Annotated in this window: 55 protein-coding genes and 1 other RNA gene (1 of these 56 cut by a window edge); 22 read left to right on the top strand and 34 right to left on the bottom strand. The window is 60.9% G+C overall.

Annotated elements, in window-relative coordinates; genetic code table 11:
- The 3 genes in view from fabA to fabI are tightly spaced (at most 54 nt apart) and all read left to right on the top strand, a layout consistent with a single transcriptional unit that may run on beyond the window.
- Nucleotides 1–337, top strand: partial view of a 3-hydroxyacyl-[acyl-carrier-protein] dehydratase FabA gene (fabA, locus tag HGP17_RS31760; RefSeq protein ID WP_015338264.1) — the 3' portion only. 179 nt of this gene lie to the left of the window's left edge; the window shows 337 of its 516 coding nt (coding positions 180–516); the start codon falls outside the window, past its left edge; the stop codon is at nt 335–337.
- A gap of 54 nt (nt 338–391) precedes the next feature.
- A complete protein-coding gene (gene fabB, locus HGP17_RS31755) occupies nt 392–1,615 on the top strand; it encodes a beta-ketoacyl-ACP synthase I (RefSeq protein ID WP_168815689.1) in 1,224 nt (407 codons plus the stop codon).
- A gap of 4 nt (nt 1,616–1,619) precedes the next feature.
- A complete protein-coding gene (gene fabI, locus HGP17_RS31750; protein WP_168815687.1) occupies nt 1,620–2,426 on the top strand; it encodes an enoyl-ACP reductase FabI in 807 nt (268 codons plus the stop codon).
- 293 nt (nt 2,427–2,719) lie between these two features.
- On the opposite strand, the gene HGP17_RS31745 is transcribed toward fabI, so the two are convergent.
- Nucleotides 2,720–3,343, bottom strand: coding sequence for a DUF1287 domain-containing protein (locus HGP17_RS31745; protein ID WP_168815685.1), 624 nt, complete (start codon nt 3,341–3,343; stop codon nt 2,720–2,722).
- 272 nt (nt 3,344–3,615) lie between these two features.
- Here HGP17_RS31745 and HGP17_RS31740 point away from each other — a divergent pair, with 272 nt between their 5' ends.
- Nucleotides 3,616–4,818, top strand: a complete 1,203-nt coding sequence (locus HGP17_RS31740) for an acyltransferase (RefSeq protein WP_168815683.1) — start codon at nt 3,616–3,618, stop codon at nt 4,816–4,818.
- Nucleotides 4,819–4,881: 63 nt separating this feature from the next.
- Here the strand turns inward: HGP17_RS31740 and HGP17_RS31735 are convergent, their stop codons facing one another.
- The 12 genes from HGP17_RS31735 to recR all read right to left on the bottom strand — a co-directional run bounded on the left by HGP17_RS31735 (nt 4,882) and on the right by recR (nt 19,144).
- Nucleotides 4,882–5,898, bottom strand: a complete 1,017-nt coding sequence (locus HGP17_RS31735) for a class I SAM-dependent methyltransferase (protein WP_168815681.1) — start codon at nt 5,896–5,898, stop codon at nt 4,882–4,884.
- 317 nt (nt 5,899–6,215) lie between these two features.
- Nucleotides 6,216–8,354, bottom strand: a complete 2,139-nt coding sequence (gene pnp, locus HGP17_RS31730; protein ID WP_168815679.1) for a polyribonucleotide nucleotidyltransferase — start codon at nt 8,352–8,354, stop codon at nt 6,216–6,218.
- Between the two features lie 324 nt (nt 8,355–8,678).
- Complete coding sequence (gene rpsO, locus HGP17_RS31725) at nt 8,679–8,948, bottom strand: 30S ribosomal protein S15 (protein WP_004127740.1); 270 nt, start codon at nt 8,946–8,948, stop codon at nt 8,679–8,681.
- Nucleotides 8,949–9,164: 216 nt separating this feature from the next.
- Nucleotides 9,165–10,097, bottom strand: coding sequence for a tRNA pseudouridine(55) synthase TruB (gene truB, locus HGP17_RS31720; RefSeq protein WP_168815677.1), 933 nt, complete (start codon nt 10,095–10,097; stop codon nt 9,165–9,167).
- A gap of 12 nt (nt 10,098–10,109) precedes the next feature.
- Nucleotides 10,110–10,517 (bottom strand): 30S ribosome-binding factor RbfA, encoded by a 408-nt coding sequence (gene rbfA / locus HGP17_RS31715; protein WP_168815675.1) that lies wholly within the window; start codon nt 10,515–10,517, stop codon nt 10,110–10,112.
- Between the two features lie 68 nt (nt 10,518–10,585).
- The gene (locus tag HGP17_RS31710) at nt 10,586–11,194 is read right to left on the bottom strand and encodes a hypothetical protein (RefSeq protein ID WP_168815673.1); all 609 of its coding nucleotides are present in this window, start codon (nt 11,192–11,194) and stop codon (nt 10,586–10,588) included.
- Nucleotides 11,195–11,282: 88 nt separating this feature from the next.
- Nucleotides 11,283–14,018, bottom strand: coding sequence for a translation initiation factor IF-2 (gene infB / locus HGP17_RS31705; RefSeq protein ID WP_168815671.1), 2,736 nt, complete (start codon nt 14,016–14,018; stop codon nt 11,283–11,285).
- A 101-nt stretch (nt 14,019–14,119) separates the two neighbouring features.
- Entirely contained in the window at nt 14,120–14,812 is a 693-nt protein-coding gene (locus HGP17_RS31700; protein WP_168815669.1) for an RNA-binding protein, read from the bottom strand.
- Complete coding sequence (nusA, locus tag HGP17_RS31695) at nt 14,809–16,413, bottom strand: transcription termination factor NusA (protein WP_168815667.1); 1,605 nt, start codon at nt 16,411–16,413, stop codon at nt 14,809–14,811. The genes HGP17_RS31700 and nusA overlap by 4 nt, the downstream gene beginning before the upstream one ends.
- A 62-nt stretch (nt 16,414–16,475) precedes the next feature.
- Complete coding sequence (rimP, locus tag HGP17_RS31690; protein ID WP_168815665.1) at nt 16,476–17,084, bottom strand: ribosome maturation factor RimP; 609 nt, start codon at nt 17,082–17,084, stop codon at nt 16,476–16,478.
- A gap of 159 nt (nt 17,085–17,243) precedes the next feature.
- Nucleotides 17,244–18,491, bottom strand: a complete 1,248-nt coding sequence (locus HGP17_RS31685) for a lytic murein transglycosylase (RefSeq protein WP_168815802.1) — start codon at nt 18,489–18,491, stop codon at nt 17,244–17,246.
- 47 nt (nt 18,492–18,538) lie between these two features.
- Nucleotides 18,539–19,144, bottom strand: coding sequence for a recombination mediator RecR (gene recR / locus HGP17_RS31680; RefSeq protein ID WP_168815663.1), 606 nt, complete (start codon nt 19,142–19,144; stop codon nt 18,539–18,541).
- 57 nt (nt 19,145–19,201) lie between these two features.
- Between recR and HGP17_RS31675 the strand changes: the two genes are divergently transcribed.
- Entirely contained in the window at nt 19,202–19,825 is a 624-nt protein-coding gene (locus tag HGP17_RS31675) for an MOSC domain-containing protein (protein WP_168815661.1), read from the top strand.
- Nucleotides 19,826–19,827: 2 nt separating this feature from the next.
- Here the strand turns inward: HGP17_RS31675 and HGP17_RS31670 are convergent, their stop codons facing one another.
- From HGP17_RS31670 to ffs, 4 genes are all read right to left on the bottom strand, one after another.
- Nucleotides 19,828–20,439 carry a LysE family translocator gene (locus HGP17_RS31670; RefSeq protein ID WP_168815659.1) on the bottom strand — a complete coding sequence of 204 codons (612 nt, stop codon included), beginning with the start codon at nt 20,437–20,439 and terminating at the stop codon, nt 19,828–19,830.
- 118 nt (nt 20,440–20,557) lie between these two features.
- Nucleotides 20,558–20,881, bottom strand: a complete 324-nt coding sequence (locus HGP17_RS31665; protein ID WP_168815800.1) for a YbaB/EbfC family nucleoid-associated protein — start codon at nt 20,879–20,881, stop codon at nt 20,558–20,560.
- Between the two features lie 105 nt (nt 20,882–20,986).
- A complete protein-coding gene (locus HGP17_RS31660) occupies nt 20,987–22,861 on the bottom strand; it encodes a DNA polymerase III subunit gamma/tau (RefSeq protein ID WP_168815657.1) in 1,875 nt (624 codons plus the stop codon).
- 65 nt (nt 22,862–22,926) lie between these two features.
- Nucleotides 22,927–23,023: signal recognition particle sRNA small type (ffs, locus tag HGP17_RS31655), an RNA gene on the bottom strand.
- Between the two features lie 91 nt (nt 23,024–23,114).
- Here ffs and HGP17_RS31650 point away from each other — a divergent pair.
- The 6 genes from HGP17_RS31650 to HGP17_RS31625 all read left to right on the top strand — a co-directional run bounded on the left by HGP17_RS31650 (nt 23,115) and on the right by HGP17_RS31625 (nt 26,551).
- The gene (locus HGP17_RS31650; RefSeq protein WP_168815655.1) at nt 23,115–23,525 is read left to right on the top strand and encodes an HIT family protein; all 411 of its coding nucleotides are present in this window, start codon (nt 23,115–23,117) and stop codon (nt 23,523–23,525) included.
- Nucleotides 23,522–24,481: an NAD(+) diphosphatase gene (nudC, locus tag HGP17_RS31645; protein ID WP_168815653.1), complete on the top strand. Its 960-nt coding sequence runs from the start codon at nt 23,522–23,524 to the stop codon at nt 24,479–24,481. Before HGP17_RS31650 ends, nudC begins: the two co-directional genes overlap by 4 nt.
- Before the next feature lie 12 nt (nt 24,482–24,493).
- Nucleotides 24,494–25,180: a YafY family protein gene (locus HGP17_RS31640; protein WP_168815651.1), complete on the top strand. Its 687-nt coding sequence runs from the start codon at nt 24,494–24,496 to the stop codon at nt 25,178–25,180.
- 81 nt (nt 25,181–25,261) lie between these two features.
- Nucleotides 25,262–25,498: a hypothetical protein gene (locus HGP17_RS31635; protein ID WP_168815649.1), complete on the top strand. Its 237-nt coding sequence runs from the start codon at nt 25,262–25,264 to the stop codon at nt 25,496–25,498.
- A gap of 127 nt (nt 25,499–25,625) precedes the next feature.
- Nucleotides 25,626–25,994 (top strand): VOC family protein, encoded by a 369-nt coding sequence (locus HGP17_RS31630; protein WP_168815647.1) that lies wholly within the window; start codon nt 25,626–25,628, stop codon nt 25,992–25,994.
- 158 nt (nt 25,995–26,152) lie between these two features.
- Nucleotides 26,153–26,551, top strand: a complete 399-nt coding sequence (locus HGP17_RS31625; protein WP_168815645.1) for a VOC family protein — start codon at nt 26,153–26,155, stop codon at nt 26,549–26,551.
- A gap of 7 nt (nt 26,552–26,558) precedes the next feature.
- Here HGP17_RS31625 and HGP17_RS31620 read toward each other — a convergent pair whose 3' ends face one another.
- Together HGP17_RS31620 and HGP17_RS31615 are read right to left on the bottom strand one after the other, a co-directional pair.
- The gene (locus tag HGP17_RS31620; RefSeq protein WP_168815643.1) at nt 26,559–27,413 is read right to left on the bottom strand and encodes a prephenate dehydratase; all 855 of its coding nucleotides are present in this window, start codon (nt 27,411–27,413) and stop codon (nt 26,559–26,561) included.
- 24 nt (nt 27,414–27,437) lie between these two features.
- On the bottom strand, nt 27,438–28,193 hold the full coding sequence (locus tag HGP17_RS31615; protein ID WP_168815641.1) for a 3-deoxy-manno-octulosonate cytidylyltransferase: 756 nt from the start codon (nt 28,191–28,193) through the stop codon (nt 27,438–27,440).
- A gap of 151 nt (nt 28,194–28,344) precedes the next feature.
- Between HGP17_RS31615 and HGP17_RS31610 the strand changes: the two genes are divergently transcribed.
- Nucleotides 28,345–28,923 carry a cytochrome c family protein gene (locus HGP17_RS31610; RefSeq protein WP_168815639.1) on the top strand — a complete coding sequence of 193 codons (579 nt, stop codon included), beginning with the start codon at nt 28,345–28,347 and terminating at the stop codon, nt 28,921–28,923.
- A 118-nt stretch (nt 28,924–29,041) separates the two neighbouring features.
- Here the strand turns inward: HGP17_RS31610 and HGP17_RS31605 are convergent, their stop codons facing one another.
- Nucleotides 29,042–29,986 (bottom strand): AEC family transporter, encoded by a 945-nt coding sequence (locus HGP17_RS31605; RefSeq protein ID WP_168815637.1) that lies wholly within the window; start codon nt 29,984–29,986, stop codon nt 29,042–29,044.
- Between the two features lie 398 nt (nt 29,987–30,384).
- On the opposite strand from HGP17_RS31605, the gene HGP17_RS31600 reads away from it, so the two are divergent.
- Nucleotides 30,385–31,377, top strand: a complete 993-nt coding sequence (locus HGP17_RS31600) for an adenosine kinase (RefSeq protein WP_168815635.1) — start codon at nt 30,385–30,387, stop codon at nt 31,375–31,377.
- 83 nt (nt 31,378–31,460) lie between these two features.
- Here HGP17_RS31600 and HGP17_RS31595 read toward each other — a convergent pair whose 3' ends face one another.
- Both HGP17_RS31595 and HGP17_RS31590 read right to left on the bottom strand, forming a co-directional pair.
- Nucleotides 31,461–32,072, bottom strand: coding sequence for a cadmium resistance transporter (locus HGP17_RS31595; protein WP_205926219.1), 612 nt, complete (start codon nt 32,070–32,072; stop codon nt 31,461–31,463).
- An 89-nt stretch (nt 32,073–32,161) separates the two neighbouring features.
- The gene (locus HGP17_RS31590) at nt 32,162–32,701 is read right to left on the bottom strand and encodes an SH3 domain-containing protein (protein WP_168815631.1); all 540 of its coding nucleotides are present in this window, start codon (nt 32,699–32,701) and stop codon (nt 32,162–32,164) included.
- A 190-nt stretch (nt 32,702–32,891) separates the two neighbouring features.
- Between HGP17_RS31590 and HGP17_RS31585 the strand changes: the two genes are divergently transcribed.
- Both HGP17_RS31585 and murA read left to right on the top strand, forming a co-directional pair.
- Nucleotides 32,892–33,893, top strand: coding sequence for a D-glycerate dehydrogenase (locus HGP17_RS31585; RefSeq protein WP_168815629.1), 1,002 nt, complete (start codon nt 32,892–32,894; stop codon nt 33,891–33,893).
- Nucleotides 33,894–34,036: 143 nt separating this feature from the next.
- On the top strand, nt 34,037–35,350 hold the full coding sequence (murA, locus tag HGP17_RS31580) for a UDP-N-acetylglucosamine 1-carboxyvinyltransferase (protein ID WP_168815627.1): 1,314 nt from the start codon (nt 34,037–34,039) through the stop codon (nt 35,348–35,350).
- A 27-nt stretch (nt 35,351–35,377) separates the two neighbouring features.
- Here the strand turns inward: murA and HGP17_RS31575 are convergent, their stop codons facing one another.
- From HGP17_RS31575 to recF, 3 genes are read right to left on the bottom strand one after another with little or no spacing between them, the layout of a single operon-like run.
- Nucleotides 35,378–35,857, bottom strand: coding sequence for a GNAT family N-acetyltransferase (locus tag HGP17_RS31575; protein ID WP_168815625.1), 480 nt, complete (start codon nt 35,855–35,857; stop codon nt 35,378–35,380).
- Nucleotides 35,854–36,624: a molybdopterin-synthase adenylyltransferase MoeB gene (locus HGP17_RS31570; protein WP_168815623.1), complete on the bottom strand. Its 771-nt coding sequence runs from the start codon at nt 36,622–36,624 to the stop codon at nt 35,854–35,856. Before HGP17_RS31570 ends, HGP17_RS31575 begins: the two co-directional genes overlap by 4 nt.
- Nucleotides 36,625–36,660: 36 nt before the next feature.
- Nucleotides 36,661–37,788, bottom strand: coding sequence for a DNA replication/repair protein RecF (gene recF / locus HGP17_RS31565; RefSeq protein ID WP_168815621.1), 1,128 nt, complete (start codon nt 37,786–37,788; stop codon nt 36,661–36,663).
- Nucleotides 37,789–38,034: 246 nt separating this feature from the next.
- On the opposite strand from recF, the gene HGP17_RS31560 reads away from it, so the two are divergent.
- On the top strand, nt 38,035–38,787 hold the full coding sequence (locus tag HGP17_RS31560; protein ID WP_246704308.1) for an APH(3'') family aminoglycoside O-phosphotransferase: 753 nt from the start codon (nt 38,035–38,037) through the stop codon (nt 38,785–38,787).
- 90 nt (nt 38,788–38,877) lie between these two features.
- Here HGP17_RS31560 and dnaJ read toward each other — a convergent pair whose 3' ends face one another.
- The 3 genes from dnaJ to HGP17_RS31545 all read right to left on the bottom strand — a co-directional run bounded on the left by dnaJ (nt 38,878) and on the right by HGP17_RS31545 (nt 44,945).
- A complete protein-coding gene (gene dnaJ / locus HGP17_RS31555; RefSeq protein WP_168815617.1) occupies nt 38,878–40,026 on the bottom strand; it encodes a molecular chaperone DnaJ in 1,149 nt (382 codons plus the stop codon).
- A gap of 180 nt (nt 40,027–40,206) precedes the next feature.
- Nucleotides 40,207–42,126 carry a molecular chaperone DnaK gene (gene dnaK / locus HGP17_RS31550; protein WP_168815615.1) on the bottom strand — a complete coding sequence of 640 codons (1,920 nt, stop codon included), beginning with the start codon at nt 42,124–42,126 and terminating at the stop codon, nt 40,207–40,209.
- A 407-nt stretch (nt 42,127–42,533) separates the two neighbouring features.
- On the bottom strand, nt 42,534–44,945 hold the full coding sequence (locus tag HGP17_RS31545) for a transglycosylase domain-containing protein (RefSeq protein ID WP_168815613.1): 2,412 nt from the start codon (nt 44,943–44,945) through the stop codon (nt 42,534–42,536).
- Nucleotides 44,946–45,286: 341 nt separating this feature from the next.
- On the opposite strand from HGP17_RS31545, the gene HGP17_RS31540 reads away from it, so the two are divergent.
- The 3 genes from HGP17_RS31540 (at nt 45,287) to HGP17_RS31535 (ending at nt 46,166) form a co-directional block, all read left to right on the top strand.
- Nucleotides 45,287–45,475 (top strand): hypothetical protein, encoded by a 189-nt coding sequence (locus HGP17_RS31540; RefSeq protein WP_168815611.1) that lies wholly within the window; start codon nt 45,287–45,289, stop codon nt 45,473–45,475.
- Nucleotides 45,476–45,547: 72 nt separating this feature from the next.
- A complete protein-coding gene (locus HGP17_RS33980) occupies nt 45,548–45,670 on the top strand; it encodes a hypothetical protein (protein WP_281412808.1) in 123 nt (40 codons plus the stop codon).
- Between the two features lie 253 nt (nt 45,671–45,923).
- Nucleotides 45,924–46,166 (top strand): DUF982 domain-containing protein, encoded by a 243-nt coding sequence (locus HGP17_RS31535; RefSeq protein ID WP_168815609.1) that lies wholly within the window; start codon nt 45,924–45,926, stop codon nt 46,164–46,166.
- A 222-nt stretch (nt 46,167–46,388) separates the two neighbouring features.
- On the opposite strand, the gene HGP17_RS31530 is transcribed toward HGP17_RS31535, so the two are convergent.
- Nucleotides 46,389–47,372 carry an SH3 domain-containing protein gene (locus HGP17_RS31530; RefSeq protein WP_168815607.1) on the bottom strand — a complete coding sequence of 328 codons (984 nt, stop codon included), beginning with the start codon at nt 47,370–47,372 and terminating at the stop codon, nt 46,389–46,391.
- 482 nt (nt 47,373–47,854) lie between these two features.
- Between HGP17_RS31530 and HGP17_RS31525 the strand changes: the two genes are divergently transcribed.
- Nucleotides 47,855–48,025, top strand: a complete 171-nt coding sequence (locus HGP17_RS31525) for a hypothetical protein (protein WP_168815605.1) — start codon at nt 47,855–47,857, stop codon at nt 48,023–48,025.
- Here the strand turns inward: HGP17_RS31525 and HGP17_RS31520 are convergent.
- From HGP17_RS31520 to HGP17_RS31505, 4 genes are all read right to left on the bottom strand, one after another.
- Nucleotides 48,022–49,473 carry an efflux transporter outer membrane subunit gene (locus HGP17_RS31520; protein WP_168815603.1) on the bottom strand — a complete coding sequence of 484 codons (1,452 nt, stop codon included), beginning with the start codon at nt 49,471–49,473 and terminating at the stop codon, nt 48,022–48,024. The genes HGP17_RS31525 and HGP17_RS31520 overlap by 4 nt on opposite strands.
- 352 nt (nt 49,474–49,825) lie before the next feature.
- Nucleotides 49,826–50,770 carry a phosphoribosylaminoimidazolesuccinocarboxamide synthase gene (locus HGP17_RS31515; protein ID WP_168815798.1) on the bottom strand — a complete coding sequence of 315 codons (945 nt, stop codon included), beginning with the start codon at nt 50,768–50,770 and terminating at the stop codon, nt 49,826–49,828.
- Between the two features lie 152 nt (nt 50,771–50,922).
- Nucleotides 50,923–51,606, bottom strand: coding sequence for a phosphoribosyltransferase (locus HGP17_RS31510; protein ID WP_168815601.1), 684 nt, complete (start codon nt 51,604–51,606; stop codon nt 50,923–50,925).
- 7 nt (nt 51,607–51,613) lie between these two features.
- On the bottom strand, nt 51,614–52,429 hold the full coding sequence (locus HGP17_RS31505) for a pseudouridine synthase (protein WP_168815599.1): 816 nt from the start codon (nt 52,427–52,429) through the stop codon (nt 51,614–51,616).
- A gap of 348 nt (nt 52,430–52,777) precedes the next feature.
- On the opposite strand from HGP17_RS31505, the gene HGP17_RS31500 reads away from it, so the two are divergent.
- Nucleotides 52,778–53,497 (top strand): response regulator, encoded by a 720-nt coding sequence (locus HGP17_RS31500; RefSeq protein WP_168815597.1) that lies wholly within the window; start codon nt 52,778–52,780, stop codon nt 53,495–53,497.
- Nucleotides 53,498–53,500: 3 nt separating this feature from the next.
- Nucleotides 53,501–54,853, top strand: a complete 1,353-nt coding sequence (locus HGP17_RS31495) for an ATP-binding protein (RefSeq protein ID WP_168815595.1) — start codon at nt 53,501–53,503, stop codon at nt 54,851–54,853.
- A 50-nt stretch (nt 54,854–54,903) separates the two neighbouring features.
- Here HGP17_RS31495 and HGP17_RS31490 read toward each other — a convergent pair whose 3' ends face one another.
- A complete protein-coding gene (locus HGP17_RS31490; protein ID WP_168815593.1) occupies nt 54,904–55,110 on the bottom strand; it encodes a hypothetical protein in 207 nt (68 codons plus the stop codon).
- Nucleotides 55,111–55,582: the final 472 nt, after the last annotated feature.

Raw genomic sequence — 55,582 nt, 5'->3', positions numbered from 1 at the left:
CGTGCGCCCAGATGATTGGTATTTTCCCTGCCATTTCGCCGGCAATCCCATCATGCCGGGCTGCCTCGGCCTCGACGGCATGTGGCAGCTGACCGGCTTCTTCCTCGGTTGGCTCGGCGAGCCCGGTCGCGGCATGGCGCTTTCGACGGGCGAAGTGAAGTTCAAGGGCATGGTTCGTCCCGACACGAAGCTGCTCGAATACGGCATCGACTTCAAGCGCGTCATGCGTGGCCGCCTGGTTCTCGGCACGGCCGACGGCTGGCTGAAGGCTGACGGCGAAACCATTTATCAGGCGACAGACCTTCGTGTAGGCCTGTCAAAGGACAAGGTTGCCTGAGCCGCGGCGCTGCCGCCTCCACCAAGACAGACTGTTTAAGAAAAGGTCACCGACATGAGACGGGTAGTTGTTACGGGTCTGGGTATTGTCTCTTCGATTGGAAACGATGCTCAAGAAGTGACCGCCTCGCTGCGCGACGCCAAATCCGGCATTTCTTTCTCTTCCGATTTCGCCGAGCATGGCTTCAAATGCCAGGTTTGGGGCGCACCGAAGATCGATACGACCGACTTGGTGGATCGTCGCGCCATGCGCTTCCTGTCGCAGGGCGGTGCCTGGAATCACGTCGCCATGAAGCAGGCGATCGCCGATAGTGGTCTCGAAGAAAGCGACATCACCAACGAGCGTACCGGCATCATCATGGGTTCCGGCGGCCCGTCGACCCGCACGTTGATCGAGGCCGCCGACATCACCCGCAAGAACAACAGCCCGAAGCGCATCGGCCCGTTTGCCGTGCCGAAGTCGATGTCCTCGACCGCGTCGGCCACGCTTGCGACTTGGTTCAAGATCCACGGCGTCAACTATTCCATCTCGTCCGCCTGCTCCACCTCGGCGCACTGCATCGGCAATGCCGCCGAAATGATCCAGTGGGGCAAGCAGGACGTCATGTTCGCCGGCGGTCATGAGGATCTCGACTGGACGATGTCGAACCTTTTCGACGCCATGGGCGCCATGTCCTCCGACTTCAACGAGAATCACCCGGAAGCCGCTTCGCGCGCCTATGACGCCAATCGCGATGGCTTCGTCATCGCCGGCGGCGCCGGCGTGCTCGTCCTGGAAGAGCTCGAACATGCCAAGGCTCGCGGCGCCAAGATCTATGCCGAGATCGTCGGCTACGGCGCCACCTCCGATGGCTACGACATGGTCGCGCCGTCGGGCGAAGGTGCCGTGCGCTGCATGCGCCAGGCGCTCGCCACCGTGAAGGGCGATATCGACTACATCAACAGCCACGGCACCTCGACGCCGGTGGGCGACAGCAAGGAAATCGGCGCGATCCGCGAAGTGTTTGGCGACAAGATCCCGCCGATCCAGTCGACCAAGTCGCTGACGGGCCATTCACTCGGCGCAGCAGGCGTTCAGGAATCGATCTACTCGATCCTGATGATGCAGGAGCGTTTCATCGGCGAAAGCGCTCATATCACCGAACTCGATCCGGAATTCGCAGGCGTGCCGATCGTGCGCAAGCGCATCGACGATGCCAAGATCGACATCGCTCTTTCCAATTCCTTCGGCTTCGGCGGCACCAACGCCACGCTCGTATTCCAGCGCTACAACGGATAAGGCAATGACGGGAATCATGCAGGGTAAACGCGGCCTCATCATGGGCGTCGCAAACAATCACTCGATTGCCTGGGGTATTTCGAAGGCGCTTGCAGCCGAAGGCGCCGAACTGGCGTTCACATTTCAGGGCGAGGCGCTCGGCAAGCGCGTCAAGCCGCTCGCAGCCGAAGTCGGTTCTGATTTTCTTCTGCCCTGCGATGTCGAGGATATCGCTTCGGTCGACAGCGTCTTCAACGAAATCAAGGCGCGCTGGGGCAAGCTGGATTTCATCGTCCACGCTATCGGCTTCTCCGACAAGAACGAGCTGAAGGGCCTCTATGCCAACACCACGCGGGAGAATTTCACCCGCACCATGGTGATTTCGTGCTTCTCCTTCACCGAGATCGCCAAGCGCGCCGCGGAATTGATGACAGATGGCGGCAGCATGCTGACGCTGACTTATAACGGCTCCACGCGCGTGATCCCGAACTACAATGTCATGGGCGTTGCCAAGGCGGCCCTCGAAGCGTCCGTTCGCTATCTTGCCGCTGACTACGGCCCCCGCGGCATCCGCGTCAACGCCGTTTCCGCCGGCCCGATCCGCACGCTCGCCGGCGCCGGCATTTCCGATGCGCGCGCCATCCTGTCGTGGAACCAGCGCAACGCGCCGCTGCGCAAATCGGTCACCATCGATCAGGTCGGTTCGTCGTCGCTTTACCTGCTGTCGGATCTGTCGGCGGGCGTGACCGGCGAGATTCATTTCGTCGATGCCGGCTACAACATCACCTCGATGCCGACGCTGGAAGCGCTGTCGAGCGCCGATGCTGAATGATCCTCGGCGCTAGGGGTTGAAACGGCCTCGTCGAGTGCAAATTGGTAACGAGTTGGGGCCGCCGCGTGCGGCCCTAAGCTTTTGTGGAGGCCGGTTATTGCACCAGAACTGCATCTTCTGCCGCACAGCGGAATTGACCATCCTTGCCGACGGCGTTTGGGGTGACGAATATGTTTATGCGGTTCTGTGCGGGGAATGGGCTGAAAGAGAGCAAGGCCGATTACGGCAGGCGTAATCTACCGATCGCGCGGTGCCCCCCGTGATGTCGTGATACGGTCTGCAGCATGCTTGGATCAGGCGACAGGCGCGAATCGATAATGTCCCGTCCTCTGATAGGCAAACAGCGTGTCGTCCTCGCTTGCTCCTGCGCCAATATTCTGGATCACCAGCGGCCTCCCTGGCGCTTCGGTCGATGTCTTAGATGAGACGATGACGATGTGGGTGAGATTGCCCGGAAGCATCTGTGTGACGAGATCGCCGGGCCGATAGGTGGCGAAATCCTCGGAGAGTGGCAGTGCTGCCTTTCGCCTGGTGAAATAAACGGCAAGATTGGGCACGCGGCGGTGATCGATATTCGGGTCCGGCGCCTTCATGCCCCAAGCTTTGGGGTAGGCGGCAAAATTGGCCTTCATGTCTTCGTGCAGCAGAGCCTGCAGATCGAGGCCGAAAGCGCGGCGATAGGCGCGAATAACGACATCGGTGCAAACGCCACGATCAGGCGGTACATCTCCGCCCGGGTAGGTCAGTCTGACATAGGCGGGGTCATAAAGCGTGGTCACGCCGATTTGCGCTCTCGCTGCCTGGATCAGGGACAATGGCCAGCTCGGGGCGGCTGTGGCGGCGCGGCTCACCGTGGGCAATGAGGTCAGGGCAAGAAGACTGGCCTGCAATACCGTGCGGCGTGTAACGTCGGTCATCAGCGTCCCCTTCATACGACAACTCGCGGCTATTCAGGAGACGAACCTCTCTTCGAATCGAGGCGAATCTATGGATGCTTTCGCGCATGGGTGGACGACGAATCGGCCGCGTTAACCGCCATTCCATAAGATTTTACGAAAATTTTAGGTTAATTCTATCTTGCCGGGGATGGTGCGTTACCGCTGGCCGGAATTCCGATACAAGGCAGGCAATCAACAGTATTTCCTGCATGTCCATCGGCGTTCATTGACCATTTACGGGAACCCCAGCCGTGAACACCATAACTGTTGCTAATTCCAAGCCGCTCGATCCGTCGGACGAGGCGGCGCCGCTCGACTCCGTTGTCAGCCCAAGGGCACTGGGACCGGATCTGTTGCGGGCACTCGCCATTCTCCTCGTCATGCTCATGCATTTGCCGGCGGAGGCGACGCCATTGCCGCTTGCCGGCATCAGACCCTACGGTTGGATCGGCGTCGACATCTTCTTCGTCCTCAGCGGTTATCTCATCGGCCATCAGCTGATGGCGGAGGTCGCGCGCCGGCGTGCCATAGACATCCAGGCGTTTTATGTGCGCCGCGCATTCCGCATCCTGCCAGCCTTTCTGTTTGTGTTCGCCGTCTATGCCTTGGTCCCAGCCTTGCGCGATGGAACGATGATGACGTCTGCCTGGCGGTTTCTGACGTTCACGGCCAATTTCGGGCTCGATCCTCGACACGGCAGCACCTTTGTCGAGGCCTGGTCCTTGAGCGTCGAGGCACATTTCTACCTCATCCTCCCCGTGCTCGTCGTCTTGCTGAAGCGGCGCGCCACACCCGTTTTCATCGCTTGTCTGCTGGCGACAATCGTCATTGCCGGCATGGGCCTGCGATTTGCTATCTGGCAGGGCGATGTCGGTCCGGCCGCCGACATGCAGACCTACAGGGAGGCGCTCGCCATCTATTTCAAGGATATTTATTATCCGACTTACAATCGCATGGATGGGCTGACCTTTGGCGTGGTGCTGGCAGCGATCCGGCTGTTTAAGCCGCTGTTGTGGGAGCGGTATATGCCGCCTTACATTGCTCTCGGAATCGGCGGCATGTTGATGACGGCGGCACTGGTCATCTTTTCCATTCGCGGGCCATTTGCCGGAACCAACATGCTGCTCGTCGTCCAGCCTCTTCCTGGCGCCGTCGTCGGCTTTCCCTTGGTCTCGCTGGGTGTGACGCTCATTCTCGGCGCGTTGCTGGACCTGCAGCCGAAGATCGCGCGCTGGCGCCTGCCGGCCATCTCCGGCATCGCAATGCTGTCCTACAGCCTGTATCTGACGCACAAGGGCATTTATCACATCGATCAGATGGTCTTTGGCCGGGACAATCTCCAGGGGCTGTCCGGCTTTATCATCTATCTCGCCACCAGCTTCCTCGCCGCGGCGGCCCTCTGGTTTTTCATCGAGAGAAACTTCCTGATCCTGCGGGATCAGCTGGTGTCATGAACGCGCCGGGCCGGTGACACGTGACCATCAAAAGAAAGGCGGCCGATCGGCCGCCTCGGTTGATTACTTCTTTGCCCAGAGCACCTTGTAGCGGGCATTGCGGCAGGTTTCGCCGAACTCTCTGAAGTTCTCCGCCAGCACCGGCTCGTAAGGCAGGCCGCGATTGGCGACCAGCATCAGTCGGCCGCCGCCACGCAACGCCGAAGCGGCAGTCTTGATCATCGCCTGGCCGAGAGATGGCTCGGCAGCATGGCCTTCATGGAAGGGCGGGTTCATGATGATCAGGTCGTACTTGTCCTTGACGGGCTCGCTGGCCAGATCGTGCCAGAAGAAGCGCTGGGCGACATTCGGGCAATGCGATAGCAGATTGCCGCGCGCAGCCTCCAGAGCGCCGTAATGGGCCTCGTAGAGGTCAATACGCGCAATCCTCGGCGACTTGGTCGCAAGCTCGACGGAAAGGTAGCCCCAGCCGGCGCCGAAATCAGCAGCATCGCCGCTGAAGTCGGTCGGCAGGCGCGAAGCGAGCAGTTCGGAGCCGGCATCGACACGGTCATGGGAGAACATGCCGGGCGCCGTGGTGAAGCTATCGTCAACGCGGGTTGCCGGCTTGGCGAGCTGCGCGGTCAAAGGCTTGATATCGGCAGGGCGGCCAAACCAGAAGGCAACGCCATGATATTTCGGCATGTATTCGATCGTGAGACCGAAAGCTTCGACGCGCTTGCGCAACGGCTGGATGCCGTCTTCCTTGCCGCCGGCAACGACGATGAGACCGCCTTCTTTCACGCGAACAAGCGCTTCGGCGATATGATCCTCATTCTCGCCCTTATGCTTGCCGCAGAGCACCAGCGCGCCGTCATAGCCTTCGCCTTCGATTTCCGGTGTCACGTTGATGCGCTGCGCCTGCAGCTGGCGATAGAAGGGACGAAAGCCCTGGACGGCCGACAGCTCGGCGGCAAAGCCCTCGGGCAGAGCAAAGCCTGCCTCGGCGCCGAGAAACAGAATCCGCTGGCCTTCGCCGGGCGCGTCGACGGTGCCGGAGGCAAAGGGATGAAACAGGGTCTTCAGGGCGTCACGGCTCATGGGCTTGGTCTCGTCTTTGGAATGGGTTTCGTCTGTTGGATATGCGCCATCATCGTATTGTGTGCTTGCCCCTCACCCTAACCCTCTCCCCGTCGGAACGGGGAGAGGGGACCACGGAGCACGACAACATACCTCAACCCTGTAGGGGGAGAGGACGATCCAGCACGGTCGTTGTCCCCTCTCCCCGCGTGCGGGGAGAGGGTTAGGGTGAGAGGCCGGGCACATAGCTTCAGCGAAAGCAGGTTAGGCCGACGGCATTCAATATAAAAAGGGCGCGGAAAAGATCCCGCGCCCCGGAACTTGGATGAAGGCGCAGCTTACTCGGCCGCGTCGTCCTTCTTCTTGTCGGCGGCGATTTCCTGGCCGGTAGCCTGGTCGACGACCTTCATGGACAGGCGAACCTTGCCGCGTTCGTCGAAGCCGAGCAGCTTGACCCAGACCTTATCGCCTTCCTTGACGACATCCTGCGTCTTGGCAACGCGCTCGGAAGCGAGCTGCGAGATATGGACGAGGCCGTCACGGGCGCCGAAGAAGTTGACGAAGGCGCCGAAGTCGGCGGTCTTCACAACGGTGCCTTCGTAGATCTGGCCGACTTCCGGCTCAGCGACGATCGAGTGGATCCACTTGCGGGCCGCTTCGATTTCCTTGCCGGAGGACGAGGCGATCTTGACGGTGCCGTCGTCTTCGATGTTGATCTTCGCGCCGGTCTTTTCGACGATTTCGCGGATGACCTTGCCGCCGGAGCCGATGACTTCGCGGATCTTGTCGACCGGAATGTTCATGACCTCGATGCGCGGTGCGAATTCGCCGAGCTGGCCTCGGCTTTCGGTGATTGCCTTGGACATTTCGCCGAGGATGTGGGTGCGACCACCCTGTGCCTGGCCGAGAGCGACCTTCATGATCTCTTCGGTAATGCCGGCGATCTTGATGTCCATCTGCAGCGAGGTGATGCCGTCGGCCGTGCCGGCGACCTTGAAGTCCATGTCGCCGAGGTGGTCTTCGTCACCGAGAATGTCGGAGAGAACGGCGAAGCGATCGCCTTCCAGGATCAGACCCATGGCAATACCGGCAACCGGCTTGGCCAGCGGAACGCCAGCATCCATCAGAGCGAGCGAGGTGCCGCAAACCGTTGCCATCGAGGACGAGCCGTTCGACTCGGTGATCTCGGAGACGACGCGCAGCGTGTAGGGGAACTGTTCCGCCGTCGGCAGCATCGGGCGGATAGCGCGCCATGCGAGCTTGCCGTGACCGATTTCGCGACGACCCGGGGAACCCATGCGGCCGGTTTCGCCAACCGAGTAGGGAGGGAAGTTGTAATGGAGCAGGAAGCGCTCCTTGTACATGCCCGTCAGGCTGTCGACATACTGCTCGTCTTCGCCGGTGCCGAGCGTGGCGACGACGATTGCCTGCGTTTCACCGCGGGTGAACAGCGCCGAACCGTGCGTGCGCGGCAGGAGGCCGACTTCGGAGACGATCGGGCGAACGGTCGACAGGTCGCGGCCGTCGATGCGGCTCGAGGTGTCGAGGATGTTCCAGCGAACGATCTTCGCCTGCAGGTGCTTGAAGATGGCGCCGACTTCTTCGGCCGTGTACTTGGCTTCGCCTTCGGCCGGCAGGAAGTGTGCCTTGACCTTCGCCTTGACGGCGTCGACGGCGGCGTAGCGATCAGCCTTCTGGGTGATCTTGTAGGCATCGCGCAGTTCGGCTTCGGCGAGGCCGAGCATTTCCTTCTCAAGCTCGGAATAGTCTTCCGGCGTGAAATCGCGCGGCTCCTTGGCGGCAACTTCGGCGAGCTTGATGATTGCGTCGATCACCGGCTGGAAGCCGCGATGGCCGAACATGACGGCGCCGAGCATGACGTCCTCAGGCAGTTCCTTGGCTTCCGACTCAACCATCAGAACGGCGTCCTGCGTGCCGGCGACGACGAGGTCGAGGCTCGATTCGTCCATCTCGTCGAGATGCGGGTTCAGCACGTATTCGCCATTGATGTAGCCGACGCGAGCGCCGCCGACCGGGCCCATGAAGGGAACGCCGGAAAGTGTGAGCGCTGCGGAAGTGGCAACCATCGACAGAATGTCAGGGTTGTTTTCAAGGTCATGCTGGATGACGGTAACGACGACCTGCGTGTCGTTCTTGTAGCCTTCCGGGAAAAGCGGGCGGATCGGGCGGTCGATCAGGCGCGAGACCAGGGTCTCGTTTTCGCTCGGGCGTCCTTCGCGCTTGAAGTAACCGCCGGGGATCTTGCCGGCTGCGTAGGTCTTTTCCTGGTAGTTGACGGTGAGGGGGAAGAAATCCTGGCCCGGCTTCGGAGCCTTGGCGGAAACGACGGTGGCAAGAACCACGGTCTCGCCATAGGTGGCGACGACGGCGCCGTCAGCCTGGCGGGCGATCTTGCCGGTTTCCAGCTTGAGCGGGCGGCCTGCCCACTCGATTTCGACGGTATGGATATCGAACATATCTTATCCTTGCATTGTGCGGGAAAAGGCAGCGTCGCCGACACATTCGGCAAGGCGCATCTTCGACCACACGAAGTGTGACGCATCACGGGCAAGACAACGAGAAGCTTTCGAAAGTCGGCCGAAGCATGAAGCTTCGGCTGAAAGCATCCGGCAATCCTGCCCCATGACAGGTCAACGGTTGTTGTTGGCAGCACCGGCCCATCCGGGCTGCCGGCAGTTTCGCATCGCGCAGACACGGGGCGCGAGGGAAATCGGTCTTGAAGGGCATATCCTTCATAAACATCCGGCGGACGTTCAGGTGAACGCCCGCCGGAAATTCTATTAGCGGCGAATACCGAGGCTGGTGATCAGCTTGGTATAACGGCCTTCGTCCTTCTTCTTGAGGTAGTCAAGAAGCGAGCGGCGGCTGGAAACCATCGTCAGAAGGCCACGACGGGAGTGGTTGTCCTTCTTGTGGTCCTTGAAGTGGTCCGTGAGGTTGTTGATGCGCTCGGTCAGGATCGCAACCTGGACTTCCGGAGAACCGGTGTCGCCTTCGGCAGTTGCGTATTCCTTGATCAGCGCAGCCTTGCGCTCAGCAGTGATCGACATCGGATGGTCCTTTCTATGAGAGGAGATTAAAGTCGCCAAACGCCGGGATGTCGTCCAGCATTGGCCGCGAATGCAATCAGGCATGCCTGATGCTGGCGCTGCCTATAGACCATTTGAACTGCAAAGGGAAGAGCCGCCATTTCCCGGCTCTTCCGGCAGCATCGACAAGCGCCCGCAACCCATCGGGTGACGGCGGCGCTCGTTGCTCCATCGATCCTAGACGAAAACGCGCTTTGGGCGGAATTCGCCTTGGCCGATCTCGCCGATGGCGATCAGCTTGCCGCGTGCCGTGGCATAGGCCTCGGTCTCGGCAACCGGCGCATCGCGGCCGCGCACGAGGATCGGATTGCCCATCTTGAGGCGATGCGCCTGGTCGTCGTTGATGACGAGATGCGGCAGCGACGACAACGCTTCCGCCGTGTCGATCAGCAACGCGTCGAGAGCAGCGAGCCGCTCGTCGGCATCCTCGATGGATTCGAGCGCCACCAGATCGGCGAGCGGCACCATCGTCTCCTCGGCAAAGGGGGCGACGAAGCTGCGGCGCAAGCCGGAAATATGACCATAGCAGCCGAGTTCGCGGCCGAAGTCGCGGGCAAGCGCGCGCACATAGGTGCCCTTGCCGCACTCGACTTCAAAATGCGCCGTGTTGGCATCCGGGCAGGCCAGCAGCGTCAGGCGGAAGATTTCGACTTCGCGCGACGGAATTTCGACCGTCTCGCCCTCGCGGGCCAGATCGTAGGCGCGCTCGCCCGATATCTTGATGGCGGAGAACTGCGGCGGGATCTGGCTGATGACGCCGGTGTATTTCGGCAGCAGCGCCCGGATGTCCTCTTCGCTCGGACGCTTGTCCGACGACGCGGTTACTTCGCCTTCGAGGTCGTCGGTGGCGCGTTCCTCGCCCCAGGTCACCGTGAATTCATAGATCTTGCGGCCATCCATGACATAGGGCACGGTCTTCGTGGCGTCGCCAAGCGCGATCGGCAGCATGCCGGAGGCGAGCGGATCGAGCGTACCGGCGTGACCGGCCTTCTGCGCCTTGAACAGCCACTTGATCTTGGAAACGGCTTCGGTGGAGCCGAAATCGACCGGCTTGTCGAGGATGAGCCAGCCCGAAATCGGGCGGCCCTTGGGCTTGCGTTGCTTGGACATTCTCTGTCTCTGTTATTGATCTTGTTCGTTGTCGTCTTCGAGGTCGCGGCTGACCTCGGGCGAGCGCAGCAGCGCATCGATCTTCTTGTAATTGTCGAAGCTCGTATCATCACGGAAACGGACTTCCGGCATGTATTTCATCTGCCGGAGCTGCGGGCCGAGACGGCCGCGAATATATTTCGCGTGGCGGTTCAGCGCATCGATGACGCTGCCATGGTCGGCGACGCCGAGCGGCGTCACGAAGGCGGTGGCGATCTTCAGATCCGGCGACATGCGCACTTCGGAAATGGAGATCACGGTGCGCTCGATCAGGTCGTCGCGCACTTCGCCGCGCTGCAGAACCTGCGTGATCGCTGAGCGCACCTGCTCGCCGACGCGAAGCATGCGCTGCGAAGGCGCGGAAGAAGTTGGTCTGGTCATGGTTGTTCCGTTAGCAGCGTCCCATGGACGCGATAAAGGGGGTCAAATGACTCGATCCGGCGCAAAGGTCAAGGCTGGACAGGATTTGCGGCCCGCCAGAAGCCGAGAATCCTTGCGAAAGCGGCCCGTTGCTCGGCCTCGGAGGCAAAGGCTGATACCGGGATATAGGTCGCAAAGGATTCGAGATCGAATTCGATCCGCGTGTCACGAAAGCCGATATCGACGATCTCGCTCCAGGCGAGCCATATCGACGATTGCTGGGAATCCCAGGTGGCGCCCTTTGGCGTTATCGTCACAGTTATAAGAATATCGGGCCGTATGTGGGCTTGCATCATCGCCATCCGCCGCCGTCCCAGCCATCTGAAGTAGATCAGGATCAAGGCATAGAGGATCAGCGTCGGCACAAGCCAGATGATCGTCATGTCTCCCCTATGGATCAATGGCGATATATCGAAAACAGGAATGAACACGTAGGTTCGCAGCAAATCAAAAAAGACGGGCAGGGTGGCACCGACGGCGATTGCTGACAAGACAAGCACTACCGCCGCCTTTTGTGCGCTCGGAGCTCGGCGAGCGGCAAGGCGCCGCCCCACCTGACGCATCACGGTAACATGCTCAGCCGGTTGGCGCACGAAGGAGACGGTAATGGAATGATCGTCTTCAGGCTCGGTCGTCATGATGACAGCTCACAATTAGGCGGTTGACCCAAGAAAAAACCGCCGGTTTTGGCCGGCGGTTCTGATATTTCGCAAATCGAAGGATCGCTTACAGCGTGCGGGTAATATGCTCGACGCGGAAGCACTCGATCGTATCGCCGGCGCGAATGTCTTCGTAGTTCTCGAAGGCCATACCGCATTCCTGGCCGACGTTGACTTCCGACACTTCGTCCTTGAAGCGCTTGAGCGTCTTGAGCTTGCCTTCGTGGATGACGACGTTGTCGCGCACCAGGCGGACGCCGACGCCACGCTCGACCTTGCCTTCGGTGACGCGGCAACCCGCAACCTTGCCGACCTTCGTGATGTTGAACACCTCGAGGATTTCGGCATTGCCGAGGAAGGTTTCGCGACGCTCCGGCGAGAGCAGGCCAGACATTGCCGCCTTCACGTCATCCACCAGGTCGTAGATGATGTTGTAGTAGCGGATCTCGATGCCTTCGCGCTCCGCAAACGTGCGGGCCTGCGCATTGGCGCGGACGTTGAAGCCGATGATGGCCGCGTTCGAGGCTTCCGCCAGCGAAATGTCCGACTCCGTGATGCCGCCTGCGCCCGAATGGACGATGCGGGCCCGGACTTCGTCGGTGCCGAGCTTTTCGAGAGCGCCGGCAATGGCTTCGATCGAGCCCTGCACGTCGCCCTTGATGACAAGCGGGAATTCCTTCACGCCGACCGTCTGCAGCTGGGTCATCATCTGTTCAAGCGAACCGCGCTGGCCGGACTGACGGGCAGCCGCCTTGTCGCGCGCCAAGCGCTGGCGGTATTCGGAAATCTCGCGGGCGCGGCTTTCGTTTTCGACGACGGCGAACTTGTCGCCGGCCGCCGGCGTGCCCGACAGACCGAGAACTTCGACCGGCGTTGCCGGTGTTGCTTCCTTCACATGCTCGCCCTTGTCGTTGACGAGTGCGCGCACACGGCCCCACTGATCGCCGGCAACGACGATCTGGCCCGGACGCAGCGTACCCTTCTGGATGAGCACGGTTGCGACGGCGCCGCGGCCGCGATCCAGCTGGGCTTCGATAACGGTGCCTTCAGCCGTACGGTTCGGATTGGCCTTGAGGTCAAGGATTTCCGCCTGCAGCAGGATGGCTTCGAGCAGCTTGTCGAGGTTGGTGCCGTTCTTCGCGGAGACTTCCACGTCGAGCACTTCACCGCCCATGGATTCGACGAAGACTTCATGCTGCAGCAGTTCCGTGCGGACCTTCTGCGGATTGGCCTCGTGCTTGTCGATCTTGTTGATCGCGACGATGATCGGAACACCCGCTGCCTTGGCATGGCTGATCGATTCGATCGTCTGCGGCATGACGCTGTCGTCGGCCGCAACCACCAGGATCGCGATATCGGTCGCCTGGGCGCCGCGGGCACGCATTGCCGTGAAGGCGGCGTGGCCTGGGGTGTCGATGAAGGTGATCTTCTGACCGTTCTGCTCGACCTGATAGGCGCCGATATGCTGTGTGATGCCACCGGCTTCGCCCGAGACGACGCTGGTCTTGCGGATGGCGTCGAGCAGCGAGGTCTTGCCGTGGTCGACGTGACCCATGATGGTGACGACGGGCGGACGCGAAACCAATTCGCCGTCCTCGTCGGCAACGTTGAAGATGCCCTGTTCGATGTCGGATTCCGAAACGCGCTTGACCGTATGGCCGAATTCGCTGGCGATCAGCTCCGCCAGGTCGGCGTCGATGACGTCGCCCGGCTTCATCATCTGGCCTTCCTTCATCAGGAACTTGATGACGTCGACGGCGCGTTCGGACATGCGCTGCGATAGTTCCTGAATGGTGATGGTCTCCGGCAGCACGACTTCACGCGAAATCTTCTCGCGTGTTTCCTGCATCTGGCTGCGGCGGAATTTTTCCTGGCGGCGGCGCATGGCCGAAAGCGAGCGGCCGCGAGCGCTGCCGTCTTCGTCGACATTGGCCGTCGTGACCGTCAGCTTGCCGCGGCGACGTTCGTCTTCCGTCTTCGGGCGGGTGGTGACCGGCTTTGCCGGCTCAGGACGGGTGACCTTGCCGCGTATCGGAGCGCCACCACGAGGCGCGCTGCGATCGCTTTCTTCTTCGTTGACCCGACGGCGGTTGGCCGGGGCATCGGTCGCCGGAGCGCCTGGACGTGCCGTCTGCGGAGCCGCATCCGGGCGGCGCGCGACCACCGGAGCCGCAGCAGCTGGCTGCTGGGCCGCCGGCTTCGGAGCTTCGGCTGGCTTGGCGGCCTCCTCGACCTTGGCTTCGGCGGCGCGGGCTGCCTCTTCGGCGGCACGACGGACAGCTTCGGCCTCTTCGGCGATGCGGCGTGCTTCTTCTTCCCGGGCGCGGCGCGCTTCTTCCTCGGCACGGCGCACCGCATCGGCGGCGTCGCGAGCCTGGGCGTCGGCGAGGGCGCGACGGCGTGCGTCCATTTCGTCAGCGGACAGGTGGTTCAACACCACCGGGCGCGACGAACGCTCCTGCTGCGGGCGCTGCTGATAACCCTGATTGGATTGCCCAGGCCGCTGCTGCTGGCCACCGGGCTGATGAATGCGCGGTGCCGGCTGCGGCGGGCGCGGCGGCTGCGGCGTCGGTTCTGCAACGCGCGTCACCGACGGTGCGGCGGCAGGCGTCGTCGAACCGACGATCGGCTTTTCGTCTTCGGGGCGCAGGGGTCGGCGCTTGCGGGTCTCAACCACGACCGCCTTCGTGCGACCGCGGCCCATGTCCTGGCGCACGGTTCCCTGATTTACGCCTGACGGCTTCAGGGTGAGGGTCTTCTTACCCGATGCACTCAGCGTCTTGTCGTCTTGATTATCGGTCATTCCGTTCCTGTTCCTTCGGACAGGGCTCGGAAACGTCCGTCAGACCCTGTCGTTCAATGCATGTACCTTAATGAGGCGTCCGGCATAGGCCGGTGACCGCGTCATTGTTTTCGCCGGCCAGCGCCGCCCGTTGCCCGGGACTGACCGCCGTTGCGGTACCGTTCGAGCAGGTTTGCGCGCTTCACTACACCCTCACCCGCCTGCCCTGCAAGCGCTGCGGCATGGATAAAAGCATTCTGGCCCATCAGTTCTTCCATTTCCGCCTCCGTAAAGACACGGAACGAAGGTATTTCCTTTTCGGTTTCCATACCGAGATGCCAGGCCTTTCGCGCCTGGTCTATTTTACGAACGCCATCGGCAGCCGCGGCGATCGCATGGAACACGGCAAGTGCCGAGCCGTTGCGAACGGCACCATCAACCTTTGACGAGCCGCTGACTAACCGGCCCGCCTTGCGCGCCATGTGCATCATCCCGGCCAATTGCGCGACGAGAAGACGGTCGACGATGGCACCAAGATCTGCCGGTGCCGTCACCTCCGCCTTCAAGGCGCGAGAAAACAGTTTCTTCGCAACTGCCTTGTCCACCAATGCCCGGTCGAGCTTGACCCAGCATCCGCGTCCCGGCAGCTGCCGCTTCAGATCGGGAACGACTGTTCCGTCCGGAGCGGCGACGAAGCGGATCAACTCGTCGGGAGATCCGCTTTCGCGTGTTACGATGCACATGCGGCCGTTTACGCCATCACCGCCGAGGTCATCGTCCTCGGCCGGTGCGCCAGGCCCCTCGGTGCCCGTCATGCTTCCTGCTCGGTCTCATCCCCAGCAACCTCTTCCGTCTCGACGGCGAGATCGGCTTCGGTGATCCAGCCGGCCAGCAGGCGAGCCTGCACGACCATCTGTTCTGCTTCGACGCGCGAGACTTCGAGCTTGGAGAACAGGCCGTCGAACTTCTTCGTTTCGCCGTTCTTGCGTTCGCTCCAGCCGACGAGATCGTCCGCTGCGCAGCCCGCGAAGTCTTCGATCGTCTTGATGCCGTCCTCACCGAGGGCGACCATCATCTGTGCCGTCATGCCGTTGATCTCACGCAGTTCGTCGGCAACACCGAGCGATTTGCGCTTTTCGTCCATTTCGGCTTCGAGCTTCTCCAGATATTCGCGGGCGCGGGTCTGGATTTCCTGAGCGGTGTCTTCGTCGAAACCGTCGATGGAGGAGATTTCGTCGAGCTCGACATAAGCCAGTTCCTCGACGGCGGCAAAGCCTTCCGAAGCCAGAACTTGGCCGACCATTTCGTCGACGTCGAGCGCTTCCATGAACAGGTTCGTGCGCTCGTTGAATTCCTTCTGACGGCGCTCCGATTCCTCGGCTTCCGTCATGATATCGATGTCCCAGCCGGTCAGCTGCGAGGCGAGGCGGACGTTCTGACCGCGGCGGCCGATGGCCAGCGACAGCTGCTCGTCCGGCACCACGACTTCGATGCGCTCTGCATCTTCATCGAGGACGACCTTGGCGACTTCGGCCGGCTGCAGCGCGTTGACGACGAAATTCGCCGGCTCGTTGGACCAGGGAATGATGTCGATCTTTTCGCCCTGCAGTTCGCCGACGACGGCCTGAACGCGCGAACCGCGCATACCGACGCAGGCGCCGACCGGATCGATCGACGAGTCGTTCGAGATGACGGCGATCTTGGCGCGCGAACCCGGATCACGGGCAACCGACTTCACCTGGATGATGCCGTCATAGATTTCCGGCACTTCCATGGTGAAGAGCTTGACCATGAACTGCGGATGCGTGCGCGACAGGAAGATCTGCGGGCCGCGCTGTTCGCGGCGGACGTCGTAGACATAGGCGCGAACGCGGTCGCCATAACGGAAGTTCTCGCGCGGGATCATCTCGTCGCGGCGGATGATGCCTTCGCCACGGCCGAGGTCGACGATGACGTTGCCGTATTCGACGCGCTTGACGGTGCCGTTGACGATTTCGCCGACGCGATCCTTGAATTCGTCGAACTGGCGGTCACGCTCGGCTTCGCGAACCTTCTGGACGATGACCTGCTTGGCCGACTGAGCGGCGATGCGGCCGAAATCCATTGGCGGCAGCGGATCGGCGATGAAATCGCCAAGGGCTGCGTCCGGGTTGCGGTCGCGGGCCAGCTCCAGCGGGATCTGCGTGGAGTAATCTTCGGCCTTCTCGACGACTTCCAGCAGACGCTGCAGGCGAATCTCACCCGTCTTCGGGTTGATATCGGCGCGGATGTTCGATTCCGTGCCGTAACGCGAGCGCGCGGCCTTCTGGATCGCATCCGCCATTGCGGCAAGCACGATCTCGCGGTCGATGACCTTTTCGCGCGCCACTGCATCTGCGATCTGCAGAAGTTCTAGCCGGTTCGCACTGACTGCCATTGTCTTTAGTCTCCGTCTTCCTGCCCTAGGGTTCCCGTTCCGTCAGGCGGTTCGTTGATCGGTTATTCTTCGTCTTCGTCCGCTTCGTTCTGGTTCGCTGCCTCGGCTTTCGCCAGCTTGTCGGCGCGCAGCGCATCGCGGATGAGATCGTCCGTCAGGATCAGCTTGGCATCGGCCAGCGTGCTGAACGGAATGGTTACCTTCGGCTCTTCGCCGCGGGTCGCCTCATCGCGTTCGATCGTGAAGCCCTCGGCCTCGACAGCGACGATCTTGCCACGGAAACGCTTGCGGTTCTCGACGAGGATCGACGTTTCGCACTTGACGATGTGGCCGATCCAGCGCTGGAAATCCGACTTTCGCACCATCGGGCGGTCGATACCAGGCGAAGACACTTCGAGATGATACGCCTTATCGATCGGATCTTCCACATCCAGAACCGGCGAAATGGCGTTGGACGCCTCTTCGCAGTCCTCGACGGTCATGGTGCCGTCGTTGCGCTCGGTCATGACCTGAAGCGTCAAGCCGTTGAGATTCAAGAGACGCACGCGCACCAGGCGAAAGCCCATGCCCACGAGGACGGGCTCGATGATGGCGGCGACGCGCTGATCAAGGCCGGTTTCGACGATCAGCCTGGGTTCGTTGGTATTGTCTGCGTTTGTCACGTCCGACAAGCACTCACTCCTACAGTGTCCATGCATTCGGAGATCGAGCTAATAAAAAAGAGCGGGTCCTTGCGGCCCACTCTTCATCACACGATCAAGAATTTGATGCGGATATAAGCCCGTTTCCGGCAAATTGCAAGGCATTCGCGCCGAAAGCTGTTTGCCTGCCTATTTCAGCACGCCAAGCATGGAGCTGTCGGGATAGCAGGTCGGCTTCATGCCGCTCTTTTCCTGCCACTGGCCGATCGAGCGCCGCGTCTTGTAGCCGGGCAGGCCGTCAGTGCCGCCGACGTCATAGCCTTTGTGCTCCAAAGTCTTCTGCATGCCGGCGACATCCGAGCGCAGCATCTTGCCGACATCGCCCCATTTTTCCTGAAAGGCGCCGCCGCCATAAGCAATGCGGTCGGCGAGATTGCCGATGTAGAGGCCGTAGAGGTCGGAATTGTTGTATTCCTTGATGACGTAGAAATTCGGCGTCACGATGAATTCCGGGCCGTCACGACCGGCCGGCACCAGCATCATGCCGCTGGCGCGCAGCTCGTCCGAGGGAAATGCCTTGCCGGAAATCCGTGCGATCCCAAGCGCGGTCCATTGCGAGATCGGCTTGGCGAGGTCGGGGCCTTCCTGAGCACAGGACACATTTTGCGGAATGGTGACCTCATAACCCCATCCGCGGCCGCGCTGCCAGCCCTTCTGAACCATATAGTTGGCGATGGATGCCAGCGTATCCGGCACCGAGGTCCAGATGTTGCGATGGCCGTCGCCATCGAAATCGACGGCATATTTCAGATAGTTGGTCGGCATGAACTGCGGTTGACCGAGCGCGCCGGCCCAGGAGCCCCTGAACTGATCCGGCGTGACGTCGCCATGCTCGAGAATGCGAAGCGCTGCAATGATTTCGGTGCGGAACATGTCCTTGCGGGTGGACATGAAGGCCTTGGTCGCCAGCACCTGGATTGCCGAATTCGGGAGCTTGGCCACGCCAAAGCCGGTCTCGCGGCCCCAGATGGCCAGCAGGATCGGCCCTGGAACGCCATAGGTCTTCTCGATTTGCCGCAGCACCGATCCATATTGCGAGGCGAGGCTTCGCCCGGTCGCGGCCAGTTTCTGCAGGCGTGCCTCGTTGAAGTAGGGGGCAGGAGAGGAGAATTCCGCCTGCGTCTGCTTCTGCTCCTTGGGTTTTGGAAAGCCCGGCGGCACGAGATCGGGCAGATCCCAATTCAGCGTGACGCCGGCAAACGCAGCCTTGAAGGTTTTTTCCGAGATCCCGGCCTTGCGCGCTTCCGGCCAGAGATCCTTCTGGATCCAGACCTGAAACTGCGCCTCGACATCGGCTTTCGAAGCGGCGAGTGCCGGCAGAGGCGAGAGTGACAGGAGGGCAATGCAAAGCAGGGACAGAGGATATCGGATCATCATTGCGATCGTTTTGGATATGCTCAATCCATGCGTCATGCAGAATCCTTTCAAATCGCCGTTCGCGCCCTGAGCGCTGCCGTCAGCGTGCCTTCGTCGAGATAATCGAGTTCGCCACCAACCGGCACCCCATGGGCAAGACGGGTTATCTTGACCTCGAGGGCCGCCAGCTGGTCGGTTATATAGTGTGCTGTGGTTTGCCCTTCGACCGTGGCGTTGACAGCGATGATGATCTCGCGGACGCCGCCTTCGCCGACGCGCTCGATCAGCCCGCGAATGTTGAGATCGTCAGGCCCGACGCCGTCGAGCGGTGACAGGACGCCGCCGAGAACATGGTAGGCTGCGTTCATCGCGCCTGCGCGCTCCAGCGCCCAGAGATCGGACACATCCTCGACGACGATAATGACGGATTGGTCACGCCGGTCGTCGGTGCAGACGGTGCAGGGATCGACCGTGTCGACATTGCCGCAACGCGAGCAGATCTTCACCTTGTCGTATGCATCACCCATGGCATGGGATAATGGCCCGAGCAGCTGGTCCTTCTTCTTGATCAGATGCAGTGCCGCGCGCCGCGCGGAGCGCGGCCCGAGCCCAGGCACCTTCGCCAGAAGCTGGATCAGTTTTTCGATTTCGGGCCCGGTGACTCGCTTTGCCATGGGAGGCTTTTAGCTCATAAGCTCAAGGAACGGAATCACGGAAGGGACGGTTGACCGATGAAAATTCTGGCCGTTTGCCGAGGTGCCCCAGAAACGCTCCCGGGCAGGAAAACCAAAACCGGCATCAACAAGCATGCCGTCAGTGGCGCAGTGATGATCGACGAGCAGGGACTGCTCGGGGATGCCATCTGCAATCGCAAGCATCACGGCGGCCGCGACCAGGCCGTCTATGTCGAGGGTTCGCTGACCTTGGATTGGTGGGCAGGCGAGCTCGGATGCGCGCTGGAGCCGGGCGCTTTCGGCGAAAACCTGATCATCGAGGGTCTGGATAACCGCAATGTGGCTGTCGGAGACAAGTTCATAGCAGGCGATCTTGTTTTGGAGGTGACCTCGGCGCGTATTCCCTGTTCCACCTTCGCGGCGAAGAGAGGCGATCCACATTTCGTCAAGCGCTACACCCGTGCCGGACGGCCTGGCATCTATTGCCGGGTTCTCGAGAGCGGCACGGTGAGCGCCGACATGCAGGTCTCCTACATGCCCTACGAGGGTGGGAGGGTGACGATGCCGGAGATGATGGCGACGTTCGGCAGGCGGCTGTCGCCGGAAGATCGGTCGCGTTACCTCGCCGCACCGATCCATTACAAGCTGCGAGCGTTGATCGAAAGCGAGGCAGCCGCCTAGCGTCAGCGTATGGCGATTGCGACGGCCGCGCCCGCCATGGTGCCGGCGCTGGCACGATTGGCAATGCGCACGGCGCGGCGGCTCTTGAGGAAGGTTCTTGCCTTGGCGGCCAGGAGCGCCCAGGAGAAGTCGATGACGATGAGAACCGCAAACATCGTCGCCACCAGCTCCGCCCAGCCAGACATCGTCACGCCGTGCAGGTCGATGATCGAAGGCAGCAGCGCCACGTAGAACACCATGATTTTCGGATTGCCCATCGTGACCGTGAAACCGGCAAGGAAGAGGCGCGTCGCCGACTGTTCGTCCGGCAACTCCTCTCCCGTGGTATCGGTGGAGGCAAACCACATTTTCCAGGCGAGATAGAGCAGATAGGCAACGCCGAGCCATTTGATCGCGACGAAGGCGAGATGAAAAGTTTCGGCAATCGTCGCAAGGCCGGCAACGGCGCAGGTGAGCCAGATCGCTTCCCCGAGCCACATGCCGGACAGAAAAGGCAGCACGTTGCGTGCGCCCTTCGTCAACACGCGTGCCACGAGAGCAGCAATGTTAGGCCCTGGCGATCCCGCTGCAATGAACAAGGCACCGGCAAAAACAAGCAGCGTCGACAGCGTCATTGCATTCTCCGATCGGGCGCGTCAGGCGATATCCTGAAATAGCACCTTGCCTGAATTTTTCCAAACGTCCGGCTTTGTGTTCAGCGGAGCCATTCGTCGGTTAGTCTGTTAATTCGCCTCAGAAAGGCATCTTGAAGCCGGGCGGGATCGGCAGACCGGCCGTCAGTTCGCGGGTCTTCTCGGCGGCAATCGCCTCGGCCTTTTCCTGGGCATCCTTATTGGCGGCGACGATCAGATCCTCGAGGATCTCGACGTCATCTTCCTTGAAGAGCGACGGATCGATCTTGATGCCCATCATCACGCCTTTGCCGTTGACGGTTGCAGTGACGAGGCCGCCGCCGGCCTTGCCTTCGACGCGAATGTCGGCGATCTCCGACTGCATCTTCTCCATCTTGGCCTGCATTTCTTTTACTTTGCCCATCATGCCCATGATGTCGCGCATCGTCATTGATCCTTCTTCTCTATGCTTCCAATCTTACCGGCTGCGGTATACCGCCAGCCGCGCAGTCATTGAGACGAGCGGCTTTTGTCGTCACGCATCCTGCCTTTAGAATTCTATATCGTCGCCCGGTAGAATATCGCCATCGTCGGATTCGGCGACGGCCGGAGGTGCCTTGGCTTCCTCTTCGTCTTCCACTTCCGGAGCGCGAACCCGCACGTCGATGATCTTGGCGCCGGGAAATTGCGACAGGATCGCCGCCACATCCGGGTCCTGACGCGCATCGGCGACGCGCTGCTTCTGCGCATTCGCCTCGGCTTCGACCAGCGTCGGCTCACCCTCGTCGCGGCTGAGGCTGACGATCCAATGGATTCCCGTCCACTCTTTCAACTTGACGGCAAGCTCGTTGAGCAGCGTGCCCGGTGCCCCGGACGTCAGGTTGACATCAAGCCGACCTGGCTCAAGCCTGACGGGACGCACGAAAGTGCGCACGAGCGCCTTCACCTTCGGATCACGCTTCTGGCCGGCGAGTTCCGCGATGTCGGCCATCGAGTTGATCGGCACAAGCGGCTTCGGCGCCTCGGTGGGCTTCGGTTCGATGCGGCCGACAGGCTGAGACTCGGGCTGTGTGTTCGGCACGGAGCGCAGCATTGCGACCGGTGCGGAAGAGGCCGGGCGCGGCGCAGGTGTTTCAATCGCGCGAGCGACTGCGCTGCCCTGATAGGAGACGGCTCCGCCGCCATTGCCGCCGCTCGGAGAGGGGGACGGGCGTGAGCCGCCATTGTTTTCCGAGAATTCGGCAAGCCTGCGCGCCGCATCTTCCGGCGCCGGAAGATGCGCGGCGTGCGCGAGCCGGATCAGCACCATTTCGGCGGCGCCGGCGGTGCGTGAGGCGTTCTCGGTCTCGGCAATCCCCTTCAGAAGCATCTGCCAGATGCGGGACAGCGCCGTGACCGCAACTCCTTGCGCGAATTCCGCCGCTTTCGTGCGCTCGACTTCGCTGAGCGACGGATCGTCTGCGGCATCGGGTACATATTTGAGGCGGGTCACGAGATGGGTGAAATCAGCAAGGTCGGTGAGGACGACGACAGGATTCGCACCCGCTTCGTACTGGCTGTTGAATTCGGCAAGCGCTGCCGAAACATCACCTTTGACGACATGGCCGAAGAGATCGACGATGCGGGCGCGGTCGGCAAGCCCGAGCATTGCGCGCACGGCGTCTGCGGCAACGAAGCCGCTGCCGTGGGCAATCGCCTGGTCGAGCAGCGACAGGCCGTCGCGCGCCGAACCTTCGGCGGCCCGGGCGATCATGGCGAGCGCTTCCGGCTCGGCCTCGATGCCTTCCTTGCCGGCAATGGTGGTGAACAGCCCGACGAGGTCGGAGGCGCTGATGCGACGCAGATCGAAGCGCTGGCAGCGCGACAGCACCGTGATCGGCACCTTGCGGATTTCGGTGGTCGCGAAGATGAATTTTACGTGCTCGGGCGGCTCTTCGAGCGTCTTCAGCAGCCCGTTGAAAGCGGCCGTCGACAGCATGTGCACTTCGTCGATGATATAGACTTTGTAGCGCGCCGAAACCGGCCGGTAGCGCACCTGCTCGATAATCTCCCGGATATCGTCGATACCGGTGTGCGAGGCGGCGTCCATCTCGATGACGTCGACATGCCGGCCTTCCATGATCGCCTGGCAGTGGTCGCCGGGTTCACGCAGGTCGATTGTCGGCCGATCGATGTCAGCGGTCTTGTAGTTGAGGGCGCGCGCCAGAATGCGTGCGGTCGTGGTCTTGCCGACCCCGCGGACGCCGGTCAGCATATAGGCCTGGGCAATACGGCCGGTTTCGAACGCGTTGGTCAGCGTGCGAACCATCGGCTCCTGGCCGACCATCAGGTCTGTGAAGTCCTTGGGTCTGTATTTGCGGGCCAGCACCCGGTAACCGGTGCCGGTCGAAGCGGCATCTTTTGCTTGTCGCTCGGTGTCGCTCATCGCCCTGCTTTTTGCCCGGTGCCAAGCTATTGCCCGGCGCAAGCCGGGTTTTGCTTTCGGAAAGGGTGGGAGGCTGGCACGATGACCCGTGCCGGGCTCGTTAGGGCTGCTTCCTTCCGGACCTGACCCGGTTGGCGAGTGGCTCGTCCACCACCAACCTCCCGGATGCACATATCGGCAATATCGTCATCAAAAGCAAGCCAAGGTCAAAAAAAACTGCTAAACATTTGATAAAACAATGGAGGATGCCCCCTTGAAGGAGTTTACGCTCGACGATCGTCTGGCGAATGACAGCGTTTCGGTCGCCATCACAGGCCTTTGCGACGTGCGGCTGATGAAAGATCGGCGCTGGCCGTGGCTTGTGTTGATCCCTCGGCGGCCTGACAAATCGGAGGTTTTTGATCTGACCCCGCTCGATCGTGTCCTGCTGACCTTCGAAACGGATAAGGTTGCCAGCGCCCTGAAGACACTGACGGGTGCGACAAAAATCAACGTTGGGGCACTTGGAAATATCGTCCGGCAGCTTCATGTTCATGTCATCGCGCGGTTCGAAGGTGATGCCAACTGGCCGGGTCCCGTCTGGGGCTACGGCAAGGCCGAGCCCTATTCGGACGAAGACATGAACAGCCTCATAGCCAAGTTGCGGGACACGCTTTCACAATGAGCCATTCCATCTTTTCCTCGGATGCCCCCCATCCGGAAGCCAGCAGTCTCACCGCTTTCGCGGAAAACCAGCTCAACCGGGATGCCGAGCATCGCGACGAGGAAACGATCAAGCATGCGCTCGCCAAGGAAGGCACGCATATTCTGGCCTTTGCCCAGGAACGCCTGGTGCTGAAGCATGACGGGCAGGTGCTCGATCCGTTGTTTGCCCGCTATGAGCTGAATGACCTCAACCCGGATTGGGAGGCGGCCGTGTTGCTCGGCTACCGCAAGACCGGCGAGCCCCGGCTCGCCGTGCCGGTGCGGGTCAACGCCGACGAACTTGCCAGCCAGTACAAGCCTGCCGACATGCGTTCTCTGTGGCGCGATCTTCTGCTGGAAGGCGAGATCCTCGGTGAGGCCGCGCAGGGCATGAGCCTCCTTCGCTGGAACAGCGACAATCGCTTCTGCGGCCGGTGCGGCTCCGTCATGGCAAGCCGCATCGGCGGCTACAAACGCGTCTGCACGGCCTGCGAACATATGATTTTCCCGCGGACCGATCCTGTCGTCATCATGCTTGTTATCGACGAGGAACGGAATCGCTGCCTGCTGGGCCGCAGCCATCATTTTGCGCCCGGCATGTACTCCTGTCTTGCCGGCTTCCTTGAGCCGGGAGAAACCATAGAGAGTGCCGTGCGCCGCGAAACCCATGAGGAATCCGGCATTCAGATTGGGCGCGTTCGCTATCACGCGTCGCAGCCCTGGCCGATGCCGCACTCGCTGATGATCGGCTGTTATGCCGAGGCGAAGTCGACGGATATTCATATCGACGAGGCCGAACTCGAGGATTGCCGCTGGTTTACGCCGGAGGAGACACTTGCCATGCTTGACCGCGTTTCAGCCTCCGGAAACACCTCTCCACCCAAGGGCGCCATCGCCCATCGCCTCATGCGCGACTGGGTGGAGTGGAAGCGATAAGGCTTTGCCGCCATGGCACGCTCGGAACGCTTGCTGACGCTCTTGCAGACGTTGCGCCGCTACCGCCGCCCCGTCAGTGGCGCCGTGCTTGCGGAGGAAACCGGGGTCAGCCTGCGCACGCTTTATCGCGATATCGCCAGCCTGCAGTCGCAGGGTGCGATGATCGAAGGCGAGCCGGGTATCGGCTACGTGCTGAAGCCCGGCTTCATGCTGCCTCCGATGATGTTCTCGCAGGATGAGATCGAGGCGCTGGTGCTGGGATCGCGGTGGGTCGCGCGCGCGACCGACGCCCGTCTGGCTGCCGCAGGAACCGATGCTCTCGCCAAGATCGCCGCCGTGCTGCCCGCGGAAATGCGCGAGGCGATCGACCAGGCGGCCGTGGTCGTGGCCACGCGCCGTATCACCGAGGACAAGGCCGATCTTTCGCTCATGCGCAAGGCGATCCGAACGGAGCGCATGGTGCAATTGACCTATGGCGACGTCAACGGCGCCATCTCGACCCGGCGTATCTGGCCCTTTGCACTCGGCTATTTCGATAATGCGCGCATCGTCATGTCCTGGTGCGAGCTGCGCCAGGATTTCCGCCATTTTCGTGCCGATCGCATCGTCGACTTTGCCGTCCTGGAGGCGCGCTATCCCCGTCGCCGCGTGACCCTCGCCAGGGAATGGCATGCCCGCGAAGGTGTCGTTCACGATTGATCGACAGAGGCAACGCTACTGCCAGAAACTGTCAGCATGCACCTCTATGATCTCTCCATCCAAACAGGAAGGAGGACGATCATGGCAAGCAACGTTTTCATGTCCACGAAGCAGGCGCATCGCGGCGCGGCCGAGGCCCGCAAGGGCGGAACTGTCACACCAACGGCATGGCCGGCTCGTCTCTCGCAGGTCGTTCTTGGTTACTTCAACCATCGCTGGAACCGTCTCGATATCGAGGAAGCGCCCAGTTCCGTAAAACGAGATCTCGGCTTCCTGGACGGTCACGCCCCTTACCGTGAGGAAGACCGGATGCACTGATCGCATCCGCGAACAGACGTCTCACAACCAACACGCTTCATCGCATTTCCAACCGGCAGGCTCCGCTGTGTCTGCCGGATCGCATGCCCCTGCCTTCATATCCATCCAGAACGAGAGGAATATTCAAATGACCAGCCCGAACCTCATCATTTTCTACGTCAAGGATCCCGGCGAAAGCGCGCCGTTCTATCGCGATCTGCTTGGCCGGGAACCGGCTTTCGCGTCTCCGAACTTCGTGGCCTTTTCGCTCGGCAACGGCTTCAATCTCGGCCTCTGGCGCCGCAGCAGTGTCGAGCCGCAACCCTCCGCCATCGGCAATCGTGGCGAACTCGGCTTCATGGTCGAAGGCACTGGTGCGGTCGAGCAGCACTACAAGGACTGGAAGGCGCGCGGCCTGCCGATTGCGCAGGAGCTGACGACGATGGATTTCGGCCCGACCTTCGTGGTGCTCGATCCGGACGGCCATCGTCTCCGCGTTTGTGAGCCGGATAAATAAGTTCAGACGCGGCTTGCCCTTCACCTAGTCTCCCCCTCGAGAGAAGATTGTCGAAAGGCTGGGTGAGGGGCGTCGAGCAGTCATGCCGATGAACCGGTTGACTTGTGAGGCTTCCAAGGGAAACTGGGCAATGAAATCAGAGCTTAGCGGGGGCCAAATTGCTGCATCATATTTCGTTCGGCGTTTCTGACATGAAGCGAGCGGCTGCGTTCTATGACGCGGCTTTCGCGCCGCTGGGGTATGTCAGGGTTTGGGAGGACTTGAACCCCGGCGATCCAGACCAGGCGATCGGCTACGGTCCTGCGGGCGGTGGCGACAAGTTTGCTATCAAGTTGCGTGGCAAGGAAGCGCGCGCTCCGGGCTCGGGCTTTCATCTGGCCTTTGCCGCGCCGAGCCGAGATGCGGTTGTTCGTTTCCACGAAGCGGCGCTTGCCCATGGCGGGACGGACAACGGACCGCCGGGGCTTCGGCCGCATTACGGGCCAAGCTACTTTGCCGCCTTCGTCGTCGATCCGGATGGCCATCGCATCGAAGTCGTGACCAAGGCCGCAGAATAGCTGCGGCCTAGAGATCGCCGCGCATCGGATGGCCCTTGTAGACTCCAAGAATTCGAACTTTTTCGGAGAAGAAGCGCAGTTCCTCAAGCGCACGGCGCACATGCACATCCGAGGGGTGGCCCTCGATATCGGCATAGAACTGCGTTGCTACAAAACGGCCGCCGAGCTGATAGCTTTCCAGCTTCGTCATGTTGATGCCGTTGGTGGCGAAACCGCCAAGCGCCTTGTAGAGCGCGGCTGGAATGTTGCGGACGTTGAAGACGAAGGTCGTGACGATCTTTTCGTCCGGAGACGTGCGCTCGGCCCAGTTTTCGTCGCGCGACAGCACGACGAATCGGGTCATGTTGTTTTCGGTGTCTTCGACATTCTCTGCGATGATTTCGAGGCCATAGAGATCGGCGGCGAGCCGCGGCGCCAACGCCGCCATGCTGCGATCGCCGGTTTCCTGCACCAGCTTCGCCGCGCCTGCGGTATCGCCGGCGATAACGGGCTTCCAGCCGTTGGCGCGCACGATGTTGCGGCATTGCCCGAGCGCATGGATATGGCTGTGCACTGTGCGGATCTCTTCCTTCTTCACGCCGGGCAGCACCATCAGCTGGAAGCGAATCGGCATGAAATATTCGCCGATGATATGCAGGCGCGATTCCGGCAGCAGATGATGGATGTCGGCGACACGACCGGCGATCGTATTTTCGATCGGAATCATGCCGAGATCCGCCTCGCCATTGTCGATGACGGTGAGCGCGTCCTCAAAGGTCTGGCAGGGCAACGGCTCCATGGTCGGGAACATGTCACGGCTGGCCATATCGGAATTGGCGCCGTAGTCGCCCTGGAAGGAGATCCTGTTGGTCTTGGTAATCATGGAGTTGCCCTTGGGGGAATGCCGTCAGTGAGAAGCGGCGGAAAGGATGCGTCTGGCCTTTTCGAGGTCGGCGGGAGTATCGACACCGAGCGGGATCGTGTCAACGATCTCGACATCGATGCGCATGCCGGCTTCCAGCGCCCGCAGCTGCTCGAGTGATTCGCGCCGTTCCAGCGGCGACGGGCCGAGGCTGACGAATTTTGCGAGCGCCTCGCGGCGATAGGCGTAAAGGCCGATGTGGTGATAGAGCGGCCCGTTGCCGTAAGGGGCGGTGGTGCGGGTGAAGTACAGAGCCCGCATGCGCTCGGGCGAAATGGCCGATCCGACCACCTTGACGACGCTCGGCGCGGTCTTTTCGTCCTCGTCCTTGATCTCGACCGTCAGCGTCGCGATGTCGACGGCGGGGTCGTTGAGCGGGCGCAGCGACGCGCGGATCGTTTCGGGATCGATTGTGGGAAGGTCGCCCTGCACGTTGACGACGATCTCGGCGCGGCCTTCCGGATCGATGGCTTGCAGCGCCTCATAAATGCGATCCGATCCGGATTGATGATCCGTGCGTGTCATCACCACCTCGAAGCCGGCATCGGCAACGGCAGCAAACGTGTCCTCGTGGTCGACGGCGACGACGATGCGACCGATCGCCGCCTCGCGTGCGCGCTTGGCAACCTGTACGATCATCGGCAGACCGCAAATATCGGCCAAAGGCTTGCCAGGCAGGCGGGTGGAGGCCATGCGAGCGGGAATAAGGACCAGCGTCTTGTCTAAATTTGAATCTGTCATTCTTGGGCCTTCTATTCCCGCAGGAAAAGTGTCAAAACGTCTCATGGTGGAGACCGTTTACAGAGTTGCAAGAAACAGTCAAAAGACATAGGTTTCGCGCGAATTCAAGATGGGCCGGCGGAGGATGCTGGCGGCGAGGGGAGCATAGCAGATGAATTCATCCTACGTGAACATGGGAGTCGGGGCGCTTTTGGCTTCGCTTTTCGTGTTGAAGTCCGTGTCGCTCGCGTCAGGATTTATTTTCCATTCAGAGGCACCGGAAAAGCCCGGTTTCGCCATCGTCGCGACCGAAGAGCCGGCTGCGGGTGGGGACAAGGCTGCGGCTGCCAAGGCGGAAACGCCGATCGCTCAGCTGCTGCAGAAGGCTGATGCCAAGGTCGGCGAAACGATCTTCAAGAAGTGTCAGGCCTGTCATTCCGGAGAGAAGGGAGGGCCAAACAAGGTTGGCCCCGATCTATGGGGTGTTGTCGATCGCCCTGTCGGCGAACATGAGGGCTTTGCCTACTCGTCCGGCATGAAGGACTTCTCCAAGGGTGGTTCGGAGAAGTGGACCTACGATCACCTCTATCACTTCCTGGCCGCTCCGAAGAAGTTCGTTGCAGGCACTGCGATGGGCTTTGCCGGCCTGCCGAAGGAAGAGGATCGTGCCAACGTGATTGCCTATCTGCGTACGCTCGCCGATACGCAGGTGCCGCTGCCGGATCCGAACGCGCCGGCCGCTACGAACTAAGATCATCCGTATACTGGATTTAAAACCCGGCTCAAATGCCGGGTTTTTGCTGTTGCGTCGCCTGCAGGCCTGTTCCCGCATGCGAGCAGAGGCGAGTGCACATTGTGCGATGTTTCTCTTAGGCGAGCAGATAGGCCCAGAGCGACACGGAAAATGCGCCGAGTGCCGTCGTCAAGGTGATCGTCGAGGCGGCAAGGCTATGGCCGACACCGAAGCGATTGGCGATCAGCCAGGCATTTACACCCGTGGGAACGGCGGCCGTCAGCACAAGAGCCGCGCGCCATTCCGCGCTCAAGCCAATCAGATATGCCGCCGCCAGCACGCAGGCGGGCAGCAGAAACAGCTTGAAGGTGGCAATGACGCTGGTAATTCCGATATTGCCTGACATTCCGTATTGGCGCAGCGCCATGCCAAGCGAGATGAGTGCCGCCGGGCCGGCAATATTGGCGATGCTGTCGATCGCGGTGCCGAGCGTCGTGGGAATGGGGAGGCTGGTCATGTGTACGACCAGGCCGGCGAAAAGCCCTATGACGAGGGGGTTGCGCACGAGGTTGCCACCGACCTGCTGCAACAGCTCGATCGTGCTGCGACCCACGCCGGCATTCTCCTTCCGCTCGGCCTGTTCCATCAACAACGTGCCGGCGATCATCATGGTCGGCAGATGAATGGCAATCAGGATCGACATCGCCATGACGCCATCAGGACCAACCGTGCGCCCCACCAGCGGCAGGCCGATGAAGATCGTGTTGGCGAAGGCGGATGAAACGCCCGCGAGCACGCCGATGCGCGCGTCGCGCCCGAAGACCCGTGTCGCGACGATATGGCCGGCGGTCCACGTAATGGCGACACCGGAGAAATAGGCGATCCATAATCGAAACGGCGACGCGCCACGAAAGTTTGCTTCCGCGATGGTCTGAAACAGGAGGAGCGGCACCGCGATCTTGAAGACGAATTCGCTCATCGCCTCGCCGACTTCGGCTTTCAACAAGCCGGTGCGCACGATGACCCAACCGGCGAGAATGAGCAGGAAGACAGGGAGAACGTCTGTGAGGATTTCGGACATGCGGGGCTTAAGCCGTAAACGAAGGGATCCTGAATTGTGATCCAGAAGTTGTAGCAGCTCGCCCCCGCGTGAGAACCTGTAAAAACAAAAAAGCGGGCAAAGCCCGCTTGTGCGTGTCCGATCTCGCCGGACGATCCCCCCGGTGCACATGCCGCCAGTTCATCCGTGGTCGGCCCGCGTACCGGTGAGGCGGAAGGCATCATTCCTTCCCAGGCTGGCTTGGAAGTCTTTCGAACTTCCCATCCCAACCGCTAGATAAGCATTTAGAGATGGAAAGTGACAGGCAAATGACTGATTGGAATTAAGTTGGCCGCAGCGCCGCTGATTTTTCTTCCAAACTTCGGAAAAACCGATAATACCGGATACCGGCTATCACCAATACCGGGATCCTCCAATAGATGACTCGCTTCGATGTACTGACCGTTGGCAACGCCATCGTCGACATTATCGCCCGTTGCAATGATCAGTTTCTGATCGACAACAAGATCACCAAGGCCGCGATGAACCTCATCGACGCCGAGCGCGCCGAGCTTCTCTACTCGCGCATGGGACCGGCCCTGGAAGCCTCGGGCGGCAGCGCCGGCAACACGGCGGCAGGCGTGGCGAACTTTGGCGGCAAGGCGGCCTATTTCGGCAAGGTTGCAGAAGACCAGCTCGGCGAGATCTTTGCCCATGATATTCGCGCGCAGGGCGTGCACTACCAGACCAAGGCGAAGGGCACGTTCCCGCCGACGGCCCGCTCGATGATCTTCGTCACTGAGGACGGCGAGCGTTCCATGAACACCTATCTCGGCGCCTGCGTAGAGCTTGGCCCGGAAGACGTCGAGGAAGATGTCGTCGCCGATGCCAAGGTCACCTATTTCGAAGGCTATCTCTGGGATCCGCCGCGCGCCAAGGAAGCCATCCGCGAATGCGCCCGCATCGCTCATGCCAACGGCCGGGAAATGTCGATGACGCTCTCCGACAGCTTCTGCGTCGGTCGCTATCGCGACGAGTTCCTCGATCTCATGCGATCCGGCACCGTCGATATCGTCTTTGCCAATCGCGACGAAGCCCTGTCCCTCTACGAGACCGATGATTTCGAAAAGGCGCTGACGGCCATCGCAGCCGATTGCAAGATCGCCGCCGTGACCACAGGCAAGGACGGCGCTGTCATCGTGCGCGGCAACGAACGCTATGTCGTCGATGCCCATCCGATCGATGAGCGCGTCGATACGACCGGCGCCGGCGACCTCTTCGCTGCCGGTTTCCTCTTCGGCTATACCCAGGGCCGCACCCTGGAAGATTGCGCCAAGCTCGGCAATCTCGCCGCTGCCATCGTTATCGAACAGATCGGCCCCCGGCCGTTGCGGTCATTGTCGGAAGCGGGGAAGGAATTCGGGCTTCTCTGACGAGAGCCTGCCGCTTCGGTAAATATCAAGCCATCGGCAGCGCCATGTTGCCGGTGGCTTTTTTATGCCGCCCGCAGCAGCCCTTAGCTCCAGAAGAGCCCGGCAGTCCCAGCCTCATAGAGGATCAGCACTCCGAGCCCGATCAGGACAAAGGGCACGATCCGGTGGCCGTGACGGCGAATTGGCGCGCCGAGCATACGGTGATTGACGAGAGAATGGGCGGAGCCAAGCCATATCGCCGTCAGCAGCGCGAAGACGCAGCCGATCACCAGTATCTCGTAAACGGAGCGCGTGGCGAAAAGCGGCGTATAGACGCTGATATTGTCGCCACCATTGGCGATGGTCACGAGGGTGACGGCGGCGATGTTGCCACGACCTGCCGACGCCTTCTCATGATCTTCCGGACTGTCCTCAGTGCCGATGCCGTTCCAGAGCTCCCATAGCTGCTTCACGCCGAAATAGATCGGCGCAAGGCCAAGAAAACCGATATAGGCGGCCGGAATGACGAGCACGAGGAGCGAGGCAATGACGCTGATGGCATAGAGCGTACCAATGCCGAGATATTGGCCGATGACGATCTGTCTTGCCCGGAATTTCGGATCGGCGAAAAAGCCGAGAAGCACAAAGATATCGTCTACGTTCGTCGATGCGAACATGACGATTGCAACCCCTAGAAGGCCGAGTACATAGGCCAAGAACGACGGTCTCCCTTTTTCCGATGCCGAATAGGGCATCACATCGGAAAAGTCACGCGGTCGCGGGGATGGACGACGCTTGTTTGTCGTTACTTGAACGCTTCGCCGGGGTAAGCGCCCCAGATCTCCGATTGTGCCACCCATCCTTCGGTGCCGTCGGCGGTGACGAGGCACCAGTCGCCGGTGCATTCGCGCACACTCATCATCACCCCGGGCTGAAGTTTGGCGATGACGGCGGAAGATGGCTGGGATTCGCGGCGCATGTTGACGAAGACGGCCTTGCCCTTGCCCTTCATCCACGGAGCGGCAATCGCCGAGCGCTGGCCCGATAGCAGAGACTGGTTGACCCAGCCTTCGGTGCCGTCGGCATCGCGCACGCGGCGCCAGTTATCATACTCCTGGATGATCTCGACGGGCAGACCCTGCCTGAGATAGAGCCACGACACGGCGTAATCCGCGCTCGGGCCGATGCGCAGATTGACCCGCTTCGATTTCAGCGTCACGAAGCGCGGCAGCGGCAGGCCGCTCGGGCCCTTGGCGGCCTGGGCGACGGCAAGATCGACCGACACAGCGGCAATCATCAGGCCGATTGCGAAAATGGCGCAGGACTTCAATGCTTTGCCACGCATGGGATTTCCGTTCGTTCGTCATGACAAAGGTGCCGTTCCGGCGACCTTTCGCTCCGGTGAGCGGCAAATCCTCGGATCGCGTCAGCGAGTTTTGTTTGTCTTCGCCTGCGGGTCTGGTAGAAATGCCCGGAACGGGAAAACTATCCTGCTTCTTGGTTAAGAACATCTGAACAAGGCATCGCCGCTCGCCATGACGACGAAGAAAAAACCGAAGGTGTACGTCACGCGCAAACTGCCGGATGCGGTTGAAACGCGAATGCGCGAGCTTTTTGATGCCGAACTGAACATCGATGATCGCCCGCGCACCAAGGAAGAATTGATCCAGGCCGTCCGTTCCATCGAGGTGCTGGTGCCGACCGTTACCGACCGCATCGATGCCGAGGTGATCGATGAGGCCGGGCCACAGATGAAGCTGATTGCCAGCTTCTCCAACGGCACGGATCATATCGATGTCGAGGCCGCCGCGCGTCGCGGCATCACCGTGACGAACACGCCGAACGTGTTGACCGAAGACACAGCCGACATGACCATGGCACTCATCCTCGCCGTGCCGCGCCGGTTGGCGGAAGGTGCGCGCGTGCTGACCGACAGCCCGGGAGAATGGGCCGGATGGTCGCCGACCTGGATGCTCGGCCGCCGCATCCACGGCAAGCGCATCGGCATCGTCGGCATGGGGCGGATCGGCACCGCCGTTGCCCGCCGCGCCAAGGCCTTCGGCCTGTCGATCCACTATCACAATCGCAAGCGCGTCAATCCGGCGACCGAAGACGAGCTGGAGGCGACTTATTGGGACAGCCTCGACCAGATGCTCGCCCGCGTCGATATCGTCTCGGTCAATTGCCCGTCGACACCGGCCACCTATCATCTGATCTCGGCGCGTCGTCTGGCGCTGCTGCAGCCGACGAGCTACATCGTCAATACGGCGCGCGGCGACGTGATCGACGAGATGGCGCTGATCAAGATCCTGCGTGAAGGCAAGATCGCCGGTGCCGGCCTCGACGTGTTCGAGAACGAGCCTGCGGTCAACCCGAAGCTGGTGAAGCTCGCGAACGAGGGCAAGGTGGTAATCCTGCCGCATATGAGTTCGGCGACGCTCGAAGGCCGCATCGACATGGGCGACAAGGTCATCATCAATATCCGCACCTTCATCGACGGTCACCGCCCACCCAATCGCGTGCTGCCTTTTCGATAAGCGAATCGTCCGCAATCTCATGGTGAAACCAAGCGGATAGCGTCAGCTTCAAATTTGATCCCACTTCCCTCTTGCCGGTCATGTGCATGTCACAAAGCCGGCCCAGAGGTGACCGCAAACACAAATCAGGAAGGGCGGAAACGATGGCGCGTGCGCTGCCGCATGAGCGGATTCAATACGTGGTCGAGGGCGGCTTCAGGCTGTCGGGCGAGATCGAACCAAGTGGCAACAAGAATGCCGCGCTGCCGATCATCGCCGCATCGCTTTTGACGGATCAACGCGTCGAGCTCAGCAACGTGCCGCGCATTCGCGATGTCGAAGCGCTGGTGGAGCTGATCCAGTCTGTTGGCGCCAAGGTGCGCTGGCTTGGCCGCAACGAGCTCGAAATCGAAGCACGCGAGCTTCATCCCGCCAATCTCGATCCCGATCTCTGCGCCCGTATCCGCGCTTCCATCCTGCTTGCCGGTCCAATGCTGGCGCGCTGCGGCGAGATCACCCTGCCGCCGCCCGGCGGCGACGTCATCGGCCGTCGGCGCGTCGACACGCATTTCCTGGCGCTGGAACAACTCGGCACCAGGATCGAAGTCAACAGCGTCTACAGCTTCCGCACCGATGGTCTGCGCGGCGCCGATGTCTTCCTCGACGAGCCGTCGGTGACGGCAACGGAAAACGCGCTTTGCGCTGCGGTTTTTGCCGAGGGAACGACAATCCTGCGCAATTGCGCCTCCGAGCCGCATGTCCAGGATCTCGCCCGTTTCCTGATTGCCATGGGCGCACGGATCGAAGGCGTCGGCACCAATATGATGACGATCCACGGCGGCCAGCGCCTCGGCGGTGCATCGCATCGCATCGGACCCGACCACAACGAAGTCGGCTCGCTGATCGGCCTTGCCGCCGTCACCGGCTCGGAAATCACCATTCGCCGTGCGGGCGTCGAGCATCTGCGCTCTACCCTCATGACTTTCGAGCGCCTCGGTATCCGCTGCCAGATCGACGGCGACGATCTCATCATCCGCTCCGGCCAGGAGATGAAGATCCAGCCCGATTTCGGCGGCCATATTCCGAAGATCGAGGATCAGCCATGGCCGGCCTTCCCGGCCGACACCATGTCGATCGCCATCGTCACCGCCTCGCAATGCGATGGCGTCGTGCTGATGTTCGAGAAGATGTTCGAGAGCCGGATGTTCTTCGTCGACAAGCTGATCGCCATGGGTGCCCGCATCGTTCTGTGCGATCCGCATCGCGCCATTGTCGCCGGCCCTTCCAAGCTGCGCGCCGCCCAGCTCGAAAGCCCCGACATTCGCGCCGGCATGGCGATGCTGATCGCGGCGATGTGCGCCGAGGGCACGAGCGTCATCAACAACGCCCAGCAGATCGAGCGCGGTTATGAGCGCATCGAGGAGCGATTGAATGCTCTGGGCGCACGAATCACTCGCATCCCGCCGCGCGAGGCATAGGAATCCGACCCCATAGCGAAGGATGCGCTAGGCGATCGCCTTGCGCATCTCGATCGACGTCGTGCGATCGAAGCCCGCGTGGCGATTTTCGGCTGTCTTCCGGAAGCCCCAGGCTGCGAAGGTGGCGTGGTTGTCGATCAGCTCGATCCGCGTTTCCAGCCGCAGGTTCTTGAGGCCGAGATCCCGTGCCGCTACCTCAGCCAAGACAAGCAGGCGTTTGCCGATACCCTGGCCCTGCGCTGCCGGGAGCACGGCAAGCTTGCCGACGTAAAGGCTTTCCGCCTCTGGCCGGCAGAAAACGCAGCCGACCAGCTGCTCGCCCTCAAGTGCAATATATGCGATCTCGCTGATCGCCTTGGTCTTTAAAGTCTCGGCCGTCAGCGCCAACGCAGAAGACGGCGGATCAATGCGGCCATTCATGTAAGCGAAGGATGCCAGGATGAGATCCAGCAACGCATCCCAGCGGTCGAAGCCGTCATCGAGGCGACGAAGCGCAACGTCGCTCATTCCGCCGCGACCCGGGCGCGTTTGCGGCGATAGCGCACGGTTTCGAAGCGTGCGGAAAGCCCGTCATAGAGCAACAGGCGGCCGATCAGCGGCTCGCCGATGCCAGTGATGAGCTTGATCGCCTCCATCGCCATCAGCGTGCCGATGACGCCAGTCAGGGCGCCGATGATTCCCGCCTCCGCGCAGCTGGGGATGAGGCCTTCCGGCGGCGGGGCGGGGAAAAGATCGCGATAGCGTGGATTGGGATTGCCGTCCGCGTCGCTTTCGTAAGGCTTCAGTGTCGTCACTGACCCGTCGAAGCGGCCGACAGCGCCGGTCACCAGCGGCAGGCGCGCCGCCTCGGTCGCATCGGCAGCCGCATAGCGTGTGTCGAAATTGTCGGAGCCATCGATGACGAGATCAAAACCGGCGAGGTGCCGCGCAGCGCTATCGGCGCTGAATCGTTCTTCGAAGCGGATGGTACGCACATGCGGGTTAAGCCGCGCGATCGCGTCCGCCGCGCTCTGCGTCTTCATTTCGCCGATCGTACCCGTGTCGTGGATCACCTGCCGCTGCAGGTTGGACAGCGAAACGCGGTCGTCGTCGGCAATGCCGAGGGTCCCGATGCCGGCGGCGGCAAGATATTGCAGCACCGGCGCGCCAAGACCACCGGCGCCGATCACAAGCACACGTGCCGCCTTCAATCGTTGCTGGCCGGCGCCGCCGACCTCCGGCAGGAGGATATGGCGGTGATAGCGGCCGATTTCGTCTGAACTCAAAGGATCCATGGATGCGAGTCTAGCACAATCACCGGCAAGGAGGCGCTAGGTTTTCGTAATGCCGCCATGCGCCACGGTAAAGAATTGCGCCCGCTCGCCAAGGGCCGAGAACATGGATCTGTCCGTTCCGGTCATGAAGGCCTGCCCTCCCAGCCCGTCGATAAGGTCGAAAAGCGCCGCGCGTCGTCCCTCATCGAGATGGGCAGCAATCTCGTCGAGCAGCAGGATCGGCGCATAGCCCGTGAGGTTGCCGACAAGGCGCGCATGGGCAAGGATGAGGCCGACGAGCAGGGCTTTCTGCTCGCCTGTCGAGCAGCGCTCCGCCTCCATGTCCTTCTCGCGGTGACGCACGAGAAGATCGGCCCGGTGCGGCCCATCCAGCGTGCGGCCGGCGGCGGCGTCACGATAGCGCCCCTCGCGCAGCATGTCGGCATAAGCATCTTCCAGATCGACGGCCGGCCGATCAAATTGCCCGTCGAGGAAGCCGGAAAGTTCAAGTGCCGCCGAGGGAAACGGCGTCGTTTCGCGCGTTTCGGCGATCAGCCGGGAGAGAAGGCCGAGCATCTCCTGCCGCGCGATCGCCATGGCGATGCCAAGGCTTGCCATTTGCTCCTCGATGCCGCCGAGCCAGGACGGATCGAACCGGCTTTCGGATAGAAGCTTGTTGCGGCTGCGCATGGCGCGTTCGAAATCGCTGGCGCGGCGGCCATGGGCAGGATCGAGCGACAACACGAGACGGTCGAGAAAGCGGCGGCGCTCCGAGGAGCCGCCGGTGAAGAGGCCATCCATCGCCGGCGTCAACCAGAGAACGCGCAGATGGTCGGTCAGCTCGTCGACGGTCTTGGCCGGCGTGCCGTTGATTCGGAGCTTGCGGGCGGCTGATTCGTCGGCGGCATCGATACCGGTGCCGATTTCGACCGTGCCTTCCATGCCTTCGAGCTCGGCAAAAATGGAAAACCCGGCCGGCGCGGTGACGCGGGGGATGTCGGCATAGGCGGCGCGTCGCAAGCCGCGACCGGGCGAAAGCAGCGAGACCGCTTCCATGAGGTTGGTCTTGCCCGCGCCATTGTCGCCGGTCAGCACCACATGCCGCTCGTCAAGCGTCAGCGCCGCGACCGCATAATTGCGGAAGTCGGTCAGCTTCAGGCGCGAGATGGAAACCTTGTTCGGCATGGATCCCTGGGATTCGTAATCGATGCGCGAGGGGTATGCCGAACCCCGCACGAGTGCAAGGTTTTTGCCGATTGTTCATGGTAAGAAGGTCCAAAGCGGCATCTCGAACCACCAAAGCGACAGACGAAGTTCGCACTGGCGCTTGGTGCTCCCTATATCGCGTGTATGGGAAGAGTTTGGGGCTGGGGGCATCCATTGGATCTGGCAAAAACACTGCTTGCGCATACCAGCCGCGATTGGGCGCGCATGAAGACAGGCGAATCGGGCGATCTCGTGTATCGGCGTGAGGACGGCTTGGCCTACGCAAAAGTCGCCTCTTCAGCCCAATCGGCGGATCTCGCCGGCGAACGCGACCAGCTGCTTTGGTTGCAGGGCAGAGACATTGCCGTGCCCGAAGTCATCGATTGGCGTGAGACAGGGGACGGCGCGTGCCTCATCATGACTGCGATCCCCGGCGTGCCGGCAGTCGATTTGGACGGAGATGCTTTGCTGAAGGCTTGGCCATCCATGGCCCGGCAGCTGAAATCTCTGCACGATCAGCCGATCGATCAATGCACTTTCGATCGCGGCCTGTCGCTGATGGCCACGAAAGCAGCGGATGTGGCGTCGCGCGATGCGGTGAACCCGGATTTCCTGCCGCCGGAGGATCGGGGTAGATCGGCCCGCGAACTGCTTGATCGCGTCGAGCGCGATTTGCCTCTGCGCCTCGCTCAGGAAGTGGTCGATGGAGTTCTCTGCCATGGCGATGCCTGCATGCCGAACTTCATGGTCGATCCACATAGCCTGCAATGTACCGGCCTGATCGATCTCGGCCGTGTCGGCAAGGCGGATCGTTATGTCGATCTCTCGCTGATGATTGCTAATGCCGAGGAGAGCTGGTCGACGCGCGAGCAGGGACAGAGAGCGTTCTGTATCCTGTTCGAAACCTTGGAGATCGAACAGCCGGATCGCGAGCGTCTCGCCTTCTATCTCCGGCTCGATCCGCTGACCTGGGGCTGATTCGCAAGCGGACGATTGATTCGCCTGCTCAAACGAAAAATCCGGCCGAATCATCGGCCGGATTCATGTGAAACACTTTTGCGTCGCTGCTCAGTCGCTGAACGTGTCGAAGAAATCCTTCATGCGGGCGAAGAAGCCCGTCGATTCCGGATTGTTGTCCTTCGAAGAGATCTGCTCGAATTCCTGCAGCAGTTCGCGCTGGCGCTTGGTCAGCTTCTGCGGCGTCTCGATCTGGATCTGAATGTAGAGATCGCCGATCTGGCTGGAGCGCAGCACCGGCATGCCCTTGCTCTTCAGGCGGAACTGCTTGCCGACCTGCGTTCCCTCCGGAACGGTCACACGCGACTTGGTACCGTCGAGTGTCGCCACGTCGAAGGTGCCGCCGAGTGCCGCCGTCGTCATCGAGATCGGCACCGCGCAATAAAGATCGGCGCCATCACGCTGGAAGAATTCATGCGGCTTGACGGACAGAAAGATGTAGAGATCGCCTGCAGGCCCGCCACGCGTGCCCGCTTCGCCTTCGCCCTGGAGGCGAATGCGCGTACCGTCTTCAATGCCGGCCGGAATGTTGACGGAGAGCGAACGCTCTTCGGTCACGCGGCCCTGACCGTGGCACTTGCTGCAAGGATCGGGAATGATCTGGCCGCGGCCATGGCAGGTCGGGCAAGTGCGCTCGACGGAGAAGAAACCCTGTGCCGCGCGAACTCGGCCGGACCCCTGACAGGTGCCGCAGGTCTTTGGCTGCGTGCCGGGCTTGGCGCCCGAGCCGGAACAGACATCGCAGGTGATCGAGGTCGGTACCCGGATCTGCGCGGTCTTGCCGCTGAAGGCTTCCTCCAGCGAGATTTCCATATTGTAACGAAGATCGGCGCCGCGTTCGCGACCACCGGAAGAGCGAGCGCGAGCGCGTCCGCCACCCATCATCTCGCCGAAAATATCCTCGAAAATATCGGAGAAGCCGCCACCGCCGCCGAAGCCGCCTCCAAAACCGCCGCCACCGCCCATGCCGCCATGCTCGAAAGCAGCGTGTCCGTAGCGGTCATAGGCTGCGCGCTTCTGCGGATCCTTGAGCGTTTCGTAGGCTTCGTTGATTTCCTTGAACTTCCGCTCGGCGCTGCTGTCGTCCGGATTCTTGTCCGGATGAAACTGCATCGCCAGCTTGCGAAAGGCGCTTTTCAGCTCTTTCTCGTCCGCCGTCTTTGAGACGCCCAATGTCTCATAATAATCCGCTTTTGCCATTCAGCATTAGACCCCGGAAATGGATTTCCGGCTGCCGTAAGGCAGCCGGATCATGCGCATAACCCCTTAAATTGATTCAATTTAAGGAAAGGCTTAGGCGCCACCTTAAGTTCTACTGCGACCTTTGCGCGTCCAAAGGGACGCGCGGCGCAGTAGTTTCCTGAACCTTTCGGTTCGCGTTTATGCAGACCGCTTGTGGTCGCCTTCGTCCTTGATTTCCTCGTAGTCGGCGTCGACGACATCGTCCTTGCCACCTGCTGCCGAGGCATCGGCGGAGCCGGCTTCCGCCTGCTGCGACTCATAGATCGCCTGGCCGAGCTTCATGGAAACTTCCATCAGCGTCTGGGTCTTGGCCTTGATGTCTTCCGCATCCGGCTCGGAAGCCTCGGTTGCGGCCTTCAAGGCTGCGATCGCGTCGGAAATCGCGGTGCGATCAGCTTCCGTGACCTTGTCGCCGTAATCCTTCAGCGACTTCTCGCTGGAGTGGATCAGGCTCTCAGCCTGGTTCTTGGCTTCGACACCTTCGCGGCGCTTCTTGTCGTCGGCAGCGTGAGCTTCTGCATCCTTGACCATCTTTTCGATGTCGGCGTCGGAAAGACCGCCGGAAGCCTGGATGCGGATCTGCTGTTCCTTGCCGGTGCCCTTGTCCTTGGCCGAAACCTGAACGATGCCGTTGGCGTCGATATCGAAAGTGACTTCGATCTGCGGTACGCCACGCGGTGCCGGGGGCAGGCCAACGAGGTCGAACTGGCCGAGCAGCTTGTTGTCGGCAGCCATTTCGCGTTCGCCCTGCGAGACGCGGATGGTCACAGCCGACTGATTGTCGTCGGCGGTCGAGAAGGTCTGCGACTTCTTCGTCGGGATCGTCGTGTTGCGCTCGATCAGACGGGTGAAGACGCCGCCCAGCGTTTCGATGCCGAGAGACAGCGGGGTCACGTCGAGAAGCAGAACGTCCTTGACGTCGCCCTGCAGAACGCCGGCCTGGATGGCTGCGCCGAGAGCGACGACTTCATCCGGGTTGACGCCCTTGTGCGGCTCCTTGCCAAACAGCTGCTTGACGATTTCCTGCACCTTCGGCATGCGGCTCATGCCGCCGACGAGAACGACTTCATCGATTTCAGCGGCGGTAACGCCGGCATCCTTGAGGGCTGCCTTGCACGGAGCGATCGTGCGCTGAACGAGATCGTCAACCAGGCTTTCCAGCTTGGCGCGTGTCAGCTTAAGAGTCAGGTGCTTCGGGCCGGTGGCGTCTGCCGTGATGAAGGGCAGGTTGATTTCGGTCTGCTGCGCGGACGAAAGCTCGATCTTGGCCTTTTCGGCAGCTTCCTTCAGGCGCTGCAGAGCGAGCTTGTCGCCCTTGAGGTCGATGCCGTTGTCCTTCTTGAATTCGGCAACGAGATATTCGACGAGACGCATGTCGAAGTCTTCGCCGCCGAGGAAGGTGTCGCCGTTGGTCGACTTCACTTCGAAAACGCCGTCGCCGATCTCGAGGATCGAGACGTCGAAGGTGCCGCCGCCAAGGTCGTAAACGGCGATGGTCTTGCCGTCCTTCTTGTCGAGGCCGTAAGCGAGAGCTGCAGCCGTCGGCTCGTTGATGATGCGCAGAACTTCAAGACCGGCGATCTTGCCGGCATCCTTGGTTGCCTGGCGCTGAGCGTCGTTGAAGTATGCGGGAACGGTGATGACGGCCTTCTCGACCTTTTCGCCGAGGTAGGCTTCTGCGGTTTCCTTCATCTTCTGAAGGATCATCGCGGAGACCTGTGCCGGCGAGTAGCCCTTGCCGTTGGCTTCGACCCATGCGTCGCCATTGTCACCCTTGACGATGTTGAAAGGAACAAGGTGCTTGTCCTTCTCAACGGTCGGATCTTCGTAGCGGCGGCCGATCAGGCGCTTGACAGCGAAGAGGGTATTGATGGGGTTTGTGACAGCCTGGCGCTTTGCCGGCTGACCGACGAGGCGTTCGCCGTCGTCAGAGAAGGCGACCATCGAGGGGGTGGTGCGGGCGCCTTCGGCATTCTCGATCACCTTTGCGTCTTTACCGTCCATGACGGCGACGCAGGAATTTGTCGTTCCAAGGTCGATACCAATTACTTTTGCCATGTCATTCTCTCCTTGAAGCAAGCTATCGGAACCCCTGTCAGGCATTCCATTGACAGCCCCTTACGGGATGGTCTTGAGGATTGCGCAGCCATGACTGCGGTGATGCCGCGTATATAAGTAGCGGTTTTACTGACTGCAAGGCAGGAAATCACCCGGAATCCAGCAAAACGAATGGTTTGTCGCTCAAATTTTATTCTGCTGAAGCCCGTGGATTTCAGGCAATCTTATATCAGAGCAGCCTTGCCGCAGCCATGCAAGCGGCAAGGCGTAAAATTGCGATTTTTGTGCTTTCCGACGGCCACATCGACGCTAGCGAATCGCTATCCAGACTTCTCCGGTATCGCACCGATTTCGCATGGGACCGGCAGCGGCCAAAATTGCTCCTGGGAGCTTTGGCCGGTTACCGTTCACCGACCCAGAATGACGTCGAGCAGCGAGGAGCGATGCGGCCGCGCAACCGCGGTCGGAGGCGCCGTCTCGCCGATATCGGCAGGCGGAATATCTCCGCCCTCATAAGGATTGGAGCTGTAGGGGTTGGGGTCGTCGCTGAGGTTTGCCGGCGGCAGATCCTGCGGATCTTCATTGACGGCTGTCTGGTTGGCGATCTGGGGCTGGATCGGCTGCTGCGACGGTCGCTGTTGCAGCGTCGGCTGTTGTGCCAGCTGACCACCATCGCCGGCACCGGAGATGATGTTGCCGATCGTGGTCGGCTGATTGCCATTCGGCGCCGTCTGCGCCATCGGCAGGCCGTTATCGATGATCTGGCCGCCGCCGAAGATCGGGGTCGGCGTGATGCCCTTGTGGGCGGCGATCATGAATTCTTTCCACGCCTTGGCCGGCAGCCCGCCGCCGGTCACCTTGCGCATCGACTTGCCGTCGTCATTGCCGAACCAGACACCGGTCGTCAGGTGACTGGTGAAACCGACAAACAGCGCATCGCGGAAGGATTGGGTCGTGCCGGACTTGCCGGCCGCCTGCCAACCGGGAATCCGTGCCGACTTGCCGGTTCCCGATGCGATGACGCCGGCCATCATGGCGTTCATGTTGGTCACGATATCCGGGTTTAGCACCCGCTCCGGATTGTCGACATTGGCCTGATAGAGCACTTTACCGGAAGCCGTGGTCACTTTGGTGACCACATGGGGAGCCACCTTGTAGCCGCCATTCATGAAGGTGGCATAGGCGGAGGTCAGCTCCAACAGCGACACTTCCGAGGTGCCGAGCGCGATCGAGGCATTGGCCTGCAGGTCGGATTCGATGCCGAGCCGGCGCGCGACCTTGATCACCTGCTCCGGTCCCACTTCCGCAACGAGCTGTGCGGCGATCGTGTTCAGCGATTTCGCCACGGCGGTTGCGAGCGTCACGGGGCCGCTATAGCGCTGCTCGTAATTCTCAGGCGCCCAGTTGCCGATCTTGATCGGCATGTCGTTGCGAATGGTGTTGGGCGTCAGGCCTGCTTCCAGCGCTGCCGTATAGACGAAAGGCTTGAAGGCGGAGCCTGGCTGGCGCTTGGCGGTCACCGCGCGATTGAACTGGCTTTGAGCATAGTCACGACCGCCGACCAGTGCGCGGATCGCGCCGGTCGCATCGACCGAGACCAGCGAGGCCTGCGACGCGTTCAGCTTCCGGCCGTCTTTCGAGAGCACGTCCTGCAAAGCCTTCTCGGCATCGGCCTCAAGCGACATGTCGAGCGTGGTGTCGACGATCAGATCTTCCTTGACCGGGCCGCCGATTAGCTTTGGCAACTGGTCCATGACCATGTCGGCGACATAGTTCTCCGCGCCGGTCCAATAGCTTTTCGACCGCGTCGGCGGTTGCGACATCGCCGTCTTCACATCCGAATCGGTAATGAAGTTCTGGTCGCGCATGGCTTGCAGCACGAGCTGCGCACGCGCCTCGGCAGCGGCGGGATCACGGGCGGGCGAAAGCCGCGATGGCGCTTTCACCAGGCCGGCAAGCATGGCCGCTTCGCCGAGATTGACGTCCTTGGCCGATTTATTGAAGTAGCGCCTGGAGGCAGCCTCGACGCCATAGGCGTTGGAGCCGAAATAGACGCGGTTCAGATACATCGTGAGGATCTGATCTTTGGTGTACTTATGCTCCAGCCATAGCGCCAGGAGCACTTCCTGCACCTTGCGCTCGAGGGTTCTGTCTGGCGACAGGAAGAGGTTCTTGGCGAGCTGCTGCGTCAGCGTCGAGCCACCCTGGACCGCATGTCCCGTAACGATGTTGGTGACGATCGCGCGGCCAAGGCCGATCGGATCGAAGCCGAAATGCGAGTAGAAGCGACGATCCTCGATGGCGACGATGGCTTCGGGAATGTAAGGCGACATGTCGCTGAGGGCCACGGCCTCGCCGCCCGTCGTGCCGCGATTGGCAATCAGGCTGCCGTCGAGACCGGCGATCTTGACGTTCGGCGGCCGCTCCGGAATGACCCAGGTGCTGGCGCTCGGCATGCGCGAGCCGTAATAGGCGACGAGACCGGCAAGGCCGATACCGGCCCAGAGGCACAGCACAAGCCCCCAATAGATGGCTGAACGAATGAAGCCGAAAAGCCCGCGGCGCGGTGCGCGGCGAACAGGCTTGCGACGGCGAGACGAGCGCCGGGGTTTGACGACCACCGGCTCATCTTCGTTCTCGTCGTCTTCATCCTCGTCGAGGTCCGGCTCTCTGTATCGCTTGGTCTCTTTCTGGCGACTGGCCGCGCGTCTCTGGCCGACGATGCGCTCGCCAGCAGAGAATCCGTCTTCGTCGCGTTCCCGGCCGCCGCTGGAGAAGGATGGCTCTATCCTCTGGCGTGATTTCTTCTTATCTGCCATTGCGGGCCGGTCGTACCTCGATGCCTAGTGTTTCCAATGTCTTCCATCAGGCTGATTATGGCGAAGTCACATGGTTTTCAACGCATGCAATCGCTTTATGCCAGCACGTCACCCCGAAAGATCCAGTCTGATGATTGAGGGCAGGGCGCCATGCGCAACCCGCTCGCGAACCTCGTGAAGACATCAAATCCCGCCTGAACTGTAAATGCGGCGATTTAAGGAGGGATTAAGAATATTGTCGCTCCCCTTCAGTAAAGCTCAGACCCTGCTGTACAAGGTATAGAGGGAACTTTCCGCCGTCTCGCGCATTACTTTCCGACGAAGACAAGAGGGGCGAGTATATGAGTTCATTGGTCAAGATAGAGGACGTCAACGAGAGCAGACTGCGAGAGGTCTGGAGCGTTGAGGATTTTTCCCGGCGCCACCGGATCGGCAAGGAGGAGGAAGCCAGACTGAGAAAGTTGTTTGGCGACTTCGCAACCAAGCAGGAACTGCTCTCGAACGCGCAGCGGCCGCCCCTGTTTCGCTGAAGGAGGCTGGCAGGCCGGACGACGCGATCGTTGCCGCTGTGGCTGAAAGGCCGGTGCGGAGGAGGCTATGTCATGTTGAACCGTTTTGAATTGTGGCTGGTCGACCAGATCGACCGGATTTTCGGTCTGGAATGGCTCGCGCGTCGCGCCGGCTTCTCGCCAGACGAAGCAAGGCGTATCGCACGTGAAAAGTAGATGCTCTGTGCGGCGCTCCCGAAATGCTCGCCAAAACATTCGATGGAATGTTTCTCCGCATCAGGAGCATGAAAACCTGTTCCGGACACCTGATCGGGTGGCCGGAATGCCCTTGATCGGATGCGGCGATACTTCGCGTCATTCTGGTCATCTTCCATATTTTCGAAAAGACTGATCGAGGTTATAGTGCTGTCATGTGACTGTCTTGAAAGGCAGGTCCAAGCATCTTGGTAGCGCGTGAGGAGGAGTGTTCATGCGACACATTAAATGGAGCAATCCGATCGAAGTTGGCTTTACGCAGGGTGGCTTTCAGGTCGTAACAGGCCCGTCCGAAGCCCTGAAGTGCATGGCCAATCTATGGCCGGATCGGCGCGGGCCGCTTTATGTGGCGGCCAGAAGTCTCTGCCGCGCGGCGATCGATGGCCGAAAGTCGGCCGAAGAAGCTCGCGAGATGTTCATTTCAGCGACGCGGGAAGCGCATCTCAAGATGCACTGAAACGCGGCGGCTCGAACCCGCTGGCTGTTCAAATCTTGCAGTCCCGCAAAGGCGCCGATAGTGCGGCCGCTTGAATCCTATCTGTTTTCATAGGCCTATTCGTTTCGTGACCGCTGGAACGTTGCGAACCGGAAACACTCTTCGAACCGAATAGCCGCCAACAAAAAAGCCAGCGACGAAAGTCGCTGGCTTTTTATTGTCTTCGCAACGCTGCGGATGTCGTTAGCGGTTCGAACCCCGAACGGACATGCGGCAATCAGGTTCCGATGCCGGGCAATCCTTGTGATCCGGGCTGTACGGCCCTGGCGTCCCTGCATTCGGACGCGGATTGTTGTTCTGCGGCTGCGGCTGCGGCTGCGGCTGTTGCGCCTGGGGCTGCTGAACCTGAGGCTGGCGCTGCGGTTCCGGGCGGGGCTGATTGTTCGGACGATTGTTGTCGCGCTGACGATCGGGTCGGTTGCCGCCCCAATTGCGGTTATCGTCCGGCTGCTGGCGACCACCGCCATCGCGATTGTCGCCGCGCTGCCGATCCCACTCGCGGCCGCGGTCCGGGCGTCGATCCCAATTACGGTCCTGTCCGTCATTCCAGTCCGGTCCGCGATTCCAATCGCGATTGCGGTCGGGGCGGCGGTCCCAATTACGGTCCTGTCCGTCATTCCAGTCCGGTCCGCGATTCCAATCGCGATTGCGGTCGGGGCGGCGGTCCCAATTGCGGTCCGGTCCGTTATCCCAGTCGGATCCTCGATCCCAACCCGGATTCTGAGGGCGGTCCCAATCATTGGCGGGACGGCGGTCGACCCAGCCCGGGCCGCGACGCCAACGATCGCGATCGCGATAGAAGTCACGGCCGCGATAGTAGCGACCCCAATAATCGTCGAAATTGAAGACGACCGTGGGAATGCCGAGCGGGCGATAATATTGCCGGTCGATATAGATGCGGCGTGATTGGTAGGTCGCCTGGATATAGCGACCGGCAACCCATCCGCGACCGCCGTAGAAGGAAACGTCGCACCAGGGCGTGTCGTTCAGGCAGCCGTTGATCTGCAGCGGCACGCCGACGGGAATCATGGTGACGGCCGGATATTCGGTACTGGGCCCCGAACGCATGTTGACGTTGGCAGTGGCGAAGCCCTCCGCCGCTTCCGCAATCGCCGGCACCGCAAAGAATGCGGCCAGCAGACTTGCGGCAAGAATCTTGAACCTCATGAAACTCTCCCTTTGCGCACCGTTCCGGCGATATGGCCGCCCGGCGCCTGTTCCGCATGTGCGCCTACCCCGGCGCTATTCGGTATGGCTTCCCAATTTCGGCAAGATAAAGGCCTGCGCATGCACGAAATCGGATAGGATTTTCGGCGCAGCTTCAATCTTTGCCTGTGTTTTATCGAGAGCTGCATGAATACAGCTTGAACGCGGATCGGCAGGCCGGTGGCATAAAGAGGGTTTGGCGAGATCGATCGCCTCTTTAACGTCGAGGCCTTGAAATCGCCATGTTGCTCACCGATATACTCTTCAGTCATGCAGCGGTTGGATGGCTGGCGCGCTTGAAAGCGAGCCGTTTCGTCCTTCCGGATTGTTGTTGGAAATTAACGTTTCGTTAATCTTTAACACGCAATCTGACTGCAGTTCCGCTTTCTCTTTGACCACGGATGGACTGGCACTGTTGTGAGAGCGGATGACGAAAGGCCGGATTGTTCCGGCCTTTTTGTTTTTATGGCGATGGCGTGTTTCCTGCAAAACGGGAGCGCGCCATTTTCAATTTCAGCACCCCTTCTGCAGATAAAACAAAAGCCGCCGCAGAAGGCTGCGGCGGCTTTCATGCTTTAATGATGCGCCCGGCGAGCCCGGGCGGTATTCGTTAGTTGGCTTTCTTAGCCGAGACCTTGACGATCTTGGCGGGAGCCTGAGCAACGGTCGCCTTGCCGGCCGGCACATAGCCGGCACCGATGTTGACGTTCAGCGAGATGTAGTCACGGGCGCTCTGCTGAACGGCCTGTGCCAGGCTCTGCTGAGCGGCGGTCACGTTACGCTGAGCGTCGAGAACGTCGAGCAGCGAGGACGCGCCGTCCTTGTAGCTTGCGGTCGAGAGCTGCAGCGCTTCCTGGTAGGACTTGACCTGAGCATGCAGAGCCGAAACGGTCTGCGCATCGCGGCTGACTGCGGAGAGCGCATTTTCAACCTGCTCGATCGCTGAAGTTACCGTCTGCTTCCAGACGATATACTGCTCGCGGCTGACCGACTCTGCATTCTTGACGCCAGCGCGCAGAGCGCCGCCGTCGAAGATCGGCAGGTTCAGCGACGGGCCAAACGACCAGTTGGTCAGGCCACCGCTCGCGGACGAGCTGTGGATATAGGACGGAGAAATCGAACCACTGAGCGTGATCGACGGGAAGAGCTTGGCTTCCGCTACACCGATCTGGGCGGTTGCGGCAGCAAGGTTACGTTCGGCAGCACGGATGTCCGGACGATTGCGAACGAGGTCGGCGGGAACGCCGGTCCGAACGCTGCCACGGAATACCGGCTGTCTGCCACCCCCCTGCATCTGGGCGATGATCGTTGCCGAGGGTACGTTCAGCAGCGCTGCGATATGATGCACGGCCTGGCGATAGCTGATTTCATAGCCAGGGATGGTCGACAGCGTCGAGTTGACGAGGCCTTCGGCCTGGACAACGTCGAGGCGGGATGCGGCACCGGCTTCAAGCTGGAACTTGGTCAGCGAAAGCGTATCGCGGCGAGACTTCAGGTTTTCCTGAGCGATCGACACGAGTGCCTGGTAGTAACGGGCGTCGACGTAGCTGTTGGCGAGATCCTGCAAAAGGGTCAGGCGCTGCGTGTCGACGTTGGAGTAGGCAGCGTCGAGCGAAGCGTTAGCGCTTTCCGTTGCACGGCGATACTGACCCCAGAGGTCGAGCAGCCAGGATGCGGAGGCAGTGCCGCCGCTTGCGGTCCGGGTCTCCGTCTGCGTACGCAGCGAACCCTTCTGACCGCTCGTCGTGCTGTCACCGCTCAGCGTGAGGCTCGGCAAGCCGCCGGCACCGGCCGTGACGACTGCGGCCTCAGCCTGGTTGATGCGCTCCAGCGTCTGCTGGATGTTAAGGTTCTGGGCAAGTCCCTGTGCGGCGAAGGCATTCAGCTTGGAATCGCTGAACGCGGTCCACCACTGCGAACCGGCGATATCGCCGTTCACCTTCGTACCGCCCTCCGAGAACTTGGCCGGCAGAGGCATTTCCGGTGGCTTATGGTCTGGGCCGCTGACGCAGCCTGCCAGAATAAGCAGCAGGGCGGGGGCGGCAGTACGAATGGAAACCATCACATTGTCCCACAATTCAATCTACATGATCAGTTTTTATAAGGGCCTGTAAGACCCCATGTGTTTCGGCGCTCCAGCTCTACGCGATACAAACAAATGACCCGAAGCAGTCGTCGGCAATCTAGCAATGAGTTTTGCAATAGCACAGTGGCTTTTACGAATTCTCGGCAGCGAACATATGTGGGATCGAGCGAAATATCAGGGTTTCGGTAAAAAAAATCTAAAGTGTTGCAAAAAACATACCGTTGGTACGCCACCTAAGGCTGCGATATGTGTTTGAAACACCTGACCGATACAACCCAGGACAAGTCGCCTGGCACCAAGCATGCGCCAAGCGACGATCCGAATCTCGTCAAGGAAAGTAGCGAGCCAGGCTTGCGCGAACCCTATCGACCGGTGTTGCACCGCGATCGTCCGGCACGAAAGTCGAGCCGGTAATCGCTTCGTAGGCGCGGATATAGACCCTCGATGTCTGCTCGACGAGATCAAGCGGAATTTCCGGAATATCGTCCTTGTAGGGATCGCAGCGCTCGGTGACCCAAGCTCGAACGAAGTCCTTGTCGAAGCTTTCCGGGCGCGCTCCCTTGTCGAAGCGCTCCTGATAGCTATCGGCCAGCCAGTAACGGCTGCTATCCGGCGTGTGGATTTCGTCGGCAAGAATGATGGTGCCGTTTTCATCAGTGCCGAATTCATACTTCGTGTCGACGAGGATCAGCCCCTGTTTGCGGGCGATTTCCTGACCTCTGGCGAAGAGCGCCAGGGCGTAGCGCGACAACGTCTGCCATTGCACTTCGGTCAAAAGCCCGTTTTCGATGATCTGCGTCGGCGTCAGCGGCTCGTCGTGTCCGCCATCGAACTCCTTGCTCGTCGGCGTGATGATCGGCTCCGGCAGGATTTGGTTGTCGCGCATGCCGTCGGGCAGCGTGATGCCGTACATCTCGCGCTGACCCTTTTTATAGAGTGTCAGGATCGAGGTGCCTGTCGTACCGGCGAGATAGCCGCGAACGACAACTTCCACCGGCAGGATGTTCAGGCGCTTGCCGACGACGACGTTGGGATCCGGATAGTCGATGACATGGTTGGGGCAAATGTCGCGCGTCTGCTCGAACCAGTAGCGTGCCGTCTGGGTCAGAACCTGCCCCTTATAGGGAATGCAGGTGAGAATGCGGTCGAAGGCGCTCAGCCGATCCGTGCTGATGATGATACGGCTTCCATCAGGCAGATCGTAATTCTCGCGAACCTTGCCGCGATAATAATTGGGGAGTTCGGGGAAATGGGCTTCGGAGAGAATTCGCAATGCGTCCACCAGCAGGCTCGTGCATCCATCCGCCCGACGGATGCTTCTTGAGCGGACCCTTAGCGCATTGTGACGGGAATCGGAACGCTTTTCGAAGAAGGGCGTGGATTCCCTCGGCTTTGAGGCACTTGCGGTCCGAGGATCCCGTTCGGTCAACGGGGAGGCCGCCAACCGTCATTCGCCGTCTTTTCGAGGATGGGTGTCGAGAAGACGCCGACGATCCGATCGCTCCATTGTCTGCCATCGGCGTCTACGCGTTCACGCCATCGTTCGGACTGCAGCATGGCTGCGCCGATCACCACGGGCTCGATCCCGCAGGCCGTCACCAAAGCAAGGCCGGACACGATCGAGGTTCCGCTGGAAATGACATCGTCGATGAGCGCCACGCGCTTTCCCTCGAGCAGAGGCAGCATGCGCGGGTCTACATAAAGACGCTTTTCCTGGTTCGGCGTGGTGATCGATGACAAGGAGACCGACAGCTCGTCGCGATACCAGAATTTGCGCGAGGTTCCGAGCGGCACATACCGGGTGTGCCCAAGTGCCCGTGCAACTGCGGCTGCCAATGTCAAGCCGAGGGTCGGCAATCCGACGACGACGTCGACATTGTATTGCGCCAACCGCGACGCGAGCGCTTCGGCGAGTGCATCCTGCACGGCAAAACTCGCCTGGTTGATGATTAAGGATGCCAGCGCGTGCTCGCCATCGGCTAGCACGCGGATCGGCAGTTGCAGCTGTCGTCCGTCCGGCAGCTCGGCCGGATAGAAGCCGCGGTATTCTTCTTCTATCGCGAAACTCTGTGGCGGATGAAGCTCCTGCCAGAAATCATGAGGCTGCATTTGCGTTTTATCTGCGCTCCCTTTGCGCGTTGGACTTCAGGTCGGCGCGCCGGCGCAGCCGCGTGATCTCGGCATCGGTGAGGGCGCGGACCGCGCCCTTCGGTAAATCGCCAAGCTCCATGTCGCCGAAGGCCACACGCACCAGCCGCAGACACTCGATCCCAAGCGCTTCCAGCATCCGCCGGATCTGCCGGTTACGGCCTTCCTTGAGTTCGACTTCCAGCCAGCTGTTGCGATCGCCGCTGCGCAGAACTCGCGCCGAGCTTGCCGTCAGCAGCTCGCCGTCGTCGATAATGCCGCGCTCCATGCGCTCAAGCTGCTCCACCTCCATGATGCGGTCGACCTGAACATGATAGGTCTTGCCGACATGGCTAATGGGATCGAGCAGCGCCTGTGAGAGCACCGTGTCGTTGGTAAAGAGAAGCAGGCCTTCGCTTGCCTTGTCGAGCCGGCCGACGGGTGCCAGGTGTCGCGCATCGATATCGCGCAGACAATCATAGACGGTCGGACGTCCCTCGGGATCGTCGCGCGTCGTCACCAGCCCGCGCGGCTTGTTCAGCATGAAATAGAGCTTTTCTTCGGCAGCTATCGCAATGCCGTCGACTGCGAAGCGCGCCTGTTCCAGATCAACCCAGGTCGCCGGGTCTGTCACCCTGTTGCCGTTAACAGTCACGCGCCCGGCGGCGATCAGCACCTCCGCCTGCGTGCGGGAGCAATAGCCGAGCTTGGACAATGCTCGCGGCAAGGTCACGCGCTTTCCGTCTGGTTCCTGCCTGCTCTTTGCCGACTTGCCGGATTTCTGCGGTAAGCGCCGCTCTCTCATCCGTCCTGCCTCATGCTGGTTCCTGCAATGATGTGGGCATGCCCGCCCCGCGAAGACCAATTCTTTCGCACGAGGAAGACCCTGACGTAAATCGCATTGTCGGCAGAAAGTCGCCCTCAAGAGGAAACAGGGCCCGCATTTCATGGATGCGAGCCCTGCCGCGGACCGGAGCGGGCGATGGGGTCGGGTGGGCGGCACCGAGGCTGCCGCTTTTCGCTCCGGAAGGGATGGCGGGAAACTGCACTGCTTCTTTTGCTGGGATTTTTCAAAACGGCCGAGATTTGTTACAGTTTGTAACGTCGGCGGTTTCTCTGTTGCCAAAAGCATCGTCGCCCCGCATGGAGGGCTATGGTTTCCGCATCGCTTCTTCTGGTCGAGGACGACCGCGAGATTAGGGCGCTCCTGGAGGAGTTCCTGAGCCGTGAGGGCTTTGCCGTTCAAACGGCCGATAGCGCCGCCGCCATGGACCGCATCCTGGCGAAGGGATTTCCGGATCTCATTATTCTCGATCTGATGCTGCCGGGTGAAGACGGCCTGTCGGCTTGCCGCCGCATCCGTGCCCGCAGCCAGGTGCCGATCCTCATGCTGACTGCCAAAATAGAAGATATCGACCGCATTCTCGGTCTCGAGATGGGTGCAGACGATTATCTCGGCAAACCCTTCAATCCACGCGAGCTGCTGGCCCGCATTCGTGCCATCCTTCGGCGATCTGGGCCCGAACGGCCCGAGGAGGTCGCCGCACCGGCGCGACGGAAAAGCTTTGCCGGTCTGACGGTTGATCTCGACGGCCGTGTCGTCGAAATGGAAGGTCAGCGCCTCGTCCACCTGACGACGGCCGAATTCGACCTGCTGGTCTGCTTTCTCGAGCGCCCGCGCCGGGTCTTGTCACGGGATCAGCTGCTCGACTGGACGCGTGGCCGCGGCGCAGATCCCTTCGATCGAACCATTGACGTAACGGTCTCGCGCCTTCGCACCAAGCTTGGCCATTGCCTGCCGGATGGAGCGCAAATCATCACCACCGTCCGAAATGCCGGCTATCTCCTCACCACGGATGTGAAGGATGTCTGAACCATGTTGAAACTCGGCCTCGTTGCCCGCATCATCATGATTGTCGCCGTGGCGCTGTTCGTCATCCAGCTGGCGGCCTTTGCTGCCGCCCAATTGAAGCCGGATACCTCGTTTAATCCAGAGATTTCGCCGGCTATGCAGGTCAAATCCGCGATCCGGCTTCTTGACGCCATTGCGCCGGAAGCGCAGCCGCTGGCGGTGCGCGCGCTCAATGCCAACGGTCTGGCGCTAAGATTGATCGATGTTCCCGTGTCGGCGGAAAAGAGCGATCCGTCCAGTCTGACCTTGACCGACAAGCTTGCGCGCGAGTTTGCAACGATCGCGCTCGGCAACCGCTATTTCAATTTGCGCTCGCTTCCCGAAAGACCGCAAGGCTGGTTCTCCGTCGGCGCGCCGGATCGGATCATGGAAGTGTCTATCGGTGTGGCTGGTGGCAAGGTCGCGGTTTTCAGCCTGCCGGATACACCGACCGTGCGGTTGCGTGGCGTCCCCGTCGGCCTCATCGCCGGCGTCCTCGGCATGCTGGTCGCCGTTATCGCTATTGCCGCGGTGGCACGCGAGACACGGCCTTTGACGCGCCTGTCACGCACCGTCAATGCCATCGGCAATGGCCTGCAGCCGATTCATGTTCCCGAAAGAGGCGCTTGCGAGCTGCGCATGCTGATCAAGGCGATCAATGCCATGCAGTTGCGCATTGCCGCTCTCGTCAACAATCGCACCCTGATTCTCGGCGCGATCTCGCATGATCTGAGAACCTATCTCACACGCTTCCGTCTGCGCGTCGAGATGATGCCGGACACGCCGCACCGCGATCGCGCGATCGCCGATGTGGAGGCCATGCAGCGCCTTGTCGAGGACGCGCTTGGCTTTGCCCGCAGCACGGTCGTGCCGGATGGGCGGAATATTGTCGATCTCGACAGCGCCGTCTGTTCGCATCTGGCTGAACGCCAGGATGCTCCGGGCCTCGTCGCTTTCTCTCCGGTTGGCCAACCTCTGGGAGTAACGATGCCGCAGATGGCACTGATGCGCGTCTTGGATAATCTCGTCGACAATGCGTTGCGTTACGGCGGTCGTGCCGACATCGCTGTCGAGCATCACAGCGATCAGGGCGTCATTGTCATTGGTGACCGCGGCCCCGGTATTCCGACGGACCGGCGCAGGGATGTGCTCGAACCTTTCGTTCGGCTCGAGGAATCGCGCAACCGCGATCTCGGTGGCAGCGGACTTGGCCTCGCCATCGTCCGCCAGATTCTCGACGCGCATGGTGGCGCGCTCTGTCTGGAGGACCGAGACGGCGGTGGGCTGAATGCCATCGTCCTGCTGCCGCTGGCGGCGAGCGAGCGGAAAGCCGCCTGAATTATCGGAGCGTATATTCAGCTCTCGAAAAACCGGCAGGCTTCCTGTGTTCAATGACAGGTCAGGAAGCTCTGCAGCTCTTCGCGGCTGATGACCACGCCGGCGGCCGCCTTTGATGGGTCGGGATGCGTATAGGTAAAGCGCTTCAGGTCGGGCAGATCCAATGCCTGACGCATGCTCATGATACCGAGCGCACGTCGCCCACCTGCGCTGTCGATGCTGACTTCGACGATCGTTTCCGGTCCAGCTGTGTGCATTGTCTCCTCCCTCCTGTTTTATATCTCCATCTATAACAGAAATCTTATATATAAAATATCGGCTTTTCTGAGGCTTACGGCGGGATGTCTGCGAGGAAGCCGCGCCGGGATGGGCATCTCGTGCAAAGGGTTGAGCGGTTTGCCATGATGACGAGCATGACACCAAAGACTGAGAGGCCGGTAGCGACTCCTGGAGATGGCGACGCGCCTTAGGTCAGTCAAAGAGCTGGGTAAATCGGCTCGTACCGCGCCGTGCATTTACAATATGACGGGACATCCACTTTTCATTGCGATTTTGACCGTTCGGGCAATTTTCTCGAGGTGCCTGTGGGCTAAACCTGCGTCTTTCCTGTCATCTCTTAAAATTATTGTTTATATTCAGTTGGTTAGAAAAATGTCAGAATTTTTACAGTGATAGTGTTGACTATGTCGGGTTGGGGGGTCTATAAGCCCGATCACTGACGAGGGCGGC

It is taken from the genome of Rhizobium sp. P38BS-XIX, assembly GCF_012641435.1.
In the GTDB taxonomy this organism is placed as follows: Bacteria; Pseudomonadota; Alphaproteobacteria; order Rhizobiales; family Rhizobiaceae; genus Rhizobium.
This window is presented reverse-complemented; position numbering and strand designations above follow the sequence as displayed.

Excerpts from the sequence above, each read along its gene's own strand:
- fabB (WP_168815689.1), top strand. The coding sequence starts at position 392 with ATGAGACGGGTAGTTGTTACGGGTCTGGGTATTGTCTCTTCGATTGGA.
- fabI (WP_168815687.1), top strand. The coding sequence starts at position 1,620 with ATGACGGGAATCATGCAGGGTAAACGCGGCCTCATCATGGGCGTCGCA.
- HGP17_RS31745 (WP_168815685.1), bottom strand. The coding sequence starts at position 3,343 with ATGACCGACGTTACACGCCGCACGGTATTGCAGGCCAGTCTTCTTGCC.
- HGP17_RS31735 (WP_168815681.1), bottom strand. The coding sequence starts at position 5,898 with ATGAGCCGTGACGCCCTGAAGACCCTGTTTCATCCCTTTGCCTCCGGC.
- pnp (WP_168815679.1), bottom strand. The coding sequence starts at position 8,354 with ATGTTCGATATCCATACCGTCGAAATCGAGTGGGCAGGCCGCCCGCTC.
- rpsO (WP_004127740.1), bottom strand. The coding sequence starts at position 8,948 with ATGTCGATCACTGCTGAGCGCAAGGCTGCGCTGATCAAGGAATACGCA.
- truB (WP_168815677.1), bottom strand. The coding sequence starts at position 10,097 with ATGTCCAAGCAACGCAAGCCCAAGGGCCGCCCGATTTCGGGCTGGCTC.
- rbfA (WP_168815675.1), bottom strand. The coding sequence starts at position 10,517 with ATGACCAGACCAACTTCTTCCGCGCCTTCGCAGCGCATGCTTCGCGTC.
- HGP17_RS31710 (WP_168815673.1), bottom strand. The coding sequence starts at position 11,194 with ATGACGACCGAGCCTGAAGACGATCATTCCATTACCGTCTCCTTCGTG.
- infB (WP_168815671.1), bottom strand. The coding sequence starts at position 14,018 with ATGACCGATAATCAAGACGACAAGACGCTGAGTGCATCGGGTAAGAAG.
- HGP17_RS31700 (WP_168815669.1), bottom strand. The coding sequence starts at position 14,812 with ATGACGGGCACCGAGGGGCCTGGCGCACCGGCCGAGGACGATGACCTC.
- nusA (WP_168815667.1), bottom strand. The coding sequence starts at position 16,413 with ATGGCAGTCAGTGCGAACCGGCTAGAACTTCTGCAGATCGCAGATGCA.
- HGP17_RS31685 (WP_168815802.1), bottom strand. The coding sequence starts at position 18,491 with ATGATGATCCGATATCCTCTGTCCCTGCTTTGCATTGCCCTCCTGTCA.
- recR (WP_168815663.1), bottom strand. The coding sequence starts at position 19,144 with ATGGCAAAGCGAGTCACCGGGCCCGAAATCGAAAAACTGATCCAGCTT.
- HGP17_RS31675 (WP_168815661.1), top strand. The coding sequence starts at position 19,202 with ATGAAAATTCTGGCCGTTTGCCGAGGTGCCCCAGAAACGCTCCCGGGC.
- HGP17_RS31670 (WP_168815659.1), bottom strand. The coding sequence starts at position 20,439 with ATGACGCTGTCGACGCTGCTTGTTTTTGCCGGTGCCTTGTTCATTGCA.
- HGP17_RS31665 (WP_168815800.1), bottom strand. The coding sequence starts at position 20,881 with ATGCGCGACATCATGGGCATGATGGGCAAAGTAAAAGAAATGCAGGCC.
- HGP17_RS31660 (WP_168815657.1), bottom strand. The coding sequence starts at position 22,861 with ATGAGCGACACCGAGCGACAAGCAAAAGATGCCGCTTCGACCGGCACC.
- nudC (WP_168815653.1), top strand. The coding sequence starts at position 23,522 with ATGAGCCATTCCATCTTTTCCTCGGATGCCCCCCATCCGGAAGCCAGC.
- HGP17_RS31640 (WP_168815651.1), top strand. The coding sequence starts at position 24,494 with ATGGCACGCTCGGAACGCTTGCTGACGCTCTTGCAGACGTTGCGCCGC.
- HGP17_RS31635 (WP_168815649.1), top strand. The coding sequence starts at position 25,262 with ATGGCAAGCAACGTTTTCATGTCCACGAAGCAGGCGCATCGCGGCGCG.
- HGP17_RS31630 (WP_168815647.1), top strand. The coding sequence starts at position 25,626 with ATGACCAGCCCGAACCTCATCATTTTCTACGTCAAGGATCCCGGCGAA.
- HGP17_RS31620 (WP_168815643.1), bottom strand. The coding sequence starts at position 27,413 with ATGATTACCAAGACCAACAGGATCTCCTTCCAGGGCGACTACGGCGCC.
- HGP17_RS31615 (WP_168815641.1), bottom strand. The coding sequence starts at position 28,193 with ATGACAGATTCAAATTTAGACAAGACGCTGGTCCTTATTCCCGCTCGC.
- HGP17_RS31610 (WP_168815639.1), top strand. The coding sequence starts at position 28,345 with ATGAATTCATCCTACGTGAACATGGGAGTCGGGGCGCTTTTGGCTTCG.
- HGP17_RS31605 (WP_168815637.1), bottom strand. The coding sequence starts at position 29,986 with ATGTCCGAAATCCTCACAGACGTTCTCCCTGTCTTCCTGCTCATTCTC.
- HGP17_RS31600 (WP_168815635.1), top strand. The coding sequence starts at position 30,385 with ATGACTCGCTTCGATGTACTGACCGTTGGCAACGCCATCGTCGACATT.
- HGP17_RS31590 (WP_168815631.1), bottom strand. The coding sequence starts at position 32,701 with ATGCGTGGCAAAGCATTGAAGTCCTGCGCCATTTTCGCAATCGGCCTG.
- HGP17_RS31585 (WP_168815629.1), top strand. The coding sequence starts at position 32,892 with ATGACGACGAAGAAAAAACCGAAGGTGTACGTCACGCGCAAACTGCCG.
- murA (WP_168815627.1), top strand. The coding sequence starts at position 34,037 with ATGGCGCGTGCGCTGCCGCATGAGCGGATTCAATACGTGGTCGAGGGC.
- HGP17_RS31575 (WP_168815625.1), bottom strand. The coding sequence starts at position 35,857 with ATGAGCGACGTTGCGCTTCGTCGCCTCGATGACGGCTTCGACCGCTGG.
- HGP17_RS31570 (WP_168815623.1), bottom strand. The coding sequence starts at position 36,624 with ATGGATCCTTTGAGTTCAGACGAAATCGGCCGCTATCACCGCCATATC.
- recF (WP_168815621.1), bottom strand. The coding sequence starts at position 37,788 with ATGCCGAACAAGGTTTCCATCTCGCGCCTGAAGCTGACCGACTTCCGC.
- HGP17_RS31560 (WP_246704308.1), top strand. The coding sequence starts at position 38,035 with ATGAAGACAGGCGAATCGGGCGATCTCGTGTATCGGCGTGAGGACGGC.
- dnaJ (WP_168815617.1), bottom strand. The coding sequence starts at position 40,026 with ATGGCAAAAGCGGATTATTATGAGACATTGGGCGTCTCAAAGACGGCG.
- dnaK (WP_168815615.1), bottom strand. The coding sequence starts at position 42,126 with ATGGCAAAAGTAATTGGTATCGACCTTGGAACGACAAATTCCTGCGTC.
- HGP17_RS31545 (WP_168815613.1), bottom strand. The coding sequence starts at position 44,945 with ATGGCAGATAAGAAGAAATCACGCCAGAGGATAGAGCCATCCTTCTCC.
- HGP17_RS31540 (WP_168815611.1), top strand. The coding sequence starts at position 45,287 with ATGAGTTCATTGGTCAAGATAGAGGACGTCAACGAGAGCAGACTGCGA.
- HGP17_RS33980 (WP_281412808.1), top strand. The coding sequence starts at position 45,548 with ATGTTGAACCGTTTTGAATTGTGGCTGGTCGACCAGATCGACCGGATT.
- HGP17_RS31535 (WP_168815609.1), top strand. The coding sequence starts at position 45,924 with ATGCGACACATTAAATGGAGCAATCCGATCGAAGTTGGCTTTACGCAG.
- HGP17_RS31530 (WP_168815607.1), bottom strand. The coding sequence starts at position 47,372 with ATGAGGTTCAAGATTCTTGCCGCAAGTCTGCTGGCCGCATTCTTTGCG.
- HGP17_RS31520 (WP_168815603.1), bottom strand. The coding sequence starts at position 49,473 with ATGGTTTCCATTCGTACTGCCGCCCCCGCCCTGCTGCTTATTCTGGCA.
- HGP17_RS31510 (WP_168815601.1), bottom strand. The coding sequence starts at position 51,606 with ATGCAGCCTCATGATTTCTGGCAGGAGCTTCATCCGCCACAGAGTTTC.
- HGP17_RS31505 (WP_168815599.1), bottom strand. The coding sequence starts at position 52,429 with ATGAGAGAGCGGCGCTTACCGCAGAAATCCGGCAAGTCGGCAAAGAGC.
- HGP17_RS31500 (WP_168815597.1), top strand. The coding sequence starts at position 52,778 with ATGGTTTCCGCATCGCTTCTTCTGGTCGAGGACGACCGCGAGATTAGG.
- HGP17_RS31495 (WP_168815595.1), top strand. The coding sequence starts at position 53,501 with ATGTTGAAACTCGGCCTCGTTGCCCGCATCATCATGATTGTCGCCGTG.
- HGP17_RS31490 (WP_168815593.1), bottom strand. The coding sequence starts at position 55,110 with ATGCACACAGCTGGACCGGAAACGATCGTCGAAGTCAGCATCGACAGC.